We start from the raw sequence: 57671 nt of genomic DNA, 5'->3' as shown, positions 1-57671 counted from the left end.
CCAAAGGTGGAATTGATTTCAAAGGGCACTTCAACATTGATGGTCGCCCCGAAAATGGTGCGGTATTCCCCCCAGCTCTCCCGGTAGAGATCCAGCGACACGGTGAGGTCGTACCAGTACAGGGTTCCCGCTGCGCCTTCGGCATTGCCAAGGGTCACATAGGGCGCCGAAGCCGGGGTGATGCGGATCCCCACCAGGTCACCTTCCAGGATGGCGTCATTCAGTGTGCTGCTGCCTTGATAGAAGCCGGGCCCCAACTCCATTGTGGTGAGGCCGGAATCGTGGGCGGCGACCAAAATCTGATTTAATACGTTGGCGGACAGGGCCACGCCGAAATCAAAGGTGGAACCGTCCGGTGTGGTGGCGGGCATGATAGGCGCGATACCGTTCACATAGAGGGAACCCAAAGCGGTGGGAACGGTGGCCGGTGGTGTGGGGGCCGATGCATTGGTGGCCAGGCGCACGCTCAGGCCGGTGGCGGTGGTGTTCAGGTAGTCCGGGGTTGCGGTGAAATCGATATTGGCGCCATTACCGTCGATGTTTTCCAGGCTCACGCCGATCGAAAGCTCAGACAGGAACTCGGAAACCAGCGGCATAATGAGGTAGTCCACCAGTGTTGTAATCAAGTCGTTGAACAGGGACAGCATGACATCCAGCAACGCATCCACGATGATGCTGGCGATGTTGTCAAACAGGGCGATACCGGTGGCGTCCAGTTGGATATCCAGGCCGGACACGTTGAGATCGGTGTTGTTGGTATCCAGGTCGATGTCGCCGTTGTTGACACTCATGGCCAGCAGCGTCACCACATCCAGGTAGTTGTTACCGCCACCATCATCGGTGGTGTTGACCACAGCGCCTACTTCCAGGCCCCGCAACAGGCCAAAGATATCCAGTACATAGTCGATATTGCTCAGTTGCAGGCCCACCACCATATTTTCAGCGTAGAGGCCCACATCCAGCCGTTCACTGGGTTGCAGGTTCAGGCCCAGATCCAGGTTTTCCATGTACAGGTCGGTGATTTCCACATCCACTGACATACCCAGGTCAGGAATGGTGATGGTCACCGGCCCCAAGGCAGCCAGAATAGGCGCCATATCGGCACCGGACAGGGTTTGCTCAAGGATCGGGGTGAGGAAATCCAGGCCACTCTGGCTCAGGTACGCAGACAGGCCATTAAAGGTATTGTCGTTGCGGGCAAAGGTGGTGGTACTGGTCTGGTTGAAATTATCGATGGCTTCGAAGCGGTTGAAAGCCTGATCGTTGTAGCTGGTGGTGAAACGGTTATTGGCATCCAGCGTCAGGGCTACACCATCCAGGCTGACAGCGGCGATACCGGCCGGGTCGCTGACATAACCGGTGACGGTTTGGGTATCCCGGTCGGCTGCCAGGATGTGAATCGCCGGGCCGGTGGTGTCGTAGTAAAACACCACCTGCTTCATTTGTGTGCCGGTGGCGACCCGAAACAGGTTGCGCCCCGAATAGACGTAATCGGCCAGCAGTGATCCATCCGCGCTGGCTCCGGCCTCTGTTACCGTGAACAGGTCGGTGACGTCGGTGCTGTTAAGTTGCATGGACAGGGTCGCGGGTATTTTGCCGTCTGGGAATGTGATCTGGAAGCTGGCGGGCTTGGTGGTTGCCACCGCATTGTCCGTGGGCGCCACTATGTTGGCCTGCTCGCAGGCAGCCAGGCCAATGGCGGTCACCAGGCACAGTATCCGGGTCAGTGTGGTCAGCATATATCCCTCATAAAATTTTTATAAAACAAATGGTTGTTGGAGTTTGTCGGCACTGGAACAGGTTTACCAATGCTGTGCCCCAATGAGTCTCAGCCTTTGCCGAGGCGTAAGACAAAATAATCTGGCTGTATCGTAATGATAGGGGGGCGGATCAAATAATAAACAAAAAAATCGTCGCTTTATGCCACTGTCTGTATAAGCGCTTATCGCTGTGTAATGATGTGTAATCGCAGCTGGCGCAGGGCGCGCGGGTCGTCTAGCAGTCTACGGCCTACCAGGCCCGGATCCTGGCATGGCTAAACCAGAGGAGATAAACGGAATTGGATAAGCAAACAGAAATCGAAGCAGCGGTGTTCAGGCGTTTACTGGAGCACCTGGATAACAACAAGCAGGTACAGAATATTGAGCTGATGAATCTGGCTGGATTCTGCCGCAACTGCCTTTCCAAATGGATGGTGACTGCTGCGCAGGAGCGTGGGGTAGCGTTGGATTACGAGGCTGCCAGGGAGCAGGTATACGGCATGCCCTACCCGGAATGGAAAGATCGCTACCAGACTCAAGCCACGCCAGAGCAGCTGGCCGCTTTCAATAACCGGGATCAGAGCTGACCCGATTGACCTACTGACGCAGGATCACATCATCAATGAAGCGCAGACAGTTTATTGCCCTTGGCGGGCTGGCCCTGGCATCGACCCCACTGCGGGCCGTGGCGCCGGACCGGCCCTCTGATCAGCCGGCAGTCCCCCTGGCCGAGACACTGACCATGACTGCCGCATTGCAGACTCTGGATCAGCTGCGCGCAGCACAGGTTACCAACCGGGGCACGTGGAATCTGTATCAGGTCTACACCCACCTGGCGCAGAGTGTGGAATACTCCATGAGTGGTTACCCCGAGCACAGGTCATGGTTGTTCAAGAACTCGGTGGGCTCTATCGCGTTTGCGGTGTTCGCCGTTAAGGGCTCCATGAACCACAACCTGGAGGAAGCCATCCCCGGAGCGCCCCCTCTGCAACCGGTGGGTGATGCGGAGCAGGCGCTGCAGCGGTTGCGCCAGTCCCTGCTGGTGTTCCGGGATTTTGATGGCCCGTTGCAGCCGCACTTTGCCTATGGGGAGCTGTCCTGGCGGGAGTACGAGCAGGCCCATGTAATGCACCTGAACAACCATCTTGAGGCCTTCGTTCAGTCCGGATAGTGTTCGCGGAAGCGGGTGAATTCATCGATGTTGTCCAGCAGAATGTCCACCAACCGGGGATCGAATTTTACTCCGGCCAGAGCGTGAATCTCTTGCTTGATGGCGTCGATGGGCCAGGCCTCCTTGTAACAGCGTTTGCTGCCCAGGGCATCGAATACGTCTGCCAGTGCGGTGATGCGTCCGGCGATGTGGATGTTCTCACCGGACAGGCCACTGGGGTAGCCACTGCCATCCCAATTCTCGTGATGTTCCTTGGCGATGATGGCGGCCATGTTCAAGAGCGGCTTCTTGGAGCTGTTCAGCATTTCGTAACCGATATGGGCGTGGGTTTTCATGGTTTCCCATTCCTCGGGTTCAAAACGGCCGGGCTTGTTGAGGATTTTATCCGGTATGGCAATTTTGCCAATATCATGTAGCGGTGACGCCAGTTTGATATTGGATGCCTGCATCTCGTCCAGCCCGTATTTTCGCGCCAGCAATTCCGAGATCAGCGCAACCCTTTTTACATGGCCTCCGGTTTCCTTGGAGCGCTTTTCCACCGCTTCACCCAGGCGGTAAATCAGTTCCCGCTGGGTGGCTTCGATTTCCTGATGCAGGTTGCGATTTTCCAGTGCAATGGCGACGTTATTGGAATAGATTTCCAGCAGGTGCAATTCCAGGTCGCTGAGGTTATTGCCCGGGCATACATAGAGCAAATGTTCATTGCCGTTTTTGGTAACGAAATAGCCGAAGAACGCGTTGTCAATATTCATGCTCTTGCGCGCGGTCAGCACCTGATCAAAGCCGTCTTTGATCTCAGGGGGAATGGCTTTGCTATGGGACTTTTCCATCAGCTCGGCAATGTTGCCGGTGGTGGCAATGATTTCGTAGTGGTCGGTGTTTTTGCCGTGGCTGGCGGCCATGGCCCGTACCGCCGATGCGTAGATGGAATCATGCTCGATATACAGCAGATTACTGATCTGCTCCAGCACTGCAGAAGCAAAGGATTCCATGGAAAAGTTCTGGTAGATGGTTGAGGTGGCGGTGATTACCCGTTCCAGGCCCCGGCGGCTGCGCTCAATGGTGATGATGTCCCGGTAAGAACGCAATGCGGCGTACACCAGGGTTTTCATTTTGATATCAGTGAGTTCAGTTTTGTCTTTGTAATCATTGATGTCGTAATCTTCAATCACCTGATGCTCCGGAGCCTGGCCAGGTTGTCCGGTGCGCAAAACCAGGCGGATACGGGGGTTGTCCAGTTCGCGGCGAATCCAGTCCACCAGATCCAGCCCGGCGCGATCATTTTCCATCACCACATCCACCAGGGCCAGTGCGATATCCGGATTATCGGCCAGGATGGATCTGGCTTCCTGAGCGGAGTAGGCATGCAGAAAATGCAGGGGGCGCCTGTCAAAACGAATCTTGCTTAGTACCAATTTGGATACTTTGTGCACCTCTTCCTCGTCGTCGATGATGAGGATATTCCAGGGGATGGCGGCTTCGGTTTCAACTTCCTGATTGGCGGGCGTTGTTTCATCCGCTGCAAAGAGCAGGCTGTCGTCCGTCATAATATTAAATCCTTTTATTCTGTTGGGGTTTCAGTCTCCTGTCTTTGAAGAATAGCTCTAATGCAGGAACCAACCAGTCCGGCGGTCTATAATGATTCTACAGCACAGGGAACGCTCAAAGAAAAGGGTGGTAGAGGCGTACATGCACAGGATGTCAGCGGACCATGAAGTACTGCACTAATGCCAGGCGGGTAGCAGGGGCATTCTGGTGGTTCGGGATTTGCCTGCTGTTTGCCGGTGTGTTGAATACGGGTAACGCACAAGTTATTGATAAATTGACTTATAACGAAGTGCAGGCCGCTTATATCTATAAGATAGCCAGCCTCGTCAGTTGGCCCGACGGCACCCACTTTGAGCATTTCACGGTTTGCGTGGTGGAGCCGGCCGAGGAAGTGTCCCGTTTTATCCGCGATGCCGTCGGCAAACGCACTATCAATGGACTTCCTGTGGTGGTGATTCAGCTGAGCGCTGATCGCCTGGTTTCCGCTGCAGATTTTTCCCCCTGCCAACTGGTTTATTTGCTGGAGCCGGTCCACAATCAGGCCATCCCGGACGTCGCTGAGCAACCCCATGGCACACCGGTTATATGGGTTTCTGCACCGTCGGTGCAAGCCAACGGCACCGCGTTGTTTGAGTTGGCATTGGAAGGGCGACGACTGGTGATCTATGTTAACCGTGAACAGTTGCGCAGCAGTGGATTGCAGGTGGCCGCCCCTCTGTTGTCTGTGGCCAGGCCGAGGTGACAGGATGGTGACGCTCAATTTTGGCCAAAAGATTTTCTTCAGCGTGCTGAGTGTGGCGGGGCTCAGTGTGTTGCTTATTTCATTGCCCCTGCTGTTTAACTCTGCTTCGCATTTTATGCAGATCGCCAGCGATCATGCCCGCACCGACTCTGTCATGCTGGGGGAAATGGTGCAGCCGGCCCTGGTGTTCGAACGGGAAGACATGGCGCAGGGATTGCTGGAGATTCTGCAGCAGTCACCGGATGTGTTGGCGGCGACGATTTTTTCGGTTGATCCTGCTGATGGCAGTGAAAGTCTCTTTGCCCATTATGGTGATCAAACCCTACTAAGTGATATACAACTCAACCGGACCGACAGAACGCAGGTTGAGCGGGTTGGTTCCTATTTGATTGCCGTCAGTCCGGTGCGGTCTTCCGGGGCAACCGTCGGCTATGTGCGGTTGGTGGTATCTCAGTCCAACATTGAGACACATTTTCAAGAAACCCTGATCTATGTGACTGTGGCGGTGATTGTGGCATTGTTCATTGCCGGCTATCTTGCCGTGGCCTCCCGGCGCGCCATCCTCAAGCCTATACAGGATCTGGGCCAGGTTACGCAACTGGTGGCGCAGACCCAGGATTATGGAACGCGGGCCAAGTCGGATTCTGAAGATGAAGTGGGCGATCTGGTTGTTTCATTCAATGCCATGCTGGATACGATTGAGGAATTTGACCGCCAGCGTATGCAAAAGGAACGGGAAATTCTGCAACTGAACCAGAATCTGGAGCGCATCGTGGATGAGCGTACCGTGGAGTTGCAAAACAGTATGGCGGTGTTGCGTAAAACGGTGGAAGACTTGCGTGAAACTCAGGGCAAACTGGTGGAGCAGGAAAAAATGGCATCCCTGGGGAGTCTGGTGGCGGGAGTGGCCCATGAAATCAATACTCCGATTGGTGTGGGGATTACGGCGGCGTCGCATCTCACTCAATCCCTTGGCGAATTACAACAGCGCTTTCTGGACGGCAGTCTTACCAAGCGTCAGTTTGCTGATTCAGTGGCGGAAATGACCGAGACGGTACAGATGATCAGCAAGAACCTGGAACGTTCTGCTGCGTTGGTCAAGAGTTTCAAAATGGTGGCGGTGGATCAGTCCTCGGACGATATGCGGGTGTTCAATGTGAAGGAGTATATTGAAAATGTATTGATGTCGTTGAAGCCGAAATTAAAACGTACCCGCCATGAAGTAATCGTGAATGTGGCGGAGGATTTGACCATCTTCAGTTCTCCGGGTGCATTGTCTCAGATTGTCACCAATCTGATCATGAACTCCCTGTTGCACGGTTTTGATGAAACTGAGCAAGGCCGCATTGAACTGAAGATGCAGCAAACCGGCGATGAATTGGTGTTTGATTACATGGACAACGGCAAAGGTATTCCTGCTGCTATCCGGGACCGGATTTTCGATCCCTTTGTCACCACTGCCCGGCACAAGGGCGGCAGTGGTCTGGGCACCCATATACTGTATAACCTGGTAACCCGGGTGCTGGGCGGTACGGTAACCCTGGAGCCGGAGCGGCAACCGGGTGTGCACTTCCGTTTGCGTTTTCCGGTGCGCAGTGATGTCGGGCCAATGGATATTCCGATTGCAGGTGCACGCTGATGGTACCGTCAAACGCCTCACTGGACTCTCCCTTGTTCGCCAACGATGAACAAGACCTGCTGACACCCTTGGAAGAGGCGCCGCGCTGGAAAGTGTTGGTGGTGGATGATGAGGAAGATGTGGTGTCGGTTACCCGGCTGGTACTGGCATCGTTCAAATTTGAGGGGCGCGCCATCGAACTGCTTCCGGCCCGTTCGGCAGAGCAGGCACGCAAGGTGTTGGAGCAGCACTCTGATATCGCGGTGGCATTCATTGATGTGGTTATGGAATCGGATAATGCGGGGCTGGAGCTGGTTCGCTTCATTCGCGACGTTCAGCGCAACGATGAAATACAGTTGATACTGCGCACTGGCCAACCCGGTTTTGCTCCGGAACTGAAAGTTATTCTGGAATACGGTATTAACGATTACCGCACCAAGACCGAACTGGATAACGTAAAACTGTTGTCCTGTCTGGTAGCCGGGCTACGTAATTACCGCTATCGGGTGCAGGCGCGGCAGGCGGCATTACGGGAAGAAGTGGCCTCCGAATTACATGAAGCCAAGAGTCTGTTCTTCGCTCAGATGAGCCATGACCTGCGCACGCCTTTGAACAGTATTCTGGGCTTTTGCCAGTTGCTGGAACTCAGCGAATTGGGTGACGAACAGTTGGAGCAGGTACGGCTGATTCGTGATTCCGGTGACCACCTGCTGGCGCTGGTGAACGACATTCTGGATCTGTCCAAGGGCGAGGCCGGTAAGATCGAACTGGAGTCCATCGCGTTTTCCCTGCATAGCCTGGTGCGGGACATTACCACGTTTCTACAACCGCAGGTTCCCGCGGGTGTCCAGTTCCAGAGTCACATTGAGCACGATGTTCCGGATCTGGTATTAGGGGATCCGGTGCGGGTGCGGCAGATTCTCTACAACCTGTTAAGTAACGCTTTGAAGTTTACCCAGCAGGGGGCGGTGAGCCTGCAGGTCGCACTTCTTGATGACGCCCCGGCAGCGGGGCTGAACCGCATTGGCATCACCGTCACAGATACCGGCCCCGGCATTCCCCAGGATCGCTTGCCGCACCTGTTCTCCGTGTACGAACAGGCGGATGCTTCTGTCAGCCGTTCCTATGGCGGCACCGGGCTTGGGCTCTATATCAGCAAACAGCTGGCTGAACTGATGCAGGGTGCCATTGATGTGTCCAGCAGGTTGGGTAAAGGATCGGTTTTTAAGGTGGAGATATGCCTGCCGTCCGCGCGGCAGGAGGCGCCGGCGACAGTTGAACCGGTTGCAACAGGGGTGAAGCAACATTTTGCCCGGGTGCTGGTGGTGGATGATGATCGGGTGAACTGCATGTTGTTGCGGAAAATGCTGGCACGACGCGGACTGGAGACGACCTGCGCGGAAAATGGCGCGGCTGCCTTGGCTGCCGCCCGCCAGGAGCGTTTTGATCTTGTTTTTATGGACTGCCAGATGCCCGGATTGAGCGGTATGGAGACCACCCGGCGCCTGCGCTTGTTGGAGCATTATGCCCGGGTGCCGGTGATTGCACTGACCGGTAATGGTGAAGATGATATGGCCGCGTGTTTTCAGGCGGGAATGAATGATTTTATGACCAAGCCGGTGGACCTGGATGGGTTAAACGCCATGGTGGCCAAGTGGATGGGATTCCGCACCATGATGAAATAAAAAAGGGCCCTCTTGGGCCCTTTTCTCGGGTGTCAGTGCAGGCTCAGCTTACTTGACTGCATCCACCGCTTTCTGGATGGCGGCTTTGGCTTCTTCCACACCGGCCCAGCCATCCACTTTCACCCATTTGCCGGGCTCCAGATCCTTGTAATTCTCGAAGAAGTGCTCGATTTGCTTGATCAGCAGTTCAGGCAAATCGGAGTATTCTTTTACGTCCTGGTACAGCGCCGTCAGCTTGTCGTGGGGAACGGCCAGGATTTTGGCGTCGGAACCCGCTTCATCGGACATGTTCAGTACGCCCACCGGACGGGCACGGATAACGGATCCGGGAACCACCGGGTAGGGGGTCACCACCAGGACATCCAGTGGGTCACCATCTTCACCCAGGCTATTGGGAACATAGCCGTAGTTGGCGGGATAGAACATGGGTGTGGCCATGAATCGATCAACAAATACGCAATCGCTGTCCTTATCGATTTCGTACTTGATGGGTGAGCTGTTGGCGGGGATTTCAATGGCAACGTAGATTTCGTTGGGGATGTCTTTCCCGGCGGGAACGGAATTAAAGCCCATGATTAAACCTTTCTCTGTCTAAGTGAATGGATGAGGTGAAAAAAGTGGGCGCATTATACCTGAAGCCCCGCTCCGCGCCTACCTGCACGATACCGGTATGGCCTGGGCCCTGAGTGGGGCTTGAAAGGGTCTAAAATAATTAGGAATCGCCGCCGCGGATGCTTGTCTGGTTGCACTTTTAACGTTAGCGTTAGCACTCACTGAAATACCGGGAGCATCTATGATCATTGTTCATCATCTGGAAAATTCTCGTTCACAGCGGGTTCTCTGGCTGCTGGAGGAGCTGGCGGTACCTTATGAAATTAAGAATTACCAGCGTGACAAGAAAACCATGCTGGCCCCGGCCAGCCTGAAAGCGGTGCATCCGTTGGGCAAGTCGCCGGTCATCACCGATGCCGGTAAGACCATCGCCGAGTCCGGTGCCATCACTGAATACCTCATTCACCACTATGGGCCCGACAGTATGAAGTTTGACGTGGGCAGCGAGGCCTGGCTGCAGGGTACCTATTGGAGCCACTTTGCCGAAGGCACCGCCATGCCGTTTCTGGTGATGAAACTGGTGTTCAGTCAGATCAAACGGGCACCGATGCCATTCTTCGTCAAGCCGGTGGCCGGGCAGATCGTCAACAAGGTAATGAGCAGCTTTCTACAGCCCAACATCGATAATACGCTGGCCTATATCAATGATCATCTGCAAGGCAAAACCTGGTTTGTGGATGAGACGCTTTCCGCAGCGGATTTCCAGATGAGCTTTCCTTTACTGGCGGCCGCAGCGCGGGAAGATATCCCCGCTCAGTATCCCAATATTCAGCGTTATCTGGAGCGGATGCAGCAGCGCCCGGCTTTCCAGAAGGCCATTGAAAAAGGCGGCCCGTTGCAGGTGATGAGTTAAGTGCCGGCAGGTTGTGCGTTTACATATTGAAACAGAATAGTAACAAATGAACATGTAATTCAGGTCTGAACATGACGCTTTTGTGACAGCCTCTAACTGCCGGTTTTTGCAGGTTATTTCTTCTGAATTGAACGGGTGTGGTCGATAATCGATCGCACCCGCCGCCATGGTTTATGTCCGGATTCACCTTAATGCTTCCAATAACGCCCTCCATGTTCGGGCCGGGGGATTGTGTGGGTGGTGGGCAATCTGCAATAGTGCAGACCACTGCATCGACACATGCGAGCTTGGAAGGGGGTATCAAGACATGGCCAATTCAGATTTTCGTTCCGGTTTAAATGTATTTTCCGATCGATATACGCTGGTACAGAAGCAACTGACAGAGATCGAACGGCAAAGCAGTATTCGCAGCCGCAACCTTGATCGCTACCGTGACTTGCTGGACGAGCTGATTCAGATCGGCATGGAACGGGCGCAGTACTGTTCGCAGTGGCACGAGAAAACACTGCTGAGCTGACCCCGGCTAACTGGCGTTTGCCAACGTTATGTTGTTGCGTTGCGGGCGGGCGATGTCATGTTCCACGAACAAGCGTGATACCCGCACCACAATGTCCGACTGGTAGGCTTTCTCGTAATGCACATCCAGCACATAGGATTTGGCGCGAATCTGAATGGCCAGCCGTTCTGCGATGACCACTTCGTTAATGGCGAAGGTAACGGGTTTTTTCAGATAGACGAAGCGGCTGGTCACGATGGCTTCGTGTATCAGCGATTGGGCCAGCTCCAGATCCGCATCCAGTGCCACATGAAAATCACATACCACCATCATATCCAGGGCGCCGGCATTGCCCGATGACACCACCTCTGTAATGAAACGGCTATTGGGGATGGTGACCAGATTGTCATCCAGTGTACTGAGCCGCACCGAGCGTAAACCGATGCTGACGATCTCACCGTAGGTGTCGCCAAAACTGACACGGTCGCCCACCTGAAACGGCCGATCGAACAATAGAATCAAACCGGCGATGATGGACGCCGCCACATCTTTCAAGGCAAACCCCACGGCAACCGCGGCGCTGCCTCCCAGAGCCAGCAGCATTTCATTGGGCGGTTGCAGTATGCCGACAATCATCCAGTAGGCACCGCCGAAGTACCACAAAAAGGTGATGAGGGTGGACGTCTGCAGAATCAGAAAGCGGCGCGAGGGAATTTTTTCCATCAACTTCTGACTGAAGCGGCGCAGCAAATCATTGGCCAGCCAGAGAAACGTGGCAGCTGCCACCAGCATAAAGATTTTATTGAAATCCAGCAGTTCGCTGAAGGCAGCCAGTTCTTCCAGAGTCTGATTATCCATCTAGATATCCCATAGCAGGTTTTTGCTGGCCAGAAAGCTGCTGAGCGTGCCTTGCCAGGCCGGTTGAATGCGGTAACGCTGATTGTCATCACGCCAAAGCAGACCCAGATTGAGGCCTTGTTTCAGGGCGTGGCGTACGATGGCGTCGGGAAAGTGTGTAACCTTGATGATCTCTTCACTGGTGAGGGATTTGTGGATGACGATCGCGGCGTAGACAAAACACAGATCGTCTTTCAGTGTTTTCAGGGCATTGCCGGCGGGCTTGCTGGGTACCCCCAATTCCACCAGTTTATCCTTGCTGCGGGCAGCAGACAGCCATAAATGCACCGCCACTTGCGGAATGCCACCACTTTGCTCCCACAGAATATTGAACACCCGGGAATTGGCGGCACGCACACTGCTGGACTCGTTGCCGGCGGAGGCGGACAGCAGCAGTTCATCGTAATGAATGCGGCGCCGGCTGCCCTGATGTCGCGACAGGATCAGTTTGCGGATGTCCGACGGTGACCAGCGCGGCATTTTAAAGATATGACTGAAGCGTAGTTCCCGGTTAAATACACAGCTCAGGTAAGTCCAACTGGGGGCATGCATGACCACCACCCAGAAAATGTTGTGCAGGTGCGCGTTCAGGCACTGATTCAGGGTGCGATAGGCATCCAGGCAACCCACTTCCGACAGGAACAGGTTGTGGGTGTTGTCCAGTACGATGATCTGGGGCTCCAGGCTTTCATCCAGTTTCACCAACTCCACCACGCTTTTCAGGTCGGCGATACACAGGTGCTCACCGATCAGAGGCAGAATGGCATCCGGATCGGTGGTTTTGGCGGGAATATTCAATACGCTTAGCGGTGTTTCTTCCCATACGCTGCTGAGCCGGTTGATCAGAGCGGTTTTACCGCTGCCCTGATCGCCGACGATCAGCAGTACGTTATCGTCAGATTTTTCATTGTTCCAATCCTGAATGGGTTTCAGCACGGTGCTGATGTCAAAGGCGTCGATCCAGGCTTTATTGTTGCGCAGCATCCAGTCGGAATAGCTTTCATCCGGCAGGCTGTCATCGCCTTCCGCTGACTCTTCGTCTTTGGCTTCAGCGGCCAGGCGAATGCGCATGAGTTTGACGGAGACGGAGCGATAGGTATCAAAAAACAGCAGCTTCTGGTGCAAATGAATCACCACGTCGCTTAAGTGTGCCAGCACGAACAATAACGGCCAGATGGGCAGCATCCACCAGCGTTGGGCAGTTTGCGGATCGAGTTTTTTAGCGGTGCCTCTACCGGCAGCGTAAAGCAGAAAACGGGATACGGAGTCCCGGTAGCGCAGCATCAGCCACAGCAGGGTTGCCCACAGCAGCAGGGCGATGAGCAGGATGATGAAAAACATCAGGTAGCCGCCGCCGGTGCCTTTCACCAGGGTCCAGCCCAGTATGCAGAGCAGGACCAGCCAGGAAACCCGCTGGGCATCATGGGTTTGTTGTTGGGCTGTGTGACTGGAAACAAACTGGCCGGAGCGGGTAAAGGAGCGGGCGATCACCCATTCCACGATTACCCGCACGGCCCTGAACGCGGCATAGAGGCTGCCGATGGGGGCAAGCCAGTGCAGAATGATCCAGCGGTCCGGTAAAAATTCGGCAATGGTGTTGGCACACACCAACACCATAAACCAGGGGGCATTGGGTTTGATAAACCAGAGTACCGCCGCATTGAACTGGATCAGCCCGCGATGCTTCAGGGTACTGAGCAGGCGTTGCTGGGCGTGCGACAGAAACTGTGGCGTCACTGCGGCCAGCTTCAGTATGGCCGACATGATGGCCACCAAAGCCAGGCCCTGCAGGAACCAGCTGGCGAGCATTTCCCCCCGCTTTTCCTGTTTAACCGCCCGCCGGTAATCGCGGATGAAGGGGCGGGTGATTGCGTCGATCAGGTTGGTGGGGGCGCTGCGGATTTCGGTGGCCAGTTGCAGTGCGAATCGCTGTGGCTGGCTCAGCTCATGCAGAAAATTGCCCCAGCCCAGGGCCCAGATATGCTGATTGCGCCACTTGCCCGATTCCCGCAGCAGGGCACGGTGGGCTTCCTCCAGGGTATCCAGCCAGCCCAGCAGATCCACATCGGCCCCCAGCCGGATGGGAATACTCCAGTCGATGGCCTGCTGGGGGTGGGGAACCTGCAGGGTTTCGCGCCACACTTCATTGGATGCGGTGCTCTGCGGCTGGTTGGCCACCAGCTGGCTTAACCAGATGCGGGTAGAGCTGCGCCAGTATTCGATCCAGGCCAGAATTTCCCGTTGCAGACTCTGTACTTCGGGGTGCTCCGGGTGATTGTCCGCCCAGGATTGCACGGTGGCAGACAGGGTGTTCAGGGTCTGCCACTGGGTGGCTTCCCGCACCAGCGCCAGCCGGGAGGCGCGCGGCAGCTCATAAAGCTGCAACTGCAGTTTGTTGACCACCTGGCGCAGGGAGCGGATCTGTTTCTCCTGCCCCAGCCAGCGCGTGCTCTGGTCCGGACAGTCGGCAAAGGCTTGCGGTACGGCGGGGGTGTCTTCGGAGTCCAACTGGTGTTGTTCACGCTGCAGTGAACGCCGGGCCTCCAGCACTTCAAGGCCCATATCCAGGGGCGCGTCCACGGCTTCAGTGAGCACGAAATCGTTGTTGATTTGCCCCTGCAGCAGGTTATCCAGGGCCTGGCGTTGCTGCTCCAGGTGCTCTAAGGCACGGTTTTGGCGGGACAGCTGGGATTCCAGCGCGGCACAGTCGGCAACAGCGGCCGCCGCGATCAGCAGCAGATACAGGGTAAGCAGGGTTTTAAGGGCTTTCATGTTGTCAGCGGCGGGTTCCCGAATTCATTTTTTATTGTGACTTTATATCATGTGACTGCGTCTAAAAGCCAAGTGAATGCCACCAGGCTTAATGATAGACTCCAGAACCAAGACGGGATGGTAGATGCAGAAATGAGTAAAGAGCAGGACGACACACCGCAACCCAACGAACAAGAACTCCAGGCACTGCTGCAGCAGTCTGCCGCCACCGACACCCGGGCATTCGACCCCGACCAGTCATTGCGCCGGGTCTTATCCCGGGCCAAGCAACAAACCGCAACCCGGGATCTGTTCAGTTTTTTCATGAGCTGGATCTGGCTTTTGTTCGCCGGCTTCGGCGCTTCCATGTACAGTGCCGGGCAACGCCGCCATCCACCGGTAAAGCGGCGTCCGGGGCCGCGAAAAAATCAGGCAACATCAGCCGATCAATAATCTTTGCGCATAACGGAACAGGGGGAATAATCCGTGGACATCGAGCAATGGACCCAGAATATTATTAATGCCACTGCCAGCTTCTGGAACAAGATAGCGGCGTTCCTGCCCAACCTGGTGGCCACCATCGTGATCCTGGTGGTGGGGGTGCTGTTGGCAAAACTGTTGTCCCGTTGGTCGGGGAAGTTGCTCGGTAAGATTGGCCTGGACAGCTTGTGCCAACGTATCGGAATTACGGAATCCATGGCCAAGGCCGGTATGGAGAAACGCCCCAGTGAGATTCTGGCCAAGTTCCTCTATTTCTTCATCCTGTTGATTGTCACCCTGAGCGCAGCGGAAACCCTGGGGCTGAATCGGATTACCGTGATCCTGGATGATTTCATTCTCTATCTGCCCAAAGTACTGGGGGCACTGTTTGTCATTCTGGTGGGTATGTTCATCGCCCATGTGGTGAAACAGAGCATTCATACCGCGGTCAACAAAATGGGTATGGAATATGCCTCGTCGGTGGCGCGCCTGGCGCAAATCATTATTTTCGTGACCACGTTTTCGCTGGCGGTGGGGCAACTGGAGATCGAGACCCAGATGCTCAACATTGTGTTCGCCATTGTGTTGGGCTCCCTGGGGGCGGCGGCCGCCATTTCGCTGGGGCTGGGCACCCGCAGTGTCTCCAATAACATTATTTCCGGTGTCTACATGCGTGAACAGCTGCAGCCCGGCGATGAAGTTACCGTGGGGGATTTCAAGGGGGTGGTGGTGTCCGTGGGTACGGTAAACACCGTACTGGAAAACGAGCAGGGTGAGTGCCTGTCGGTCCCCAATCAACAGTTGATCAACAGCAGTTTCAAATTCCAATCCTGGTCTGAAGACGAAGACTGAGCCGGCACCAGCACCCACCGGGCCCAGTCATGAACAGACCTGTCGCCAACAAGCGGCCTTCCCGCGCTCAGCTGGCTGAGAAAAGCGATCAGCAACTGGTGGCCATCGCCCGGCGCCAGCTGCCCCATGTGACCCTGGCCTACGAAGTGCTGATGCGTCGTTACCAGGATGCCCTGATCCGTACCTGTACCCGTTACCTGAATTCCGTTGAGGATGCCGAAGAAGTGGTGCACGAAGTGATGCTGAAGGTGTTTCATGGCCTGGCGCGCTTCAAAGGGGAATCCAGTTTCAAAACCTGGTTGTATCGCATAGCCCACAACGAATCCATGACCTGCCTGCGCAAGCGCAAGGTGCAGCTGCCGCTGGAGGCGGTGAATGAAGATGATCATCTTGCAACGGAGCAGCATGATGTGGAGCGCGATGTGATGGGCATGCGGCTGGACCGGTGGATCAGCAAACTGGGGCAGGAGGACAAAACCATCGTGGTGTACCGTGCCATTGCCGAGCTGGAATATCAGGAAATCGCCGACATCGTCAACATGAACCTGAGTGCAGTAAAAATGCGTTATCAGCGTGCATTGGAAAAATTAAAGCAGCATTACGAATAAGGCCGTTCATCGGTCAGAAACCGGATTCACAGTAAAAAAATTGTGACTTTTCCTGCGCTAATCCCGTCTGAATTTCATATTGTGGTACAAACGCCCAGCGTACCCGCTTGGAATAATAAGACCCAGCAGGAGAAACCCCTATGCACACCGACGCCATTTTCATCTGTTCCATGGAGAAGGCTGCCCGCCAGGTTGAGTCGGATTGGGAACCTTTTCATGTGGTGCGACAGTTTATTGATGGGGAAAGCGATGTGTTGTCGGAAGGGTGCTACTACGCCTGTCGCTCTTCCATTGACCGCTACTATCGTTATCTGTCCTGCCAGGAAGACCACTACAGGGTTTACTGGCGTAACGAAACCAGTTTTGAGGTCTATGAAAACCGACTCTCTGATTGCGCTTGATCAAAATATGGCATAACGTTTCCAGTATTCTAATCAAACCATTGGTATCTGGAGAACACGGATATGGTGACTTACGGTCGTATTCTGATGGCGGTTCCCCATCGCTATGTGAATGAGGAAACCGTTCAGCATGCGGTGGCTGTGGCCAAGTCGTATAACGCCTCACTGACCCTGCTGGGGGTGGTGGAGGAGATTGAAAAGGAATACGAAAACTGGTTGACCACCAAGGTACCCCAGGATCTGAAAAAGGAGATGTTCGATAAGCAACAGGCGGCCCTGCAGCAGCGGGTAACCCAGTTGCAACAGCAATACCCCAATGTGGATTGTGTGGTGAGGCAGGGTATACCCTTTGTCGAGATCGTCAGACAGGTAAAAAGCGGCGGGCACGATCTGTTGATTCTGGATGCGGTATCCCATAAGCCCGGTCACAAGCGCTTTATGGGCAGCACCACCAAACACGTGCTGCGCAAATGCCCCTGTACCGTGCTCTGCGTGCGCGACAACGAACACCCCCGCAAAGTGGTGGCGGCAGTGGATGTGTTTGCCTCCAAGCCTGATTCTGACGCCCTCAACCGAAAAGTGCTCAGTCATGCCCATGCCCTGGCGCAACGGGACGCAGCAGAACTGCATGTGGTTTATGCCCAACAACCCATTGGCGAGCCGATGTTGTCCTCCTGGGGGGTAGGCAGTGCCAGTATGCTCGATGAGATGGAGCGCGACCTGGTAGCCAGTGCAAAATCCAAACTGCTTAAGCTCACGGAAGATGTCTGCGGCAGTGCCGATGGGGTTCTGTTGAAAACCCTGCTGGGTAATCCCCGGGATGTGTTACCGCTGTATGTGGAGGAAAACCAGATTGATCTGATCAGCATGGGAACCGTCTGCCGCACCGGGATAAAAGGATTCCTGATCGGCAACACCGCAGAGTCCATTTTAGCGGAAGTCCAGTGTTCCGTGCTGGCGCTTAAGCCCGATGGTTTTGTGAGCACCGTTGAATAAATAACCCATTGGATCGTACAAAAAACGAACGGGGCATGCAGGGCGTGCCCCGTTTTCTGTATTAAGCCCTGCCTCAAAGTGTGAATAGTACCAGTTCGCGTTTCCCATGTGACTTCCCCCGGGCCGCCCCCGTCTACCTCTACAGAACCACATTTTTTGTTACTAAATGCATCTGTTGGAGGCAACATCATGAAGAAAGTAAGCGTTTTCAATTGCCGGATTCGTCGTAAGCAGAGAGGTGAACCGTACGGTGATGTATTCCAGTTGGTGAGGGAGTATGTGGTGGGGGAGGATGAGGTATTGTTGCAAGGCACTTACCAGACCTGCCGGGACGCCATGAATCGCTATCACAGCCAGCTGATCTCGGACCCTGAGCAGTATGTGGTGCAATGGTGCGATGAGTTCGGGTTCATTGTTCATCAGCTGGTGGATGCCGATACCTATGACGCCCAGGTGTCACTGCATTGTGAGGGTTGATCTGATGGAGCGGTTGCAACAGGAAATCGCGCTGCTGGAGCGTGTGCGGGCGCGCAAGATGTTGGCCGCGCGGGATGTTGAGGTGCTGGATTCCATGCTGGAGTCGCGGCGTACGTTGTTGTATCAGCTGCGGCAACAGAGCCGGGCTCCGGAGAGGGTTCAAGGTGGTTAGGTGGTTGGTCCAGCAGCATATGGGAACTACCTTCAAGGGTATAAAGGGGAGTTCGGTATCGCTATATTCCCATTGTCCGATCGATACTGCGGATCGAACGCATGCTGCTGTCCAACCTTGAGCCAGTCCCCGAGGGGGCTGAGTCAAGCAACGCCTCACAATTTGGCAAGAACGAGGCGTACCAGGTCGAGGTAAGGCCAATCACCCCAACCTGATTCGGTGCAGGTTTCCAGGCGTTTGCTCAGCCCAGAAACACTTCAACTTTTCCGGCGTTTTCGCGTACTTTGTACACCGGGATCTGCGTGTCTTCCTCCAGGCATTTGCCGGTTTCAAGACAAAAATGCTGCTTGTAAATGGGTGATGCCACCACGTTATGACCTTTCAGGTCGCCCACAATACCCCGGGAAAGGACGTTGGCCTTGCTGAAGGGGTCGTGGTTGTCGATGGCGTACAGAGTGGTCTTACCCTGATCTGCAATCTTGAATATGGCTACCTGGCGGTCGGCAACTTTGGCGCACACGCCGACGTTGGTCAGTAAGTCATCCAGTTCGCACACGGGCACCCAGGACAGTTCTGCTTTTGCGTTCATGCTGTGATCCTCTCGGTGTTGATGTTGGTACGCTTGGTGATTACACGGCAACAGTTTCAATGCGTTTTTCGTCATCACGGGCCGGCCGTATCTGGCCGCGTTCCTTGACGAATACAACATTGCTGTCTTTCTCATCAGAGTTAACAAAGTGACGGAACCGCTTCATCTTCTCTGGATCTTCTATGGTGGTTTTCCATTCGCACTGATAGGTATCCACCAGGTGATTCATTTGTGCTTCCAACTCTGCGGCAATGCCCAGGGAATCGTTGATGACCACGTCTCTCAGGTAGTCCAGGCCGCCCTCCAGGTTATCCATCCAGACGGAGGTGCGCTGCAGTCGATCGGCGGTCTTGATGTAGAACATGAAAAAACGATCGATGTACTTGAGCAGGGTTTCGTCATCCAGGTCCGAGGCAAACAGATCGGCGTGGCGTGGCTTCATGCCACCGTTACCACACAGGTACAGGTTCCAGCCTTTCTCGGTGGCAATAACGCCGATGTCTTTGCTCTGGGCTTCGGCACACTCACGGGTGCAGCCGGAGACCGCCAGCTTTACCTTGTGGGGCGAACGGATACCGCGATAGCGCTGTTCCACCAGAATCGCCATGCCCACACTGTCCTGAACCCCATAACGGCACCAGGTGGAACCGACACAGCTTTTAACGGTACGCATGGATTTGCCGTAGGCGTGTCCGCTTTCAAAACCGGCATCGATCAGTTCCTTCCAGATCAGAGGCAGCTCATGGGATTGGGCACCAAACAGGTCGATCCGTTGACCGCCGGTGATCTTGGTGTACAGGTTGTATTTCTTACCGATCTCGCCAATGGCAATCAGGCCGTCGGGGGTGATCTCACCACCGGGTACGCGGGGTACCACTGAGTAGGTGCCGTCCTTCTGCATGTTGGCCATGAAGTAGTCGTTGGTATCCTGCAGTCCTGCCAGGGCCGGCTCAATAATATGGTCGTTCCAGCAGGACGCCAGTATGGAGGCGGTGGTGGGCTTGCAAATATCGCAGCCCTTGCCCTTACCGTGTTTGCTGATCAGCTCTTCAAAGGAGCGAATGCCGTCCACCCGCACCAGGTGATACAGCTCCTGGCGGGAATAGGGGAAGTGCTCGCACAGATCTTTTTTCACTTCAATGCCGAGCTTTTCCAGTTCGGCGTTCAGTACCTGGCCCACCAGCGCTGAGCAGCCGCCACAACTGGTGGCCGCTTTGGTGGTGGATTTCAACTCGCCCAGCTCGGTGATGCCGCCCTGTACGGCGCAACACAGATCACCTTTGCTGACGTTGTTGCAGGAACAGATCTGCGCGCTGTCCGGCAGTTTGTCCACACCCATGGCCGGGGCGGCGGAATCACCCCGTTGAGGCAGGATCAATGTGTCGGGGAATTCCGGCAGCTCGATGTCGTTGAGCATCATCTGCAACAGGGTGCCGTATTCCTCGGCCTCGCCCACCAACACAGCCCCCAGCAGATACTTGCCGTCTTCGCTGACCACAATCTTCTTATAAACCTGATTGTGTTCATCGGTATAAATATAGCTTTGCGCGCCTTTGGTCATGCCATGGGCATCACCGATACTGGCAACGTCCACACCCATCAACTTGAGCTTGGTGCTCATGTCGGCGCCCAGGAACTCGGAGCTGAACTCGCCGCTGATGGCGTCGGCAGCCACCTGGGACATCTGATAGCCGGGCGCCACCAGACCAAAGATACGGTTGTTCCACAGGGCACACTCACCAATGGCAAAGATGTCCTCATCGGAGGTTTGGCAGTAATTGTTGATGGTGATTCCACCGCGTTCACCCATGGCCAGGTCTGCCTGGCGGGCCAGTTCATCCTGGGGACGAATACCGGCAGAGAACAGAATCAGGTCTGTTTCCAGATGGCTTTCGTCGGCAAAGTTCATGCGCAGTGTGCAGTCGTCGCCATCGACGATTTCCCGGGTGTTTTTGCCGGTGTGAACCTGCACACCCAGTTCTTCGATTTTGGCGCGCAGCATTTTGCCGCCGCCTTCATCAATCTGCACCGCCATCAGGCGCGGAGCAAATTCCACCACATGGGTTTCCAATCCGAGGTCTTTCAACGCTTTTGCCGCTTCCAGACCGAGCAGACCGCCCCCGACGACCACACCAACGCGACTTTTGGCTGCGGTGGCTTTAATGGCTTCCAGGTCTTCAATGGTTCGGTAAACCAGACATTCGGGGCGATCCTTGCCTGGAATAGGAGGTACAAACGGATAGGATCCCGTGGCGAGCACGAGCTTGTCATAGGGAATGAGGTCGCCTTTGGCAGACTTCACTTCCTTATTGTTACGGTCAATGGCAACGGCTTTGTCACCCAGTCGGATGTCCACCTGGCTGGTTTCGAAAAATCCTTCTGCTACCAGCGACAGGTCTTCTGCCGTTTTGCCACTGAAGTATTCTGAAAGATGAACACGGTCATAGGCGGCCCGTGGCTCTTCACAGAATGTGGTGATTTGAAAGTTGGACGCTTGCTCTTTGGCTGCAAACTGCTCCAGAAATTTTTGGCCTACCATGCCGTTTCCGATAACGACTAACTTTTGCTTGCTCACGATGGACTCCGCTCTATCTCACTGCTTTTGGCCGGGGCGATACTCCCGGCGTGGCCCGATAGTGTTAACTCTCGAAACTGATAAAGCAGCTAACATGCCAATTATCTGAGTGGTGCCTAAAAAGCGCTGAAAACACAGAAAAGCGGATAAAAACAGCGCAAAAAAACCAATATGCATCATCATGAATCGCCGTGCACCACGGCGAGCACCAAATAAGTGCTAAGTGAGGGGTGAGGTTTTTAAAAAAAGGCTCTTAAATGATGCGCTTAGGCGGAGTTTGTGTTTATTGGTGGTGCAAAAATTAACAGTCAATTTCGTGAATAAAATGCGCTTTGGGGAGTGGGAAAAGGGTGATGCAGGCTTGTGCCTGCATCGGGTAACGGGGTCATTATGGTGGTGCAGGTGGCAGTGGAAGGCAGCCCTGGCAGGGGGCTCCTGGCAGGGGGCTCTACCTGCTTAAACTGTGTTCAGCCCTGCAGGAGGGCTTTGATTTCCGACACGCAGGACCCGCAGTTGGTGCCGGCTTTCAGGTGCTTTCCCACCGCCGCGGCATCGGTCAGGCCATATTTCTGGATGGCTTTGCGGATGGTGTTCTCGCCCACCCCGAAACAGGCGCAGATGGTGCGGCCGCAGTCCTCTACACCGGCCGGGCTTCTTCCCGAGAGCAGGGCCTTGCGCTCCATGGTGTTGAGGCTTTGCTTTTCAAACAGGCTGGCGAGCCAGTTGCGATCGGCGCTGGCGATGGTGCTGGTGTTCCCCGGGCCGATGTAAATGCAGGTGTGCAGGCCGCTATCGTTAATCCAGGCACAGCGAAAACTGTGGCGGGGGGTATCCAGGTATTCAATGGCAGGCTCAGACGCCATCGCAGCGAATTGCCTGGCGGTTTCCGCCAGGCTCTCCAGTGTGCCCTGGCCGCATAACTCATAGCGATAAAAGTGCTGGCCGCGTACTTTGGCGGCGTAATCGCACTGGGGTAAAGGCAGGTTCTTGCGGGACAGCATCAGCGCGCGCCACTGCGGCAGCCAGGGTGCAATGCTGCAGGGGGTGTGCTTGGATTCCGGTTGGCCGGAGATGGGGTCCACCACCGGGTTCACCAATTCACCGATGCGGGCGCCGCGGGCCCATTGATCGTTCCAGTGCATGGGGACGAACAGTTCACCGCGGCGCACGCTGTCGGTCACGTTGACCTTCATGATGGCGCTGCCCCATTGGGATTCGATGCGCGCCAACTGGTTGTCCAGCACCTGGTAGGTGGCGGCGGTGTCCGGATGAATTTCCACAAAAGGCTCTGGTTTGTGCGCGTTGAGTGGCGGGGCCAGTGCCGTTCGGGTCATGGTGTGCCACTGATCCCGGATGCGTCCGGTGTTCAGCGACAGCGGCCAACGGGCGCTGACCGGGTGGCGGACTCCGCGACATTGCGTGGCCACGAACTGGGCTTTGCCGTTGGGTGTGCTGAAGTTGCCGTCGGCGTACAGGCGCTGGGGATCCTGCTCCCCGGTGGCTGGCCATTGCTGTGGCTGCAGGTTGTTGTACTGTGCCTCGGTGAGGTCTGCCAGGTCGCCCAGGTCCAGCTTGCGCGGGGTGTGGCGGTTGAGGCTGGTCAGACGGGCGTGCTCGCGAAAAATGTCGGCGGCCGTGCGGTAGGGAAAGTGGGTGCCGAATCCCATGGCGTGGGCAACGTCGGTCAGAATGCGCCAGTCCTGACGCGCTTCGCCGGCCGGTTGCAGGCTGCCCCGCTGGCGTGAGATGCAGCGCTCGGAATTGGTGACGGTGCCGTCCTTTTCCCCCCAGCCTGCCGCCGGCAGCAGCACGTGGGCGTACTGGCTGGTGTCGGTGTGCGCGATGCAGTCGGATACGATGACCAGCTCCGCCTTGTTAAGTGCTTGCACTACCTTGCCGGCGTTGGGCAGGCTCACCGCGGGGTTGGTACCCATTACCCAGATTGCTTTCACGCGCCCGGCTGCGACGGCATCAAACAGATCCACCGCTTTCAGGCCCGGTTGTTGCGCCAACGTGTCGGTCTGCCAGAAAGCACTTACTTTGTCCCGCTCGGCGGTGGTGAAATCCATGTGCGCCGCCAGTTGGTTGGCAAGGCCGCCCACTTCACGGCCACCCATGGCATTGGGCTGGCCGGTGAGGGAAAAAGGTGATGCGCCGGGCTTGCCGACCCGCCCCGTGGCCAGGTGACAATTGATGATGGCGTTACCTTTGTCGGTGCCCTGGGAGGATTGGTTGATGCCTTGGGAAAAGCAGGTCAGGGTGCGTTCGGTGGCAGCAAACCATGCATAGAAGGTGGCGACGTCCTGCTCTTTGAGATCGCAGCGCCGGGCCACTTGCTGCAGGGTGGCGGCATCGGCGCGGGCGCTGTCCAGGGCGGCTGCAAAGCCTTCGCAGTGTCGTTCTATGTAGTCGCGATCGGTTTTGCCCTGTTCGTCCAGATAGCTCAGCAGGCCGTTGAACAGAGCAACGTCGCTGCCAGGAATCAGCGGTAAATGCAGATCGGCGATTTCACAGGTGGCGGTGCGCCGGGGGTCAATGACCACCACCTTCATCTGCGGACGCTTCTGTTTGGCGGCTTTGATGCGTTGAAACAGGATCGGATGGCACCAGGCGGTGTTGGAACCGGTGAGCACGATCAGGTCGGCCAGTTCCAGGTCCGCGTAACTGGCGGGCACGCAGTCTTCACCGAACGCCCGTTTGTAGGCGGCCACCGCGGACGACATGCATAAGCGGGAGTTGGTGTCGATGTTGGCGCTGCCGATAAAGCCTTTCATCAGCTTGTTGGCAACGTAGTAGTCTTCGGTCAGCAACTGGCCGGACACGTAAAAAGCCACGGCATCGGCACCGTGCTCGCGGGTGATACGGTGCAGCTCGCCGGCGACGTATGTTGTGGCCTGATCCCAGCTGGCACGCAGGCCGTGAATCATGGGGTGAAGCAGGCGGCCCTCGTGGGTCAGGGTGTGCGCCAGGGTAGACCCTTTGGCGCACAATTTACCGAAATTGGCAGGGTGGTCGGCATCACCCTGAACGCGGGTACTGCCGTCCGGGTCAGTGTGTATCTCTATGCCGCAACCCACTCCGCAGTAAGCGCAGGTACTTCTATTTAGCATTGGTTCAATAGCCATGTTGGTCGGTCAGGCGGCTTCCGGCAGATGCTCCGGATCCTGTTGCGCGCCGGTACAGAAATCTTTGCCAAAAATCAGTTGATCCCGAATGGCGCTGATGTCGGTTTGTTGTTGAATCAATTCAAAGAACCAGCCGCCGTCCTGCGTGTCTCCGTAGAGCACCGCGCCCACCAGGGTATTGTCTTTGATGACCAGCTTTTTGTAGTGCCCCATGGCCTGGTCGAAGAAGGTGATCTCTTCACCGCCTTCGGCATTGTCGAAGACCCCGGCGGAAAAAGCGTGTATCCCGGTGATCTTGAGCTGGGTGGCCTGTGCCGTTTGTATATAGCGGGCAATGCCCATTTCCGCCAGGTGGTTGGCGCAAACCCGGGCCTGTTCGTAGGTAGGGGCCACCAGGCCAAACAATTGCCCCCGGTGCTGAATGCACTCACCAACGGCGTAAATGGCCGGGTCAAAGGTTTGCAGGACGTCGTTTACCAGAATGCCGCGGTCGCACTGTAGGCCGCTGTTTTTGGCCAGTTCGATATTGGGTTTGACACCGGTTGCCATGACCACCATATCCACATCGAGATGGGTGCCGTCCTTGAACTGCAACCGCTCCACTTCACCTTGCTCGTTGCCTTCGATGGCGGCAGTCATGGCCCCCATCACAAACTCAATGCCTTTCTCCTCCAGGGATTGTTGCAGGAGCCGGGCGGCGGTCTTGTCCAGTTGCCGGTTGAGTAGAGAGTCGAACGCATGGACCACAGTCACCTTCATGCCTTGCTTGCGCAAGCCGTTGGCCGCCTCCAGGCCCAGCAGCCCGCCCCCGATGACAGCAGCGTGCTGTTTGCGGCCGCTCAGTTCCAGCATGGTATTGACGTCGTTGATGTGGCGGAAAGTCAGTACGTTTTTCAGATCATGGCCGGGAACCGGAATGCGAACCGGGACCGAGCCGGTGGCCAGTACCAGGCGGTCGTAGGGAATCTCTCGGTTGCCGGTGGTCATTACCCGGCGCTTGTTGCGGTCGATGCGGATGGCGCGCTCGCCCTTATAAAAGGTAATGTTGTTTTGCCGATACCAGGCTTCATCATTGAGCATGATGTTGTCTATGGTTTTTTCGCCCGCCAGCACCGGTGACAGCATGATGCGATTGTAGTTGCCAAAATTTTCCTCGCCGATCACGCTGATCTCGTACTTTTCGGAATGAATGGCCAGCAGCTCCTCCAGGGTTCGTGTTCCCGCCATACCGTTACCTACGAATACCAGTTTGGGTTTGCTGCCTTGGGTGTTGAATGCTGTAGGGGTCGTACTCACAGGGCACCGCCTTTACAGAAATGGGGTTCTTGCTTATGAAGTTAGCAAGCCCTATGCCAGCGTTTGGCGGGCATGAGCAAACAGGGGGTTATTGATAAAAATGCACCGTTATGGGATGGGGTGCTTCGGAAAGTGTTTTTGTGTGGTGCGTTATTACCTGTTAGCGAATTGGTTTAGTGTGCTGTCTGCGTGCATCAAAAAGATAAATGCGTTCTTATATGATGCATTTTTGATGGTTTTCCTGAAAAAGAGACCCAAAATAGTAGCGGCATGGCTTTTTTTGTGCGCTTTTCTGGGGATGGCATGCCCATTGCTTTGTTGGGATCGTCATTTTTTAAGGAGATTCCAATGAATAGCGGTAAATTGAATCTGCTGGATTTTAGCAATCCCAGTATTCGTACCCTGCACCTGACGTGGGTGGCGTTCTTCATCACTTTCGTTGTCTGGTTCAGCCATGCGCCACTGTTGGCAGCCATCAAGGAAACCTTTGATCTGTCCCAGCAACAGGTTAAGGCACTGATGATTCTGAACGTTGCCCTCACCATCCCGGCGCGCATTGTCATTGGAATCCTGGTGGATAAGTTTGGCCCACGCCATGTTTTCAGCGGGCTGCTGGTCGCTTCATCCTTTATCTGCTTTTTGTTTGCCTCTTCCACCAGTTATGAAATGCTGGCTCTGAGCCGGTTTATGCTGGGCTTTGTGGGTGCCGGTTTTGTGATTGGTATCCGTTTGGTGGGTGAATGGTTCCCCGCCAAGCAGGTGGGATTGGCGGAAGGCGTGTACGGCGGTTGGGGTAACTTTGGTTCGGCTGCCGCCGCCATGACACTGCCCACCATCGCCCTGCTGTTCGGTGGGCCGGAAGGCTGGCGTTATGCGGTGGCCTGCACCGGTGCACTGGCGCTGGTGTACGGCGTGTTCTTTTATTTTAAAGCACGTAACACACCGAAAGGTTCCACCTATTTCAAGCCGAAAAAATCCGGCGGCCTGGAGGTAACCACCAAGAAAGATTTCTTCTTCTATCTGGCCATGAATGTGCCCATGTACATAGCCCTGGCCGTGCTGACCTGGAAACTGGGCCCGGACAATCTGAAACTGTTGAGCGGTGGCGCGGCGGTTGCGTTGTGGGTGGGCCTGGTTGCGTTGTTTGTCTTCCAGGTCACCCAGATCTACAAAGTGAACAGCCACTTGTTTACTGACCCCCAACCGCAACCGGAAGGCTATAAATTCAAGCAGGTGGCGGTACTGGACTGGGCGTATTTTGTAACCTTCGGTTCAGAGCTGGCGGTGGTGTCCATGTTGCCCCTGTTCTTTATGGATACCTTTGGCCTGGATGCGGTTAAGGCGGGCTTACTGGCATCCGGTTTTGCCTTTATGAACCTGGCGGCGCGCCCTGGTGGTGGCTGGATCAGCGACAAGTTTGGCCGTAAGAAAACCATGAGCATTCTGGTGGCCGGGCTGGCGGTAGGTTACCTGGTGCTGAGTCAGATCGATGGCAGCTGGTGGATCTGGGTTGCCGTGGTTGCCACCATGTGTTGCTCTTTCTTCGTGCAGGCCGGTGAAGGCGCAGTGTTTGCCATGGTGCCCCTGGTACAGCGCCGCATGACCGGACAAATTGCCGGTATGGCGGGTGCCTATGGTAATGTGGGTGCGGTGACTTTCCTGACTGTGCTGTCGTTTGTGGATGCCTCCACTTTCTTTATGGTGATCGCCGGTTGCGCCGGTTTGGTGTTCCTGCTGGTGCAGTTTATCGAGGAGCCCGAAGGTCACATGACGGAAGTACTGCCGGATGGCACGGTTCAGCTCATTGAAGTAAGCTGAGCCGGTGGCCGGCAGCGCAAAGTGAATGCGCAATGTGAACGCAACACGGGTCGCCAATGGCGGCCCGTGTGCTTTCAGTTACCCGTTAATATGAATTTATAATGTGATCCCAGTATGTCATTGGATACCACAAAGCAGCAGTTGGCAGTCAGCGCCGCCCAGTTCACCAGTGCCGGTGTCAAACCGCAGAACGAAGACAGCATGGCCATCAAGATCCCGCAGGGCTCCCTGCTCAACCGCAAGGGCATTGTGGTGGCCATTGCCGACGGTGTGAGTGCCGCGGAGGCGGGCAAGGAGGCATCGGACATCGCGGTGACCGGCTTCATCAATGATTATTACTCGACGCCGGATTCCTGGAGCGTCAAGCAGTCTGCCCACAAGGTACTGACGGCCCTGAACCGCTGGTTGTACGGCCAGGGGCAACGGTTTCTGGAAGCCGAGAAGGGCTATGTCACCACCTTCAGTTGCGTCATTCTGAAATCCCGTTCCGCTTATATTTTTCACGTGGGGGATTCCCGGGTCTGGCGTTTTCGGGAGGGCATTCTGGAGCAGTTAACCCGGGATCATACGGCGCGAATTTCGTCGTCGCAGAATTATCTGGCGCGGGCCCTGGGCATCGATCTGAACCTGGATGTGGATCTGAAAGTGGTGGACCTGGAACCCGGTGATGGTTTCCTGCTGACCACCGATGGTGTGCATGAGTTTATTGATCAGCGCACCTTGCAAACGGCGTTGGCACAAGGCATGGCAACCCCGGACACGCTGATGGCCGATCTGGTGCAGCGGGCGCTGGATAACGGCAGCCAGGATAACCTGTCCTGCCAGTGGGTACAGGTGACGCAACTGGGCCAGGAAACCAACGAAGACGTGCTGCAGAGCCTGCGCCAGTTACCCTTTCCACCGGAGCTGGAAGTGGGGCTGAAACTGGATGGCTGGTGTGTGCAGCAACAGATTCACGCCAGTCAGCGCAGTCAGCTGTACCGGGTTCGCCACGAGCACAGCGGTATCAGTGCGGTGATGAAAACCCCCTCGGTGAATTACGTGGATGACGTGGCCTATATCGAACGCTTTATCATGGAAGAGTGGGTGGGGCGCCGCATCGACAATCCCTACGTGGTGAAAGTGGTGGAGCCCGGCCCCGGGCGGCGGTTTCTGTATTATCTCACCGAGGATTTGCCGGGCCCGTCGCTGGCGCAGAAGATTGCCGGGGGGCAGCCGATGGATGTGGCGCAGGTGGTGGCCATGGCGGAAAAGCTGGTGCAGGGCCTGCGCTCCTTCCACCGCCGCGAAACCCTGCATCAGGACATCAAGCCCGATAACATTGTCATGAAAGGCGAGGATCCGGTGATCATCGACTTCGGTTCCGTCTACGTGGCGGGGGTGGATGAGATTGCCACCAGCTTTGAGCGTGAGCGCGCCCTGGGCACGCTGGATTACTCTGCTCCGGAATATCGCCTGCAACGGCCGCGCTCGGAGAAAAGCGATCAGTTTTCCCTGGCCATGGTGATTTACGAGATGCTGACCGGCAAGCATCCGTTTGGGGAGCGTTTCCAGAAGGCCACCACTGTCTCGGACTTTCTGGATCTTAAATACATACCGGCCTATCGCCGTAACCCCATGGTGCCGGTGTGGCTGGACGGGGCGTTGCGCAAGGCCATGCAAACCAATGCGGATCTGCGCTATGACTCCCTGTCTGAGTTTGTACATGATCTGAAACACCCCAATCCGGCTTTCCTGTCAGTGCAGCAGCGGCCGTTGCTGGAGCGCGATCCGGCCGGCTTCTGGCGTTGGCTGGCGCTGCTGTTGCTGGTGACCAATTTGGTGACCCTCACCCTGTGGTTGGGTTGAGAAACCGTATATACTGGCGCCCCAAATGTAACCTTCACCTGTAATCTGCAGTCAATGGGAATCAGCGTCAATTATGGAACAGACCTACCGCCTTGTTATCCGCTGTCCGGACCGGGTTGGCATCGTCGCCAAAGTCAGTGAGTTCATCAGTGCCCACGGGGGCTGGTTGACGGAAGCGAGCTATCACTCGGAGCCCGGCAGCGGCGCCCAGGACCCGGGCTGGTTTTTCATGCGCAACGAGATTCGGGCGGATTCCCTGGATGTCAGTCTGGAGCAGTTCCAGCAACGCTTTGCCGAGCTGGCACAGGCCTTTCAGATGAGCTGGTTCATCAGCGATTCCAGTGTGCGCAAGAAGGTGGTTATTCTGGCCAGTCACGCCTCCCATTGTCTGGCGGACATCCTCTACCGCTGGCACAGTGGTGAACTGTACTGCGACATCAGTGCCGTGATTGCCAATCATGACAATCTGCGCAGTATGGTGGAGTGGCATGGTATTCCGTTTCATCACGTGCCGGTTGACCCAGCCGACAAATCCGCACACTTTCAGCAGGTGGATGACTTGCTGCAACAGGTTGAGGCTCAAACCATTGTGCTGGCCCGCTACATGCAAATACTGCCGGCGGCCATTTGTGAGCGTTACCAGGGCCAGGTGATTAATATCCACCACAGTTTTCTGCCGTCGTTTATCGGTGCCAATCCCTATTACCAGGCTTATGACCGGGGTGTGAAACTGATTGGCGCCACCTGTCATTACGTGACCCAGGAGCTGGATCAGGGGCCTATCATCGAGCAGGATGTGGAGCGCATCAGCCATCGCCATAACAAGGATGATCTGGTACGCCTGGGCAAAGACGTGGAAAAAATCGTTCTGGCCCGCGGATTGCGTTACCATCTGGAGGACAGGGTGGTGATGCATGGCAACAAAACTGTTATTTTCGACTAGACTCAGCCAGCAACCATCTGCGCATATAAACACAATAAATAGCGAATCAGACAACAGGAATGTATCAGCGTGAATCTTGAAATACCCGCAGCCCTGCTCAAAGAGGATGAGGACAGTACCAACCAAAGGATTCTGGATAGCGCACGATCACTGTACATTGAATACGGCTTGCGCCGCACCACCATGGAAGATGTGTCCAAGCGTGCCGGCATGGGGCGTGCCACTTTGTATCGGCGCTTCAGCGAAAAAGATCAGCTATTCAAGGCCGTCATTTTCCGCGACCTGCAACGCAGCCTGGTGCACATCGAAGAGGCCATCAATGACCTGGGCTCGGCGTTGGATGCGTTACTGGAATCGTTTGTGTTGTTCAGCCGCATGACCCACGGCAATGAGCTGTTGCAACGGTTGCTGAAGTCGGAGCCCGACCACGTTCTGCCTTATCTGACCACCGACTTTGAACTCATTATGAGTTTCTCCCGCCAGTATCTGGCCATGCAGCTGGAGCGGGCGCAAAAGGCGGGTCACATACGGGCGGGTGATCCTCAGGTGATGGCGGAAATGGTGTTGCGACTGACCCAATCCCTGATGCTGAGCCCCAGCGGCGTCATTAACCCCGCTGACGAAGACAGCTTGCGGGCTTTCACCGAGCATTACCTGCGGCCTCTCCTGGCGCCCTGAATACAGGCTAACGCGGCATCAGGCCTGCTTTGCAGCGGGTCTGCCTTTAGGCTGGAGCACGTTTCCCCCTTTATCTGACCAATAAGTCGCTTGATTTTTTGAGTCATAAGACATATTTTGTCTTTTGTCTCGATCAGTACAGTAACGTATCAGGAGGAAGGCGTGACTCAAGCGGCCAACATACAACGAAAACACCATCAACCGGAGCTGCGACCACTGGGGCCAGAATCCAACACCTGGCGCGATTTTGGCTCGTACCGGTTTCATCTGATGCTGCCCCAGGCCTTTGTGCTGCAGTCCGCCCATCCGGTGATTGACGCGGCGGTGTCCAAAGAAAAGAAGTATAAGCTGGACCCTTGGGGGCGGGCCAAAGGCTCCACCAAGCTGCTGTGGCCTGTGGTCTACTCGCGGCCGGACAAGGCCATCGAAATGGGCCATCGGCTGCGTGAGCTGCATCGTGAGATCAAGGGCACCGACAAGGACGGCAACCGCTACCACGCCCTGGACCCGGAAGCCTATTCCTGGGTACACATCACCGGCTTTGATGCCACCTTGCGTATGTATGAATATTTTGGAACCCGTTTAAGCCGCGAACAGCGCGAAGCGATGTTCGGGGAATGGAAACAGATGGGGGCACTGCTGGGTATCCATGAGAAGCACATTCCACAAACCCAGGATGAATACTGGAAGCATTTTGACTACATCATTGAGCAGCGCCTGGAGTGGGGTGACGTACTGGATGACCTCATGGACCCCGGGTTTTACGCAGCTTACCCACGGCCGGAAGAGCTGAAGAAACTGCCTATGCCGATCTTCAGGCTGCTGATGAAGGGCATGGGCTGGTTCATGCACAAAATCACCATCGCCACCTTGCCGGAGACGTTCCGTCGCCGTTTCGATGTTCGCTTCAGCAAAACCGACCAGCGTCTGTTCCGCCTGTTTGCCTGGTCGGTGCGCACGTTCTATCCCCTGGTGCCGGAGCGCCTGCAATACATCCCGCTGGCCTGGCGTGCCATCCAGGATTCCCGCCGCCATCCCGATGCCTATCAGCTGGATGCCTATGAACCAGATGGGAATGAACGCGACGAGGGTGACCTGAGCCTGGCGGCCTCGTCCTGATTGCTGGCCCATGGGCCAGGTTGCGCAATGCAGGCCTGATAGTGAGGTAGCACTTAATAGTAAGGTACTAAATACTGAAGTGTGTATTCAGTACCTTGGCCACCTTCACTTTCTTCAGTTGGGCGATCATGGGAATGCCATTCTGGTAGGGCGGGTAGGATTCCCCCTGAATCAGCGGCTGCAGGTAGTCCAGGCAGGGCTGGGTCACATCAAAGCCGCACGGGCTGATGAAATCCTTGGGCATCTTCTGTTCGACGTTTGCCACCTCCGCCAGGTTGGCCTCGCCGATGGTCCAGCTGTATTGCGCACCGGGGTTGCGCACGATGATGGGCATGACGGCGTTCTTGCCGGCCAGGGCGAACTCCACGGCGGATTGGCCCATGGCGTAGGCGTGATCCACATCGGTGGCCGAGGCAATGTGGCGGGCTGCCCGTTGCAGATAGTCCGCCAGCGCCCAGTGATACTTATAACCCAGTTCTTTCTTGATCAGCTGCGCCAGGTACGGTGCCACGCCCCCCAGTTGGGTGTGGCCGAAGGCGTCCTTGCCGCCGGAATCCGCCAGGAAGGTGCCGTCGCGCCGTTGAGCGCCTTCAGACACCACGATGGCGCAAAAACCATCCTGTTTCACGGACTGCTGCACCTTGGCCAGAAACGCTTCCTGCTCAAAGGGGATCTCCGGAAACACGATAACTTGTGGCGCCGGAAAACCATCCTGTCGGGCCAGGGCCCCGGCGGCGGCAATCCACCCGGCGTGGCGGCCCATCACTTCCAGAATGAAGATCTTGGTGGAGGATTCGCACATGGAGGCCACGTCCAGCGCTCCTTCCCGGATGGAGATGGCCACGTACTTTGCCACCGAGCCGAAGCCGGGGCTGCAGTCGGTGAAGGGCAGGTCGTTGTCCACGGTTTTGGGGATGCCGATACAGGTAATGGGGTAGCCCATTTTTTCTGAGATCTGGGATACCTTGTGGGCGGTGTCCTGGGAATCACCACCGCCGTTATAAAAGAAGTAGCCGATATTGTGGGCCCTGAACACCTCCACCAGGCGTTCGTACTCGCGCCGGTTTTCTTCAAAGCTGCGCAGCTTGTAACGGCAGGAGCCAAAGGCACCGCCGGGGGTATGTTTGAGGGCGGCGATGGCGGTATCGCTTTCTGCGCTGGTGTCGATCAGGTCTTCGGTGAGCGCACCGAGGATGCCGTTATTGCCGGCGTACACCTTGCCGATTTTGTCAGGGTGTTTACGGGCGGTTTCAATGACTCCGCAGGCACTGGCATTGATCACCGCCGTGACCCCGCCGGACTGGGCATAGAACGCATTCTTGGTGGCCATGGATACTCCCGAGGCTGAGCTTTTTGACCGCGGCATGATATAGCAAATGACGGCGGGTTTCATGTTGTGTTGCTCCCGGGTACTGCCTTTTGGCACAATGCCCGCTCTGTTCATTCGCCCCTCAGAATCAGGAGTGCTCTTGAAGCCGTTGTTTGTGCTGTTCTGGCAGCTGTGTCGATTCCAGAAAGGTCCCCAGGATGTGCCTTACTCGCAGGTCCTGCTGCTGCTGTTGCTGGTGGCGGAACTGGCGCTGGGAATGGCCACCATCCTGCTGCTGGAGCCGTTGAACATGGGCCAGCAGATGCTGGGATTGCTGATGGCCATGGGGGCCTGGTTGCTGCTGGTGTGGGCGCTGCTGGCGTTCAAGGGCCTCACGGCCCGTTACGTGCAGACCATGAGCGCCTGCCTGGGCACCGATCTGTTGCTCAGTTGCATTATTCTGCCGCTGCAGGTGTATATCGTCGGTCAGGGGCTGGAACCGGAATCCGGCACGCTGGCGCGACTGGCATTGTTGGTGGCGTTGATCTGGGATATTTTGATCAAAGGGCGCATCTACGGGGCGTCCATGCAACTGGGTCGGCTGCAGGCCAATCTGCTGTCCATTACCATCTGGGTGATTGTGCTGTTGTTGAGTAATGCGTTTATGCCGGCGCCAATGCCGGAGCAGGCACCACAGAACCCGGCGGTGGAGCAGGTACAGCCACCCTCCAACTAGAGTGAACCAGCCTTAGGATCTTTTATGCACCTACACTTCCTGGGAATCTGCGGCACCTTTATGGGCAGTCTGGCCTTGCTGGCCAAGGCCCAGGGGCACCGGGTGACCGGCTCCGATGCCAACGTCTACCCCCCTATGAGCACCCAGCTGCAGGAGCAGGGTATTGAGCTGATCGAAGGTTATGATCCTGCCCAGCTGGACCCGGCACCGGATCTGGTGATCATCGGCAATGCCCTGTCCCGGGGCAATCCGGCGGTGGAATACGTGCTGGACCGGGGGTTGACCTACACCTCCGGCCCCCAGTGGCTGCGTGATCACGTGCTGCAGGGGCGTTGGGTGATTGCGGTGGCCGGCACCCACGGCAAAACCACCACCTCCGCCATGGTGGCCTGGATACTGGAGCAGGCGGGGCTGGCACCCGGTTACCTGATTGGCGGGATTCCCAAGAACTTTGCGGTCTCCGCGCGGCTGGGCGAAGAGCCGTTTTTTGTGATCGAGGCGGACGAATACGATTCCGCCTTTTTCGACAAGCGTTCCAAGTTTGTCCATTACCTGCCGCGGACCCTGATCCTCAACAATCTTGAATACGATCACGCCGATATCTTCGAAGACATCAAGGCCATCCAGAAACAATTCCACCATGTGGTGCGTACGGTGCCCGGCAATGGCCTGGTGATTCATCCCCAGGCCGATGTCTATCTGGCGGAGGTGTTGGCCGCCGGTTGCTGGACTCCAGTGCAGCTGATCGGTGAAGCCGGCTGGCAGGCGCGGCTGCTGGCGGAGGATGGCTCCCACTTTGAGGTGTGCTACCAGGGCCATTGCTATGGCAGCGTCCACTGGCCCCTCACCGGGTTGCACAATGTGAACAACGGACTGGCGGCCATTGCCGCGGCCCGCCATGCCGGTGTCACCGCCGAGCAGGGGGTGGCGGCATTGTGTGAGTTCGGTGGCGTCAAGCGGCGTATGGAAGTGGTGGGCTGCGTGGCCGGCATAACGGTGTACGACGATTTCGCCCACCACCCCACGGCCATCAAGAGCACCCTGGACGGGCTGCGTAAGCAGGTGGGGCAGCAGCGCATCGTGGCGGTGATTGAGCCGCGCTCCAACACCATGCGCCTGGGTGTACACAAGGCCAACCTGGCGCCGGCAACGGAGCAGGCGGATGAGGCTATCTGGTATCAGCCCCCGGGGCTGGATTGGGATCTGCAGCCGGTGGTGGCGGCCAGCAAGGCCCCGGCCCGGGTGGCCAGTGACCTGGAGCAGCTGGTACAGAGCCTGGTGGCGCAAGCCAAAGCGGGGGATCACATTGTCATCATGAGCAATGGGGGCTTTGGCGGCATACACCGGAAGCTGTTGCAGGCGTTACAGAACGAGCTGGTTAAAAACTAATCAAAAACTGTAAAAAAAGCCGACGCCCTGATTCAGGGGCCGGCTTCTTACGCTTGGAAAGGTTTTCCGGGGGTGGCTATCAGCTGTTGCGAACCCGGCGGCGCGCCATACCCAGGCCCAGCAGGCCCAGTCCCAACAGGGCAATGGAGGCCGGCTCAGGCACGGCAACCACTTCAAACTGATAACGTAGGGTACCATCGGGGTTGTAGGTCACCAGTGCGTCTGGGCTGTTCAGCTCGTCACTGATGTAGATGCCATCCGCCGCTTTTGCATACTGGTCTTCGTAGTTGATGTCGCTGAAGCCAAGATCGAAAGCGCTGGAACCCAGTTGGAAGCTCAGCAGATCAAACTCGTCGCTCAGATAAAAATCGATACCATCCACACCGCCGTCATTATTGGTTGCGGCCTGGAAGGACAGGGCATCAATACCACCGAAGGCAAGGGCATCATAGGTTTCATACAGGTTGTCACCGTAGGTGCCGCCGCTCTCGAAACTGTATTCCACGGCGCTGCCCAGATCGCTGTTGAAGAACAGAATAGAACCGTACCAGGCAACCGGATCCTGTACCGCGCCAATGCCGGTCCAGCGCAGATGCCAGCTGCGGCTGTCGCCTTCATCGCTCCACAGGTAGTAGCCGAAGGTGCTGAAGTCGCTATCGGTCAGGCTGCCTTCGGTTTCACCGGTATACTGAGGCGTGGCAAACACACTACCGGTCAACAGGGCGGCGCTCAGTGCAATGGTGGTAATCAGTTTGTTCATGGATAAGGCTCCGTTTCTATTTACTTGCTCACCGCAGAAACAGTGAATTCAGATAATTTTGATCAATAAGTAAGCAGAATGTGGGCCAATATTGATATTTGTATAAAAAACAGACAGTTGTTTTGGTTGAATATTAATCAGTAATGGGTTGGTGTAAATTTGATCGACACATAAAGGTGCCGATTTTGTATACCGGTTAGCCGCCCTGCAACCGGGCTCGGCGGCGGAGACCTTATCAGCGTCGCCAGATCCCAGTATGATTTGGTTTAGACCGGAACCAGAATAGAGAATTTCCCCATGTTCAATCCTGAGGATGAAGATCTGTTCCGCAAGGAACTGGAAGGTGTGAAGCCCCTGGTACAAAACCGGGTGTCTATCCGTAATAGCGCTCAGGGGCCATCGGAGGCCCAATTGGCTCGGCGCGAGGCGGCCATCACCGACCTGAAGCGGGATGAAAACCTGCTGACCACCGAGTATGTGGAGATGGTAGATCCCCACGACATCATTGAATACAAGCGCCCGGGGGTGCAGGAAGGGGTGTACCGCAAATTGCGTCTGGGCAAGTATTCAGTGGATGCGGTGCTGGATCTGCATCGTAAAACAGTGGAGCAATCCCGAACAGAAGTATTTGAATTTATTCAGGAATGTACCCGTATGGGGTTGCGTACGGTGATGATCCTGCATGGTAAGGGGGATCGCAGCCAGCCGCCGGCGCTGTTGAAAAGCTACGTCAATAAATGGCTGCCCAGCCTGCCTGTGGTCATGGCTTTCCACAGCGCCCAGAAACATCACGGCGGTGCCGGGGCTTTATATGTACTGCTGAAGAAGAACGCCGAGAAGAAACAGGAAAACCGCGAACGTCATTTGCGGGGGCGCTGAGTCAGGCGCGGCGGCTGTTGCCTTCCGGAAACACCAGGTACTGCAGCAGTTTTTCCTTGATGGTGGCGAGGTCGACGGGTTTGGACAGGTGGCCGTCCATGCCGGCCGCCAGGGCGCGCTGCTGGTGTTCCCGCATGGCATGGGCCGTGAGCGCCAGGATCGGGGTTCTGGGCAAATGGTGTTGATCTTCAAACTCACGGATTTGGCGGCAACTGCGGTAGCCATCCATCACCGGCATTTCGCAGTCCATAAAAATGAGATCGAAACGGTGGGGCTCTCGGGTGAAGGCCTGCAGGGCCTGCTCACCGTTGGCAACCAATTCGCAGTTCACCCCCAGTTTTTTCAGCATGCCGGTGATCACCATCTGATTGACATTGTTATCCTCGGCTACCAATACGGTTTGACCTTGAATAGGCGAGGCTGCCTTCTCATGGCGGGGCTGCTGCCCCTGTCCGCCACCCTCCATTAACCCCAGAATGGCTTGGCGCAATGTTCGGGCGGAGATGGGCTTCTGCATGGCCAGATCGATGCCTGCCGCTTCCAGCTCTGCGCGCCCGGGAACCCTGCGCATCGCCGTCAGCAGGATACAGTGGCAGTGGGGGATTGCGGCGGTGTGCTTTATCCGGCGGGCGCACTCCAGGCCATTGGTGCCCGGCAGGTTCCTGTCCAGGGTCACCACCTGAAACGGCGCACCGGCCGCGCTGGCCGCGTTCAGTTTTTCCAGGGCCTCAGCGGCGGTGAATGCCACTTCGGGCCGCATACCCCATGCTTCAGCCTGCTCCTTCAGCACCTGGCAGAAGTCGGTGGAATCATCCACGATCAGCAGCTTTACCGCCTCCAGGGCAGACAGGGGGACAAAGTGCTCGCGGATGAATTGAGGCTCACACTGGCGGCACTGTAACGTGAACCAAAAACGGCTGCCTTCACCCACCTGGCTTTCAATACCGATTTCACCCCCCATCAGGTGCACCAGTTGTCTGGAAATACTCAGGCCCAACCCGGTGCCACCGTACTCCCGTGAGATGGTGGAATCCGCCTGCACAAACTCACTGAACAGGTTTTCCTGTTGTTCCGGGCGGATGCCGATACCGGTATCCCGCACTTCGAAATGCAGCGTATATTCCCCGGCCACCTTGGGCTCGGTTTCCCGCACGCGCAGAATAATGGAGCCGGATTGGGTGAACTTGAAGGCGTTGCCCAACAGGTTAAGCAGAATCTGCCGCAGGCGGCAAGGATCCGATTTAACCAGGGTGGGAGTGCCCGGTTCCAGGGAGCAAAGCAAGGCCAGTTGTTTGCGCTCGGCCGTGGGGGAAAACACCGAGGCGCACTCCAGACAGAGCTGATCCAGATCGAAATCCAGGTATTCGATTTCCATCTTCCCGGCGCTGATTTTGGAATAATCCAGAATGTCATTAATGATGTTGAGCAGGGCGCTGCCGGAGTTGGAGATGACATCCAGGTAGTGGCGCTGGTTGTCGTCAAGTTTGGTTTCCTGCAGCAGGTCTGCCATGCCCAGCACGCCGTTCATGGGGGTGCGTATTTCGTGGCTCATGGTGGCCAGGAACTCGCTTTTCGCTTTGCTCTCCGCCTGGGCTTCGATCACTTCCTGGCGCGCTTTCAACTCGTCCAGCTTGGTCTGGTATTTCAGCTCTATGTAGCGTTTGCTGTCCTCCGCGGCCTGTTGCTGGCTTTCCAGTGCCAGCTTTTCTGCCACCCGCTTGGCCCGGCGTTCCTCGTTGATGCGGTCTGCCATGGCGAACGACAGCAAAATGACTTCCAGGGCGGAACCGTATTGCAGCGAATGTTCAATGAAATGGCTGCTGGGAATAAAACCACCCTTGCTGAGCGCGGTGATGAACAGGGCGGCGAACAGGCAAGACCAGGCCAACAGATAAAAGCGGGCGATTCGATAACCTTGCAGAAATAAATAGAAGCCCGTATAGGTTCCCAGCAGAATGCTGCAGATGCCCACCACCAGGACAATGCGGATGGTGGATTGATAGGGCAGAAAGAACAGGCTCAGCAGCACCAGGGTATAGGCGGCGATGATGCCCAGCTTGAGTTTGTAAAGGGTGGGGGCAGTGCGTTGCAGGTTAAGCAGGGCGATGGCGAACAATTTGGAACTGATGCCGAAGGCCGCGACGGTCAAGGGCACGGCAATGGCGTTGATCTCCGGCATGGCACCCCAGACAAACTGAAAACCCAGGCCCTGCATGGAGGCATTGATTCCCGCGCAGGACAGGGCCGCCACTGTGTAGTACAGGTAGGTGATGTGGCGAATGCTGAGGTAGATGAACAGGTTGTACAGAATCATCACCAGCATAATGCCGAAGTACAGGCCGTGGGCGATCAGGGAGGGCTGTTGTCGCTCAAAGAAATGATCCATGTCCCAGAGGGTGATCGGGGCCTGTACCGTGCCTGCGGTGGTGATTTGCAAATACAGGGTGGCACGCTCGCCGGGAAGCAGCTGGAAGGGCACGATAAAATGACGGAATTCCACCGGGCGTTGGGTAAATGGATAGGTATCCCCCATGGTGTACCGGGCCACCACGTGGCCATCCCGGATTACAAAGGCGGCCACGTGGTCGAGGATTGGATAGGCAATCTCCAGCCCCAGGCGTCTGGGTTGGTCGCCGTGGTTGGCGACCGGCAGTTTCAGCCACAGGCTACCGGGGCGAAACCCGAAGGAGGTGGTTTCCGTTTGCGGGGTAAGCCACTGCTCCCGTGGCAGGTTCATGGCGTCATCGAGGTGCAGGTTGCCTTCAAGATCCAGATAGAGCAGCGCCTGCAGGCCGGCGGGCTGACTGGTGAAATCGTTGCTGACGCTAATCTGGCCATAGGCTCGGGCACCGGGCAGCGCCAGGGCCAGTAACACCGAGAGCAACGCCCAGGTGCGGCCCTGCGGCAGTGCAATTGACCAGAATGCTGAAAGCATAATAATTGTCCGAACTTTTACCGGGTAACTCTTAGAATATAGACCAGTGTGCGTTCAAATAATCGGGCAAATTCACGGGCCAGGGTGAAGGCGGGGTAAGTGAGGGCTACATTAGGGGCACATTCGGGCTGCTTGAAGCGGGCGGACCGGCCCCCTGGATGCAGGTGCTTACCCAGGGAGCCGGTGCAGATCTTTACTGATTGGCGCGATTGTCGATCAGGTCGTTCACCACGGAAGGGTCGGCCAGGGTTGAGGTGTCCCCCAGGTTCTCCAGCTCGTTGGCGGCGATCTTGCGCAGTATGCGGCGCATGATCTTACCGGAACGGGTTTTGGGCAGGCCCGGGGCCCATTGGATCAGATCCGGCTTGGCGATGGCGCCGATCTCTTTGGATACCACCGCCAGCAGCTCTTTGCGCAGCGCTTCGCTGGGTTGAACGCCGCTCATCAATGTGACGTAGGCATACACACCCTGGCCCTTGATGTCATGGGGGTAACCCACCACCGCCGCTTCCGCCACTGCATTGTGCAGCACCAGGGCGCTTTCGATTTCAGCGGTGCCCATGCGGTGGCCGGACACATTCAGTACATCGTCCACCCGGCCGGTAATCCAGTAATAACCGTCTTCATCCCGGCGCGCGCCGTCACCGGTGAAGTAAGCACCGGGGTAGGTGGAAAAGTAGGTGTCGATGCAGCGCTGGTGATCCCCAAACACACTGCGAATCTGGCTGGGCCAGCTGCGCTTGATGATCAGGTTGCCTTCCGCTGCCCCTTGCAGTTCATTGCCTTCACCATCCACCAGTGCGGGCTCCACACCAAAGAACGGCAGGGTGGCGGAGCCGGGTTTGAGGGTAAAGGCGCCGGGCAGGGGGGCAATCATTACCGAACCGGTTTCCGTCTGCCACCAGGTGTCGACGATGGGGCAGCGGGCATCCCCCACCACGTTGTAATACCATTCCCAGGCTTCCGGGTTGATGGGTTCACCCACGGTGCCCAACAGGCGAATGGACTGGCGGCTGCACCGCTTCACCGGCTCCTCGCCCTGGCTCATCAGGGCCCGGATGGCGGTGGGGGCGGTGTAGAAAATGTTCACTTTATGCTTATCCACCACCTGCCAGCAGCGGGCGGCATCCGGGTAGGTGGGCACCCCTTCGAACATCAAGGTGGTGCCGCCGTTGGCCAGCGGGCCGTACACAATATAGGAGTGGCCGGTGATCCAGCCCACGTCGGCAGTGCACCAGAAAATATCCCCTTCGCGATAATCCAGGATGTACTTGTGGGTCATGGCGGAGCCCAGCATATAGCCGGCGGTGGTGTGCATGACACCTTTGGGCTTACCGGTGGAGCCGGAGGTGTACAGAATGAACATGGGATCTTCGGAATCCATTTCTTCTGCCGGGCAATCGGCGCTCACGTTGGCGGTAAGCTCGTGATACCAGACATCCCGTTGTGCGTGCCACTGGATGTCGCCCCCGGTGCGTTTTACCACCAGACAGGTGTGCACATCCGGGCAGTGTTCCAGGGCCTTATCGGTGTTCTCCTTGAGGGGAATGGTGCGGCCGCCACGGAGCCCTTCATCGGCGGTGATCACCACCTGGCAATCGGAATCCAGAATACGATCCTTCAGCGAATCCGGTGAAAAGCCACCGAACACCACCGAGTGAATGGCCCCTACGCGGGCGCAGGCCAGCATGGCGTAGGCGGCTTCGGGAATCATCGGCATATAGATACACACCCGGTCGCCTTTTTTCACGCCCCGTTGTTTCAGCACATTGCCCAGCCGGCTCACCTGCTCGTGCAGTTCCTTATAGGTGATGCGGGCATCCTCTTTGGGGTCGTCGCCTTCCCAGATAATGGCCACCTGATCACCACGCTTTTCCAGGTGGCGGTCGATACAGTTATAAGCAGCATTGAGCTTGCCATCCTTGAACCAGGTGGCTTCCCCCTTGGGAAAATCGTATTCGTTAACTTTGGTCCAGGGTTTGGACCAGGTGAGGAACTCTTCCGCGCGCTTTGACCAGAACTGGTCCGGCTGCTCCAGGGATTCCTTATACCAGGCCTGATACTGTTCCAGCGTCATGTTGGCGTCTTTGGCGTAGGCCGGATCCACTGGATGGTTTTTGATGTCGTACATGGTAAGAAGGCTCCTGTCCTTTATCGTTCTTTTCTGGCAAACACAAGATGTAGTGGGCAACGTTACTCCCGTGTCATTTAAATGGCAATTATCCTTTAGTCCAACGAGCAAGCTCTGGCGCCGTCAAAATTTTTTTAAAAGCGAAAAATTATTTTTGTTAGGGGGTGCTAACTTTTAAGCCTGCGGCATAAGCGGAGGCAATAGCACGTATACCTTACAGACCGGTTACATTCTGTAAAAAAGTAGAAAATTTGGGGTTGTTAAACTTTCAAAGCTAGCTAGAATATTTTCTCGAAACCACAAGATATTGTGGTTGGTGGCATGAGAGAGACGGATATAGCGTGTTAGCCTCTTTTCCGGTGGTGGCAGGATGTCAACCGGAAAAAGCCGTTGGGAACAGGCCGGACCGTACTGTGCAGGGGTAGTAAGCACAGCTCATCATAATAAAAGCGATCGATTGTCACACCGGGTGGTGATACATGAGACATCCTACTTGTCTGTTTATTGCTCAGGTCTCTTTGGGAAAGTTCGGCATAAGCCGATTAGGAAACCGGGCCGCTAATTCCAGTAGCGCCTGTCAACGCATAACCGATTCGCCAGGGCCGTTCAGGTTCTGACAACACAACATCTAGTAGTTCATAATTCAGGCCCGCAGCCCCTTTTTCGGTTGCGTGGAGATCATTTTGTTCGGGAAATCATAAGAAGGTGGCAATGAGCGCTGTATCTTATCAACCAGTAGAGAAGCAAGCTGAAAAGGAAATCCCACTGCAGGAGGCATCGTTGGACATCTGGCGGTCTAAATACTGTCTGCAGGATAGCGAAGGCACCGCCGTGGATGCCTCCATCGACCATTCATTCCAGCGTGTGGCCCGCGCTTTGGCGGATGTGGAAACCGATGACGCCAAGAAAGCCGAATGGTACGAGCAGTTCCTGTGGGCGTTGCGTCATGGTGCCATACCCGCCGGCCGTATCCTGTCCAATGCGGGTGCCCAGGCCTACAAGGCCGACACCTCCACCATCAACTGCACCGTGTCCGGCACCGTCAACGACACCATGTCCGGCATTCTGGAAAAGAACTACGAAGCGGGCCTGACCCTGAAAGCCGGTTGCGGCATCGGCTACGAGTTCTCTACCCTGCGCCCCCGGGGCGCTTACGTGTCCGGCGCCGGGGCCAAAACCTCCGGCCCCTTATCCTTTATGGATATCTTTGATCGCACCTGCTTTACCGTATCCTCTGCCGGCGGCCGTCGCGGTGCCCAGATGGCCACCTTTGATGTCTCCCACCCGGACGTACTGGAATTCATCAAAGCCAAGCGTGAAGACGGCCGCCTGCGCCAGTTCAACCTGTCCCTGCTGATCAGTGAAGAGTTCATTGACTGCGTGGTGAAAGACGAAGACTGGGCGCTGGTGTTCCCCATCAAGCAGAACAGCCCCGATGCCAACAAGATGGACCTGAAAGACACCAGCAAGGTGATCTGGCGGGAATGGCCCGCCAACGACGGCTACATCGTTAACGATAAGGGGCTGGTGGCCTGTAAAATCTACGGCTATGAAAAAGCCCGCAAGATCTGGCATGCCATCATGTCCTCCACCTATGATTTTGCAGAACCCGGTTTCATCCTCATCGACAAAGTGAACCAGATGAACAACAACTGGTTCTGCGAGAACATCCGCGCCACCAACCCCTGCGGTGAGCAGCCCCTGCCGGAATACGGCAGCTGCCTGCTGGGCTCGGTGAACCTGACCCGCTTTGTGCGCAATCCTTTCACCGAAAAAGCCAGTTTCGATTGGGATGAATACCGCAAAGTGGTGTCCACCTTTACGCGCATGCTGGATAACGTGGTGGAAATCAATGGCTTGCCGTTAGAGCAACAGCGCCACGAAATCACCACCAAGCGTCGTCACGGCATGGGCTTTCTGGGCCTGGGCTCCACCCTTACCATGCTGCGCATGAAGTATGGCTCTGCGGATTCCGTGGAGTTTACCGAACAGGTGGCCAGGGAAATGGCCGTCACCGGCTGGCAGACCGGCCTGGCCCTGGCAGCGGAGAAAGGCCCTGCCCCCATTATGGAGCAGGAATTCAAAGTGGATGGTGCCATGTTGCGCAAGCGTCCGGAAATGAAAAAGGATGGCTATAAAATAGGCGACAAGGTAAAAGGCAAAGTGTTACACGCCAAATACAGCCGCTATATGCAGCGCTTGGCGGAGGTAGAACCCGAGCTGGTGGAGAACATTGCCAAGAACGGTGCGCGCTTTACCCACCATTCCTCCATTGCGCCCACCGGCACGATCTCGTTGTCCATTGCCAATAATGCCAGTAATGGCATAGAGCCGAGCTTTGCACACCACTATTCCCGTAATATCATCCGGGAAGGGCGCAAATCCAAAGAGAAGGTGGATGTGTTCTCCTACGAGCTGCTGGCCTATCGTGAGCTGATCAACAGCGATGCCATGCCTTACAGTGAAGAGGCCGATCAGCAGTTGCCAGAGTACTTCACGGCAACCGATAATGTGAGCCCAGAGCAGCACGTGGACATTCAGGCGGCAGCACAAAAGTGGGTGGATTCCTCCATTTCCAAAACCATCAATGTGCCCACCGACTTTGAATACGATAAGTTCAAGGACATCTACCTGTATGCATTCCGCAAGGGATTGAAGGGCTGCACCACCTTCCGCTTTAACCCGGAAGCGTTCCAGGGTGTGTTGGTGAAAGAGAAAGACATCGAAGCCACTACCTACAAATTCACCCTGGAAGATGGCAGCGTAATTGAGGCCAAGGGCAACGAAATGATTACGTACGATGGCGAAGAGCATACGGCCGCCAACCTGTACGATGCCCTGAAAGAAGGCTACTACGGAAAACTTTAAAGGTATTGACCCATGGCTAAAGAAATCAAATCCAAAATCATTGGATACGAAGTGGTGAAACCGGAGCAGCCTGCCGCTGAACCGGTACAGCCCGAAAGTAATGTCGTGCAGATGCACGAAAGCGTAGAGCGCCCGGAAATGCTGCTGGGCTCTACCTATAAAATCAAAACCCCGTTGTCGGATCATGCGTTGTATATCACCATCAACGACATCATCCTGAACGAAGGCACCGAGCACGAACAACGCCGCCCCTTCGAGATTTTCATCAACTCGAAGAACATGGAAAATTTCCAGTGGGTACTGGCGCTGACCCGTGTTATTTCCGCCGTATTCCGCAAGGGGGGTGACAGTACCTTCCTGGTGGAAGAGCTGAAAGCGGTATTCGATCCCAAGGGCGGCTACTTCAAGCGCGGCGGCAAGTTCATGCCCTCGCTGGTGGCCGAGATCGGTGAAGCCATTGAAAACCACATGCGCATGATCGGCATGATCAAAAGCGAACTGGACGAACACCAGCAAGCGTTTATAGAAAAGAAAAAACAGGAGTTGACTGCCCAGGCAAAAAAGCCTGAAGCGCCGCACGAGGAGGACAGCGCCTTTCCTGCAGGGGCCAGCCTGTGCGGTAAGTGCAGTACCAAAGCGGTTATCTATATGGATGGCTGCATGACCTGTTTGAACTGCGGGGATTCAAAATGCGGCTGATGACAGGTTGCTGAGTTTTGCCAAAAGGCCACAGCATTCGCTGTGGCCTTTTGCGTTCAGGGCTCGATAAAGGCATGGGGATAGATGTACTTGCGACGGTTGAAAAAAGGAAATCTGGGTGATATCGGATCAAGCGCAGACTATTTGAAATCATGCGTCATTGGTACGGTGATGTATGGGGAATGGCGGGGTATACGTACTTTTGTACGTAGGTGGGAATGTTAGCACTACAAAGAGGGCAATCGAGCATTGCGGAAAGAGTTGATAGAAACAGGGTATGTGTCATTTTCAAGCGACCCAAATGAATCGATGCTTGAAGTGGCGCAGCGTATTGGGAATATATTTAAAGTCCCCACAATGCCGTTGATCCAAACCCTGACGCCAAGACTAAAAGAGAACGAATTAGATAACACTTATAGCGGCAATTTTGGGGTAAATGAGTTTCCTTTTCATACGGATTTGGCGCATTGGTACGTTCCGCCAAGATACTTATTTCTAAGAAGTGTTGTGCCAGTGGCAGATGTTGAAACAAAACTCATCGACAGCAAAGAAATTTGTGATGGAATTGATGCTTGTATTCTGAATCGAGCTCATTTTAGGCCTAGGAAAAAATTAGATCGAACCGCAAATTTGATAAAAGTTAAGCAAGATGGGATGTTTCGGTGGGATTCTGTATTTATAGAGCCTGCTAACAGTATTGCAAAAGATTTGAGGCAGGAAATTCAAGTCAGTTTAAATAATGCAAAATATATGAGTCTGTATCTTGCTGAGAAAGGTGACTGCTTGCTCATAGACAACTGGCGGATGCTTCATGGTAGAAGCGTGGTCAGTACTAAGTCTATGGATAGAATAATAGAAAGGGTTTATTTCGAAGAGGTGATAATTTGAACGCTACAAGAACTGCGCACGAATGGTCTAAAGACGCATTGTTTACAAAAGCTCAGCGATATGTTGAGACAATGATGGAAAAAGAGCATTCAGATTGGGAGTTTGGCTTTTGGTCTGCCTTAACGCTAGAGATTCTAGTGCGCGCTGCTATTTCAAACATATCACCAGCATTAGTTGCTGATGGAAAGGATTGGAATAATATTTTGTATGCGGTTGGTACAGATCCAAACCAACAGAAGTTTACCCCTAAATCCGCAGATATTTCTGATTTGTTGAAACGCGCGGAAAATCTATTTCCTGATTTCACGAGGGAGATGCTGAATTTTAGCATAGCTCATATAAACAAAAGAAACAGTGAACTGCATTCTGGTGCGTTACCCTTTGACGGCGTGGGATCTTCCTCTTGGCTTCCCATGTTTTACTCTGTATGTAAGGTTTTGGTGACTTCAATAGGAGAAACATTGGAGTCCTTGCTTGGCAAGGATGTGGCTGAGGAAGCTGAGCATCATATTTCAGCCTTGCAGGATGAAAGTGCGAAATCAGTTAAGGGAACAATTAATGCCCATAAAACTATTTGGCATGAAAAATCAGACGAAGATAGGATCAAGCTTTCCAAGCAGGCTGAATTGCTGTCAACAAGGCATCATGGACATAGAGTGCAATGCCCAGCTTGTAATAGCGTAGCTTTGATACAAGGGCGTTCAATTGGTGCGCCTAAAACTACGGTAGATGAGGATGGTATTATTGAGAAACAAACAATGCTTCCTGCGAGCTTTGTGTGCGGTGCCTGTGGCTTGAAAATATTAGGTTACTCAAAGCTTGTGGCATGTGGTTTAGGAAATACTTATGTGTCCACTAACCATTATGACGCAGTCGAATACTTTGAAATTGATTTAGAAGAAGAAATGCGCAGCATGATGTATGAAGATAACAATGAGCCATACTAAAGTGCTAACAAACGCAAGCACGCGGACAAACTTACGCTGCGCTCCAGTTTGCCGGTGTTGCGGGCGTTATGCACAATTAGATTTAAACAGAGGATAATACTGTGAATGCAGATGAGCTTAAATATGGAAACTTAAAAGCCATGTTGACTCGATATGAAGAAAAAGGCCGGGGTGAGTCAATTGCATTTCTAAATTGGTTTTTGGAAAACATTTTTAGGCTTGATAGCGTGGAGGCGGACGATGCTATTTGCGATCGCCCGAATGATAGAGGCATTGACGGGCTGTTCGTAGATCATACTCAAGAGATAATTTATGTTCTTCAAGGAAAAATAAAACAAAAAGACTCCACCTTGGGGGATGCATCTTTAAGAGAGCTGGCAGGGACAATAACACAATTAAATGACGAAGACTCCGTTCAGGCGCTTCTTGACGGCGGAGCAAATGAAGAGTTGAAGAGAGTTTTACGTAGAAATAACGTTAAAGGTCTTGTTAATAAAGGATATAAGGTTCAGGGGTTATTTGTTTGCAATTTACCTCTAGATGCAAATGGCGAGGAGTTTCTTCGGCAGGAGGAATCCTTAGTAGTTTATGATCGAATAAAAATTGCTAAGGAATTTGTGGATATAGAGGTTGAGGGCGGAATTGAGGGTAGTTATGAGTTCGATGCTAGCTATGTCGAACCGATAATAGTGCAAACTTCTGATCGAGCAATAACTTACATTTTGCCAGTTCAAGCTATTGAGCTAGCAGGTATGAGTGGTATAGATGATGGAACTCTGTTCTCGCAGAACGTAAGGCAGTCTCTAGGCAATACAAAAGTGAATAAAGCTTTAATGAGTAGTGTTAATGATCCCGCTGAGCATGAAAATTTTCTTCTGTACCACAACGGGGTCAATATTCTCTGTGAAGATGCGGAAATTAAAGATGAGCGACTAAAAGTTAAAAACTACGTAGTGGTAAATGGCGCACAAAGTATTTCTACATTTAAGAAAGCATCTGAATATTTGACTGAAAATCTTAGGGTAATTGCTAAAATAATACAAATTAAGGATGCAGTACTATCAAAGAAAATTACTGTAAATAGCAACAACCAAAACGCTATTAAACCTAGGGACTTAAAGTCAACAAATGAAGTCCAACTTAGGTTAAAAGAGGAATTTACAAAAGTTGAAAATGGCATATACGAACTCGAGATTAAGCGCGGTCAACAACAAAAAGATGGCACTACTCTAATCACAAACGAAGAGGCAGGTCGGCTATTGCTTTCATTTGACCTGCTGGAGCCGGAATCATGCCATCAGGTTTACAAATTATTTGATGACAAATATTCTGATATATTTGCAAGGCCTGCAGTAACCGCGCACCGAATAATATTTCTTCATCTAATAATGGAGCGCATTATAAGTGTCGCTCCTGAAATTGAGTATAAACCGCTATCCAAGTATGGCTTGACAAGATTTTTTCTTATGTCTGTTTTGTCAGAATTGATTAGAAATGACCGAATTGCATCGGAATATTTTCGAGATCCTAAGAAGCTGTTTGACGAAGGTAAGGTTGACCGGTTTATGGCCGCTGCTGAATCAATACTTAGGTCTTTAATTATTGACTTAAACTATGAAGTTCAAGACCTAGGCGATCAATTTGATTATAAAGGTGACTTTAAAAGCCCTACTAAAATTAGGGAGCTAAGGACCAAATTATTACGTAGCTATGAAAAAGATGTAGCTCGTAATAAGGCGGATTCATTTGAAGACCACCTTAAAGAATAAATGCATAACAAAACCAATCACTGAAGCCCCTTCGGGGCAGGACCTCCGCACTACGTGCTCCGGCCTGTGTTGGCGGCGTTATGCAATTATTTGGTTGAACCGGCCAATAATAAGGCAAGGAAGATAAAATGATTAAAGATGTTTTTAATGAAGCAAGCAACCACTTTGCTTCGAGGTTAAGAGATCCTTTGCTGGGAGCTTTTACATTTGGTTGGCTTATATTTAATTGGAAAGCTATTGGAGTGCTGCTTTTTAGTGAAAAGATGATTGAGGAAAGAATAGAGTTTATTGATGGCAATTATTTTTTCATACAAAATCTTATTTTGTTTCCACTATTGTTCTCTATCCTTGTGTCGCTAATTGGACCGTGGATAAGCTTGGGTGTCCAAAAATTACAAATGATACCAAATGAGAAAAGAAGAAATGAAAAGATAGATGAAGACACAAGGTTATTTGTTAAGTCCAAAAGTCGAGCCGAAGCAAAAGCGGAATTAAATAGAATACTTGCGGAAGATGAAATATCACGAAAGCTCAAAGATGAAATAAGCTCCCTAAAAGATGAAGTTACGGCTGTAAATGCTGACTACGAAAAAATGAAAAATGAGGTGGAGATAAAGCAAAAGGAATATGATGAGAGAGAAAATAAAGATACAGAAGAAGCCGAATTAGCAAGAAAGGAGCTGGAAACACTTAGAAAGCATATGGAGTCTGAGAGACTGGCTGCCAAGTCAGAGGAGAGTCGTGTCAGAAAGGAATTAGAGAAAAGGCAGGCGGAGCTCGAAAGCAGGTTGAGCAACTCATCGATTCAGATTTTTTCATTAAGCGGATCAGAGTTCGAGCGAGAATTGATCTCAAATAAATTTAGACTCTATCATAATCCTGGCGCAAGTATTAAAAGATCAAAAGTAATATCCTTTGCTAAAGATGGAAAAATAATTGGTGGAAATCACTTTGAGAATAGGTGGAGAATCGTAGATGGAAGGTTGGAGCTTTTGGAGAGTGGTGGTGATATTCATAGCCGATTTTACTTCCTCCCTAAAAGCCATATCTTTGTTCACACCGGAGATAAAGATACATCGTCTGCAGAGGGACAGTTCATTATTCCTGAGCCAGAAGTGGATGAGTAGAACTCGGTGATGGGTCTATCTATAACAAACAAAGGCAGAATAGACCGCTTTGCGGCCTGGGACCTCCTTTTAGTCACTGGTGTTTGAGGCATGATGCGTTTTGTTGAGGATTTCCCTTGAGTAAAAATCTCTCATTTGAACCCATAGATTTTTCTAAGCATCCTGAAATGATTCAGATGGACGGAAAAAATCTATTCGCTCTTAAGTTTCAGAGTAAGCATGCAAAAATTTACGTTGCCTATGCTTCGCTTAAACGTAGCCTGGATTATTGCAATTGGAGCATATGCTGTATTAATACTTATCGAAACAAAAAAGAAGATCCTTTCGCCAATCACAACATTACAGCGCACGCGACATCGTTGATTGTCAATTACGGCCGGTGTTTCGTTAGTGGCAGAGTCAAGCTGGAGAAGGTCCACGTTCCAAAAGAGTATATAAACACACATAAAAAGTTGATGAATCTTAGAAATAACTATATTGCTCACTCGGGCGGAAGTGGAGAGGGCACTATGAATTTAATTGGCCTATATCCGAACTCTGCAAAGAAGAAGGTAATATATATTTCAAAGCCCGTGTTCGCGACTGTTAATTACATAAATGATTCATTTCTGTTGGAGGTGCAAAACATAGTTGCGCACCTCATTACTCATGTTGAAGATAAGCTTAAAATTCACTACGAAAAAATATTGCATGAGGTGTTGGCGGCAGATTTAGATGATATGTATTCAAAATTCGAAAAATATGAAATGTCTCGGTTTGAATATGATCCTGATATCACCCCTGGTCAATACTTATTTAACGTTGAAATAAAGCCGAATGGCGTTGTTTACCTGAAGGGAACAAGGCAGTGTTAGTGTGAAGCGCATAACAAGTCGTTCATGCCCACTGATGCGGGCGTTATACGCCCGTGTTACCCACAATTAGTAGACATCCTTTATAGTTAGACTAACCACTATGGAGGTGTCCGAGATGGCACGCAAGAAGACCCAAGCTTATACCGAAGAATTCCGCCGAGAAGGGGTAAACAGGGCCTCGAAAGAGGGCATTACTACTGCTCAGGTTGTCAAAGAGTTAGGAGTGAGTGCCCAGCAGATCTATAACTGGTGTCGTCAGTTCACCCGTCTTTCTGATAAGCAATTCAATACGGTAGATGGTGTTGATTCTTCCAAGCAAGAGAGTGAAGAGACGCGCAGGCTACGTCGGGAAAACATGAAGCTCAAAGAGGAGCTGGAATTTTTAAAAAAGGCAGTGGCGTACTTCGCGAACGACCAAAAGTGAAGTACGCCGGTAATACCCACATATAACTTTTATTTTGCGCTGTACGGCCCGGTTCTTTGAGCACTTGTACCGTGGTTTATCCATTTGCAGTACCGGATATTCCAGTAGCTGTTCGTGCATTAAATTAATGACCGGTTGTAATAGTTCTCCGGCTTTAACCACCTGATGACACAGGGTGTTGCGGGCATAATCGATTCCACTGCGTTTTAGAATATGACATTGGCGATACAGTGGTAACGCATCAGCGTATTTGCTGGTAACGATGTAGGCTAAAAATCCTGGGCTGGCCTGGCTTTTGGGGATAGGCTGCGGTGGCATCGGAGCGGTTTCTGGTGCAGATCATGTCGTATTTCAATACGGGGTAGGTGGGAAGGCAAGCTCCGTCTACCACCCCGTCGTTGATGTGCTTTTACTTCGGTGCTGTCGGATTCTACATCAGGCGACGCTTCAACTTCGGATTCAGCCTCATCAAACATTCGATACTGAAGCGCTTCTTTTTCACTGCTCGGTGCAAATTGGCGAGTGAGCGCTAATCGCCTTTGTTCTTCAAAGGCATCAATCAATTGTTGTTGGAAAGCAATTTTCTGATTCGCTTTCTTCAACAACGCTTTTAGCGATACCACATCATTGGGGTATTGATCGTCAGACATGTCTTCCAATAGTATCGTGCATACCATTAAATTCTACGACAATAAAATGCTACAACTATGGTAAGGTCAGCTGCAAATAATAATATATATTGCGTATTGGACCATACAAGTGGTATTGCATCAGTTGCCGGGCTAACCGATTACCACTCAGCCCGGCTAATTTGATCCATTAGCTCAGCTTGACGTTCATGGTGATTTCCGCAGTGAATACCAGTTGACCGTCCTCATCGAATACCTCTACTGGCACGGTTTTTTCACCCGTAGTGTCCCAGTCGATTTCCTGTCCGTTTGAAACGGCACGCAAGGCCGTCTTTGCCTTGGCCAGATACTTGACCGACATAGCCTGTGGGATCCACTTTCCATTGCTAGGTATCGACGCATCTGTCATCAATCCCGCCACTAATTCAGCGAGGTTGCACATCGCGATAGCGTGCACCGTACCTAAGTGGTTGGTAATTTCCTTTCTAAAAGGCACCCGTGCTTCAGCGAACTTTGATTTCAGGTCGACGAGTTCTGGCTGGATGGTGCTGAAATAGGGTGCTTGTTGGCACACCATATTACCAAAGCTCTCGGGGCCGAATGCGTTGAATGCTGCTAAGGTTTGGCTCATCGGTGAACACTCCATACAATAAAAGAATAGTATTCTGTAAAAGAATAGTATTCTGTTTATGTGGTGGCTGTCAACAGGTAGAATGTCGAGTATCGCTAGCTCAAACGGATGAATCACAATTTAATGAATAAAGACAAAATCCTGGAGGATCGGTTTCCAGGCCGCAGGGCTGCCCTGAAAAGAGAGATTCTGGAGCATGCGCTCTATTGCTTTAATGAACTCGGAGTGGAGGCAACTACCATCGATGCGATTAAGGCCCGTTGCGATACAAGCGTGGGAGCGATTTACCATCACTTCGGGAACAAAGAAGGAATTTTGAGTACACTCTTTTTTGCTGCCCAAGATGATCAGCGGCAGCACTTGGAGCATGAATTAGCCAAAACGAACAGTCTTCGCGAGGCTATCTATTCGATTGTATCGAGTTATTTGGACTGGGTTGTGGCACAACCGGAATGGGCGCGATTCCTTTATCAGGCGCGCTCTCCCGTTGCGAAAGGGCCGTTTCGTCAGGAGCTGAAAGTTCGAAATGCCCAAAATTACCAGGAACTGAAAGAGAAGTTGCTCAGTTTTGAAAACAAAGATATCAAGATAGTTCAGCCGTTCGAGATAATACCTTCTTTAATCGTAGGCCCATCGGAAAATTATTGCAGAGCGTGGTTGGCCAACCGGGTTCGGACATCGCCTCGGGATTACCGAGAGGAATTTTCGGAATCTGCATGGCGCTCGCTGCAGAGGTGATCTACGTAAGCACTTTTAACCAAGTGCTGTTGTCGGATAATTTCTCCACCGCATCGCGGCTCCAAAATTGACGTAAAGCTCAGCGTTAGGCAAATAAAGAAATTCTTACTATTAATTGAAATGAGAACACTATGCATAGGATAGTTGCAGCTCTTCTACGAGACTTTGTCGAAAGTTATGAACTTCATGAAATGGGCGAGGCAGATCAATTTGAACGTCTTGTTAACCATTGTGTGATAACCCCTGAAGTTGTTGAAAGTTACGATCTTGCAGATATCACAACTACTTCAGGCGATGACGGATTAGATGGATGTGCGCTTTTAATAGATCAGGAAGTATCTCTATCGATAGAAGATGCAGAAGAGATACTTGGAGATGGGCGGAGAAATCATGATGTTAAACTTATTCTTACACAAGCAAAAACATCAGAAAACCTTGATTTGGGGGAAGTTCTTAAATTCCATGCTGCTATAGAACGTTTCTGCCACGATTTCAAAGACACGCCCAATGACTCGATCGAGGCTAATACTAAACAAGTTTACGGAGCTGCGATTGATAGGGCTGGTGCTATCCGTGATGGAAAGTTGAGCTTACTCATTCGATTTGCATACACAGGCCGATATATAGCACCAGAGGAAATTGAAAAAGCAAAAGCTGAACTTGTTAATCGCATTGAAGAGGAAGGTTATTTTTCAGAAATCGATTACGAAATACTTGATCGAGAAGGTTTAGGTCATGCTTTTCAGTCAACAACAGCTCCGATTGAGGCAAAAGTCGATGCTTTCTCTGTTGCAGCTCTTCCTACTATAGCGGGCGTAGAAGAATCGTATCTTGCTATAGTTCCTGCAAAAAAATTCGTTGAGAATCTACTTGCAGATGACACAGGCAGGTTACGGCTTCACGTTTTCGAAGAAAATGTTAGAGCATTTCTGGGGGCAGATAATCCTGTAAATAGCGCAATTGGCGAAACAATAAGAAACGAAGAGTCGCACTCAAGATTTCCCGTATTGAACAATGGGATCACCATCGTTAGTCCTGATGTCAGAGTTCAGGGGATGAGCATTACATTTGTAGACTTTCAAATAGTTAACGGCTGTCAAACATCAAATGTCTTGTGGATTAACCGAGACGACCTTAGTGATGATATGATGGTTTCTCTGAAAGTTATTGAAACGGACAACGAGGATGTTTTCACGGATCTTGTTCGCGCTACTAATAGCCAAACTAAAATTGATGATGATCAGTTTCTGTCATTGCAGCCAATGGCGCGTAGAATAGAAACCTACTTTAACTCCTTCTCAGATGACGAAAATAGATTGTTTTTTGAACGCAGGGACAGGCAGTATGTGGGGCAAGGGGTGCCGGGTGTTAAAATATTTGATCTTAAGATACTTGCTCGTTGTGTATCTGCTGTATTTCTTGATCGTCCTGACCTTTCTTATCGCTTTCCTCGAAAAATATTTTCAGACAACAGCATCGCAAGTCGGGCTTTTAGCGAAGAAAATAGAGAAATTGTTTACTACACGAGCTGCTTGGTTTACTACCGAATGGCTATCCTCTTTAGCAACAAACAAATACCCGCTGAAGCTCGGAAATTTAAATGGCACATAATGGCGCTTCTATCACATAGAATTACTGGGGCTCAAAGACCTACATTACGAAGCCGGAAAATCGAATCATGGTCACAACAAATCATTGATATGATTATTAACCAACCACGTGAATTTAAAGCTGTGGTCATTGGATGTTACGAGACATTCCGCGATTTGGGGGATGTGAGCGAAGATCGCTTAAAAAGGCAAGCCATATATGAACAGGTGCTTAAAACAGAAGGCTAACAAGCACGTAAACACGGATCGCCCAAAGCTGCGCCGCTTCGCTCTGCACCTTTGTGCGCCCGGTTACGCAAAACGTTATGTTTTTGAAGCTTCGGAGTATTAGTCATGGATAATGACGATGAAATAGAGTTTATATTACCTGGGTATCCACAGTATCCTGCCTCGTTATCTACTGCTATGACATTCTACAATGCAGCAAGAAATGAGATAAATGAACGAGTAAAATTCCGCGATCAGGTTCTTTTAACGGTGATAGGAGCCACGTTTGCATTTCTTGGATTCATGAAAGTTCTTGATATGGGGCCTACTAATATCATTAACCCGGGAGAACATATCCTTTTAGTTAATGAATTTATAAAATACTTCATCACTATCGGCGGGGTGTCTGTGCTCGTGTATTTTCTCGCTATATATAATGGTTATCAAAATTCAAAAATTGCAGAGTTGGGTTTGTTCATTACAAGCGGCCCAGCAAAACATTTAATGCTCTATGGAGCGCATGAACTAGCGGATAAAATTCGTCATGGAAAAAATGGAGAGTTTTTAGCTGAAGAAATAAAAGATGCTCACATTAAGTTAAAAAACACTATAGCTCACTGGGATGGGTGGGCAGCACAACAATTATTTAATAGCGGTCAAGAAGCTGTTCCATTTGAGAGGGATCAGCATATAAATGAGTGGGATTTTATAGATAAATACAAGGATCAGTTTTCTCAAGATAGGTTGTACAAGTCACTACTTCTGTTTATGTCATCAATTCCTTCGGTGATTACTATATCTTTCTTGCTTTATGGTGATGGCGCTATAATTTCATCATTCAAAAAATTTGTTACTTACGCAGATTCAGATAAGTTCTGTTTTTATTTGGATGGTTTGATTTATTTTATCTTTGCCTTGATGGCGCTATTGATTTCTATCGGCTTGCCTGCAGTGGTGAGAAATAAAGTAACGGTTGCAAAAAACCTAAAAGACAAGTACTCCAAGCTTAGAAAGTCCTATAATTGAAAAATAAAATGAGCTCTGAGAATATTCTAATATTAGGCGATATTTTATTAGATAGGTATCTTGTAAACTCTATCTACCTTCATCGTATAGGGTGTTCAGGTAATATTATTAATGTTTTGGAAGAGTTGAAGTCGAAATATTTGCTTGTCACGTCCTTCCCGAAGCCAGATCTTATCAATTTAATATTTGATGAGTGCGCGTATAAATCAGGATCATTAATTACATTCCCCGCAGAGGGAAAGACTAATGTCGTTGAGTATTTAGTGGATGATGGTGTTACAAAACAAATAAAAGATAAGCCAGAACCGGTACGAAATATCAATGATTTAGAAATGGCAGAAATAATAAAGAATTCATGTTCTAAAAAAATTCTGGTTTCAGACTATGGGCTGGGTGGGATTGGACCTATTTCAAAGGAGTCTTTACGTGAGAAGTTTAAAGATCCTGCTGTGATATCTTTTGTTGATGCAAGAAAATCAAATTATTTAGATTACTTTGGCGCCAGTTGGTTTTTTCCTACCGAGGATGAGTTTAGAGCGTTTCTTGGACAATGCCCGACTAAAGAGAGTTTGAAGGAGTTTAGTGAAATATTGTCTGCTTACGGCGTAATATTAAAGCGTGGAGATAGGGGGCTTATAAAGTATACGAATGGAGAAGAATCTGACTTTTCTATACCAAATAAATATTTAGCAGTGGATGTTTTTGGTGCGGGAGATATGTTGATGGCTATTATTGCATCAACAACAAAAACTAAGAATTTAGATGACAATACTATCAGAAAAGCAATGCTTTTGTTGGCGGAAAAACTGACTGTTAATGGTGCTGGATCTTTGGGTTTTCGTGACCGGTAAACATAACAATTGCAGTCAGTCGGACTTGACACCTCCCCCGATAATGCGCACACCTCCAACTACCTAAGTGGAGGTGTCAAATGGCACGAAGAAAGCAATACAATCGATACGACGATGAGTTCAAGGCAACGGCGGTTGCCCTCACCAAAATACC

General features: G+C 53.0%; 50 protein-coding genes (1 of these 50 running past the window's edge). 34 read left to right on the top strand and 16 right to left on the bottom strand.

What is annotated here, in order from left to right; all coding sequences use genetic code 11:
* On the bottom strand, nt 1–1739 hold the 5' portion of the coding sequence (locus tag D9N13_RS20865) for a hypothetical protein (RefSeq protein WP_290593905.1). 628 nt of this gene lie to the left of the window's left edge; 1739 of the gene's 2367 nt are visible here — the first part of the coding sequence; its start codon is at nt 1737–1739; its stop codon lies off the left edge, out of view.
* A 320-nt stretch (nt 1740–2059) separates the two neighbouring features.
* On the opposite strand from D9N13_RS20865, the gene D9N13_RS20860 reads away from it, so the two are divergent.
* The gene (locus D9N13_RS20860) at nt 2060–2347 is read left to right on the top strand and encodes a DUF1244 domain-containing protein (RefSeq protein ID WP_290593904.1); all 288 of its coding nucleotides are present in this window, start codon (nt 2060–2062) and stop codon (nt 2345–2347) included.
* Nucleotides 2348–2382: 35 nt separating this feature from the next.
* Nucleotides 2383–2931: a DUF1569 domain-containing protein gene (locus tag D9N13_RS20855; RefSeq protein ID WP_290593903.1), complete on the top strand. Its 549-nt coding sequence runs from the start codon at nt 2383–2385 to the stop codon at nt 2929–2931.
* Here D9N13_RS20855 and D9N13_RS20850 read toward each other — a convergent pair.
* Nucleotides 2919–4478 (bottom strand): response regulator, encoded by a 1560-nt coding sequence (locus D9N13_RS20850; RefSeq protein WP_290593902.1) that lies wholly within the window; start codon nt 4476–4478, stop codon nt 2919–2921. The genes D9N13_RS20855 and D9N13_RS20850 overlap by 13 nt on opposite strands.
* A gap of 164 nt (nt 4479–4642) precedes the next feature.
* Here D9N13_RS20850 and D9N13_RS20845 point away from each other — a divergent pair, with 164 nt between their 5' ends.
* From D9N13_RS20845 to D9N13_RS20835, 3 genes are read left to right on the top strand one after another with little or no spacing between them, the layout of a single operon-like run.
* Nucleotides 4643–5221 (top strand): YfiR family protein, encoded by a 579-nt coding sequence (locus D9N13_RS20845; RefSeq protein ID WP_290593901.1) that lies wholly within the window; start codon nt 4643–4645, stop codon nt 5219–5221.
* Nucleotides 5222–5225: 4 nt separating this feature from the next.
* Nucleotides 5226–6860, top strand: coding sequence for an ATP-binding protein (locus D9N13_RS20840; RefSeq protein WP_290593900.1), 1635 nt, complete (start codon nt 5226–5228; stop codon nt 6858–6860).
* Nucleotides 6860–8524 carry a response regulator gene (locus tag D9N13_RS20835; protein ID WP_290593899.1) on the top strand — a complete coding sequence of 555 codons (1665 nt, stop codon included), beginning with the start codon at nt 6860–6862 and terminating at the stop codon, nt 8522–8524. Before D9N13_RS20840 ends, D9N13_RS20835 begins: the two co-directional genes overlap by 1 nt.
* Before the next feature lie 48 nt (nt 8525–8572).
* On the opposite strand, the gene ppa is transcribed toward D9N13_RS20835, so the two are convergent.
* The gene (ppa, locus tag D9N13_RS20830; RefSeq protein WP_290593898.1) at nt 8573–9097 is read right to left on the bottom strand and encodes an inorganic diphosphatase; all 525 of its coding nucleotides are present in this window, start codon (nt 9095–9097) and stop codon (nt 8573–8575) included.
* A gap of 220 nt (nt 9098–9317) precedes the next feature.
* On the opposite strand from ppa, the gene D9N13_RS20825 reads away from it, so the two are divergent.
* Both D9N13_RS20825 and D9N13_RS20820 read left to right on the top strand, forming a co-directional pair.
* Nucleotides 9318–9989, top strand: a complete 672-nt coding sequence (locus D9N13_RS20825) for a glutathione S-transferase (RefSeq protein ID WP_290593897.1) — start codon at nt 9318–9320, stop codon at nt 9987–9989.
* Nucleotides 9990–10296: 307 nt separating this feature from the next.
* Nucleotides 10297–10506, top strand: a complete 210-nt coding sequence (locus D9N13_RS20820; RefSeq protein ID WP_290593896.1) for a hypothetical protein — start codon at nt 10297–10299, stop codon at nt 10504–10506.
* 6 nt (nt 10507–10512) lie between these two features.
* On the opposite strand, the gene D9N13_RS20815 is transcribed toward D9N13_RS20820, so the two are convergent.
* Together D9N13_RS20815 and D9N13_RS20810 are read right to left on the bottom strand one after the other, a co-directional pair.
* Complete coding sequence (locus D9N13_RS20815; RefSeq protein WP_290593895.1) at nt 10513–11343, bottom strand: mechanosensitive ion channel family protein; 831 nt, start codon at nt 11341–11343, stop codon at nt 10513–10515.
* Nucleotides 11344–14154 carry a GTPase domain-containing protein gene (locus tag D9N13_RS20810; RefSeq protein ID WP_290593894.1) on the bottom strand — a complete coding sequence of 937 codons (2811 nt, stop codon included), beginning with the start codon at nt 14152–14154 and terminating at the stop codon, nt 11344–11346.
* 132 nt (nt 14155–14286) lie between these two features.
* On the opposite strand from D9N13_RS20810, the gene D9N13_RS20805 reads away from it, so the two are divergent.
* From D9N13_RS20805 to D9N13_RS20775, 7 genes are all read left to right on the top strand, one after another.
* A complete protein-coding gene (locus D9N13_RS20805) occupies nt 14287–14586 on the top strand; it encodes a hypothetical protein (RefSeq protein WP_290593893.1) in 300 nt (99 codons plus the stop codon).
* Nucleotides 14587–14619: 33 nt separating this feature from the next.
* Nucleotides 14620–15465 (top strand): mechanosensitive ion channel family protein, encoded by an 846-nt coding sequence (locus tag D9N13_RS20800; protein WP_290593892.1) that lies wholly within the window; start codon nt 14620–14622, stop codon nt 15463–15465.
* Between the two features lie 29 nt (nt 15466–15494).
* Nucleotides 15495–16073, top strand: coding sequence for a sigma-70 family RNA polymerase sigma factor (locus tag D9N13_RS20795; protein ID WP_290593891.1), 579 nt, complete (start codon nt 15495–15497; stop codon nt 16071–16073).
* A gap of 140 nt (nt 16074–16213) precedes the next feature.
* A complete protein-coding gene (locus tag D9N13_RS20790) occupies nt 16214–16474 on the top strand; it encodes a hypothetical protein (protein ID WP_290593890.1) in 261 nt (86 codons plus the stop codon).
* 63 nt (nt 16475–16537) lie between these two features.
* The gene (locus D9N13_RS20785) at nt 16538–17470 is read left to right on the top strand and encodes a universal stress protein (RefSeq protein WP_290593889.1); all 933 of its coding nucleotides are present in this window, start codon (nt 16538–16540) and stop codon (nt 17468–17470) included.
* 189 nt (nt 17471–17659) lie between these two features.
* Nucleotides 17660–17947: a hypothetical protein gene (locus D9N13_RS20780; RefSeq protein ID WP_290593888.1), complete on the top strand. Its 288-nt coding sequence runs from the start codon at nt 17660–17662 to the stop codon at nt 17945–17947.
* Entirely contained in the window at nt 17937–18119 is a 183-nt protein-coding gene (locus D9N13_RS20775) for a hypothetical protein (protein ID WP_290593887.1), read from the top strand. Before D9N13_RS20780 ends, D9N13_RS20775 begins: the two co-directional genes overlap by 11 nt.
* Before the next feature lie 241 nt (nt 18120–18360).
* On the opposite strand, the gene nirD is transcribed toward D9N13_RS20775, so the two are convergent.
* From nirD to D9N13_RS20755, 4 genes are all read right to left on the bottom strand, one after another.
* On the bottom strand, nt 18361–18708 hold the full coding sequence (nirD, locus tag D9N13_RS20770) for a nitrite reductase small subunit NirD (RefSeq protein WP_290593886.1): 348 nt from the start codon (nt 18706–18708) through the stop codon (nt 18361–18363).
* A gap of 40 nt (nt 18709–18748) precedes the next feature.
* Nucleotides 18749–21283, bottom strand: coding sequence for a nitrite reductase large subunit NirB (gene nirB, locus D9N13_RS20765; RefSeq protein WP_290593885.1), 2535 nt, complete (start codon nt 21281–21283; stop codon nt 18749–18751).
* A 467-nt stretch (nt 21284–21750) separates the two neighbouring features.
* A complete protein-coding gene (locus D9N13_RS20760) occupies nt 21751–24393 on the bottom strand; it encodes a nitrate reductase (protein ID WP_290593884.1) in 2643 nt (880 codons plus the stop codon).
* 24 nt (nt 24394–24417) lie between these two features.
* A complete protein-coding gene (locus D9N13_RS20755) occupies nt 24418–25704 on the bottom strand; it encodes an NAD(P)/FAD-dependent oxidoreductase (RefSeq protein ID WP_290593883.1) in 1287 nt (428 codons plus the stop codon).
* A 348-nt stretch (nt 25705–26052) separates the two neighbouring features.
* Between D9N13_RS20755 and D9N13_RS20750 the strand changes: the two genes are divergently transcribed.
* The 5 genes from D9N13_RS20750 to D9N13_RS20730 all read left to right on the top strand — a co-directional run bounded on the left by D9N13_RS20750 (nt 26053) and on the right by D9N13_RS20730 (nt 32110).
* A complete protein-coding gene (locus tag D9N13_RS20750; RefSeq protein ID WP_290593882.1) occupies nt 26053–27522 on the top strand; it encodes a NarK family nitrate/nitrite MFS transporter in 1470 nt (489 codons plus the stop codon).
* Between the two features lie 114 nt (nt 27523–27636).
* Complete coding sequence (locus D9N13_RS20745) at nt 27637–29370, top strand: bifunctional protein-serine/threonine kinase/phosphatase (protein ID WP_290593881.1); 1734 nt, start codon at nt 27637–27639, stop codon at nt 29368–29370.
* Nucleotides 29371–29443: 73 nt separating this feature from the next.
* On the top strand, nt 29444–30313 hold the full coding sequence (gene purU / locus D9N13_RS20740) for a formyltetrahydrofolate deformylase (RefSeq protein WP_290593880.1): 870 nt from the start codon (nt 29444–29446) through the stop codon (nt 30311–30313).
* 69 nt (nt 30314–30382) lie between these two features.
* Nucleotides 30383–30991, top strand: a complete 609-nt coding sequence (locus D9N13_RS20735; protein WP_290593879.1) for a TetR/AcrR family transcriptional regulator — start codon at nt 30383–30385, stop codon at nt 30989–30991.
* Nucleotides 30992–31153: 162 nt separating this feature from the next.
* A complete protein-coding gene (locus D9N13_RS20730) occupies nt 31154–32110 on the top strand; it encodes an oxygenase MpaB family protein (protein WP_290593878.1) in 957 nt (318 codons plus the stop codon).
* A gap of 67 nt (nt 32111–32177) precedes the next feature.
* Here D9N13_RS20730 and D9N13_RS20725 read toward each other — a convergent pair whose 3' ends face one another.
* Nucleotides 32178–33440: a 6-phosphofructokinase gene (locus D9N13_RS20725; RefSeq protein WP_290593877.1), complete on the bottom strand. Its 1263-nt coding sequence runs from the start codon at nt 33438–33440 to the stop codon at nt 32178–32180.
* Between the two features lie 139 nt (nt 33441–33579).
* Here D9N13_RS20725 and D9N13_RS20720 point away from each other — a divergent pair, with 139 nt between their 5' ends.
* Entirely contained in the window at nt 33580–34155 is a 576-nt protein-coding gene (locus D9N13_RS20720) for a hypothetical protein (RefSeq protein WP_290593876.1), read from the top strand.
* Between the two features lie 24 nt (nt 34156–34179).
* Nucleotides 34180–35544, top strand: a complete 1365-nt coding sequence (gene mpl / locus D9N13_RS20715) for a UDP-N-acetylmuramate:L-alanyl-gamma-D-glutamyl-meso-diaminopimelate ligase (protein ID WP_290593875.1) — start codon at nt 34180–34182, stop codon at nt 35542–35544.
* Between the two features lie 79 nt (nt 35545–35623).
* On the opposite strand, the gene D9N13_RS20710 is transcribed toward mpl, so the two are convergent.
* Nucleotides 35624–36304: a PEP-CTERM sorting domain-containing protein gene (locus tag D9N13_RS20710; RefSeq protein WP_290593874.1), complete on the bottom strand. Its 681-nt coding sequence runs from the start codon at nt 36302–36304 to the stop codon at nt 35624–35626.
* 297 nt (nt 36305–36601) lie between these two features.
* On the opposite strand from D9N13_RS20710, the gene smrA reads away from it, so the two are divergent.
* Nucleotides 36602–37183, top strand: coding sequence for a DNA endonuclease SmrA (gene smrA, locus D9N13_RS20705; protein WP_290593873.1), 582 nt, complete (start codon nt 36602–36604; stop codon nt 37181–37183).
* Between the two features lies 1 nt (nt 37184).
* On the opposite strand, the gene D9N13_RS20700 is transcribed toward smrA, so the two are convergent.
* Together D9N13_RS20700 and acs are read right to left on the bottom strand one after the other, a co-directional pair.
* Nucleotides 37185–40118, bottom strand: a complete 2934-nt coding sequence (locus tag D9N13_RS20700; RefSeq protein WP_290593872.1) for a 7TM diverse intracellular signaling domain-containing protein — start codon at nt 40116–40118, stop codon at nt 37185–37187.
* A gap of 193 nt (nt 40119–40311) precedes the next feature.
* Complete coding sequence (gene acs, locus D9N13_RS20695) at nt 40312–42249, bottom strand: acetate--CoA ligase (protein ID WP_290593871.1); 1938 nt, start codon at nt 42247–42249, stop codon at nt 40312–40314.
* Nucleotides 42250–42960: 711 nt separating this feature from the next.
* On the opposite strand from acs, the gene D9N13_RS20690 reads away from it, so the two are divergent.
* The 8 genes from D9N13_RS20690 to D9N13_RS20655 all read left to right on the top strand — a co-directional run bounded on the left by D9N13_RS20690 (nt 42961) and on the right by D9N13_RS20655 (nt 51825).
* A complete protein-coding gene (locus D9N13_RS20690; RefSeq protein WP_290593870.1) occupies nt 42961–45117 on the top strand; it encodes an adenosylcobalamin-dependent ribonucleoside-diphosphate reductase in 2157 nt (718 codons plus the stop codon).
* A gap of 12 nt (nt 45118–45129) precedes the next feature.
* On the top strand, nt 45130–45816 hold the full coding sequence (locus tag D9N13_RS20685) for an NrdJb (protein ID WP_290593869.1): 687 nt from the start codon (nt 45130–45132) through the stop codon (nt 45814–45816).
* Between the two features lie 279 nt (nt 45817–46095).
* Complete coding sequence (locus tag D9N13_RS20680; protein ID WP_290593868.1) at nt 46096–46704, top strand: TauD/TfdA family dioxygenase; 609 nt, start codon at nt 46096–46098, stop codon at nt 46702–46704.
* Nucleotides 46701–47651 carry a hypothetical protein gene (locus D9N13_RS20675; RefSeq protein ID WP_290593867.1) on the top strand — a complete coding sequence of 317 codons (951 nt, stop codon included), beginning with the start codon at nt 46701–46703 and terminating at the stop codon, nt 47649–47651. The genes D9N13_RS20680 and D9N13_RS20675 overlap by 4 nt, the downstream gene beginning before the upstream one ends.
* A 101-nt stretch (nt 47652–47752) precedes the next feature.
* Complete coding sequence (locus D9N13_RS20670; protein WP_290593866.1) at nt 47753–49420, top strand: AIPR family protein; 1668 nt, start codon at nt 47753–47755, stop codon at nt 49418–49420.
* Between the two features lie 128 nt (nt 49421–49548).
* Nucleotides 49549–50547: a coiled-coil domain-containing protein gene (locus D9N13_RS20665; protein ID WP_290593865.1), complete on the top strand. Its 999-nt coding sequence runs from the start codon at nt 49549–49551 to the stop codon at nt 50545–50547.
* A gap of 116 nt (nt 50548–50663) precedes the next feature.
* Nucleotides 50664–51401 (top strand): hypothetical protein, encoded by a 738-nt coding sequence (locus tag D9N13_RS20660; protein ID WP_290593864.1) that lies wholly within the window; start codon nt 50664–50666, stop codon nt 51399–51401.
* A gap of 115 nt (nt 51402–51516) precedes the next feature.
* The gene (locus D9N13_RS20655) at nt 51517–51825 is read left to right on the top strand and encodes a transposase (protein WP_290593863.1); all 309 of its coding nucleotides are present in this window, start codon (nt 51517–51519) and stop codon (nt 51823–51825) included.
* On the opposite strand, the gene D9N13_RS24365 is transcribed toward D9N13_RS20655, so the two are convergent.
* The 3 genes from D9N13_RS24365 to D9N13_RS20645 form a co-directional block, all read right to left on the bottom strand.
* Nucleotides 51784–52143 (bottom strand): IS66 family transposase, encoded by a 360-nt coding sequence (locus D9N13_RS24365; protein WP_411268202.1) that lies wholly within the window; start codon nt 52141–52143, stop codon nt 51784–51786. The two genes, D9N13_RS20655 and D9N13_RS24365, sit on opposite strands and share 42 nt — an antisense overlap.
* Entirely contained in the window at nt 52095–52475 is a 381-nt protein-coding gene (locus D9N13_RS20650) for a transposase (RefSeq protein ID WP_290593862.1), read from the bottom strand. The genes D9N13_RS24365 and D9N13_RS20650 overlap by 49 nt, the downstream gene beginning before the upstream one ends.
* 169 nt (nt 52476–52644) lie before the next feature.
* On the bottom strand, nt 52645–53085 hold the full coding sequence (locus tag D9N13_RS20645) for a hotdog fold domain-containing protein (RefSeq protein WP_290593861.1): 441 nt from the start codon (nt 53083–53085) through the stop codon (nt 52645–52647).
* Between the two features lie 123 nt (nt 53086–53208).
* Between D9N13_RS20645 and D9N13_RS20640 the strand changes: the two genes are divergently transcribed.
* The 4 genes from D9N13_RS20640 (at nt 53209) to D9N13_RS20625 (ending at nt 57517) form a co-directional block, all read left to right on the top strand.
* Nucleotides 53209–53823 carry a TetR/AcrR family transcriptional regulator gene (locus D9N13_RS20640; protein ID WP_290593860.1) on the top strand — a complete coding sequence of 205 codons (615 nt, stop codon included), beginning with the start codon at nt 53209–53211 and terminating at the stop codon, nt 53821–53823.
* 131 nt (nt 53824–53954) lie between these two features.
* Nucleotides 53955–55661 carry an AIPR family protein gene (locus D9N13_RS20635; RefSeq protein ID WP_290593859.1) on the top strand — a complete coding sequence of 569 codons (1707 nt, stop codon included), beginning with the start codon at nt 53955–53957 and terminating at the stop codon, nt 55659–55661.
* Nucleotides 55662–55766: 105 nt separating this feature from the next.
* On the top strand, nt 55767–56666 hold the full coding sequence (locus D9N13_RS20630; protein ID WP_290593858.1) for a hypothetical protein: 900 nt from the start codon (nt 55767–55769) through the stop codon (nt 56664–56666).
* An 8-nt stretch (nt 56667–56674) separates the two neighbouring features.
* Nucleotides 56675–57517, top strand: coding sequence for a PfkB family carbohydrate kinase (locus tag D9N13_RS20625; protein ID WP_290593857.1), 843 nt, complete (start codon nt 56675–56677; stop codon nt 57515–57517).
* The last annotated feature ends 154 nt before the right edge of the window (nt 57518–57671 follow it).

It is taken from the genome of Ketobacter sp. GenoA1, assembly GCF_003671475.1.
In the GTDB taxonomy this organism is placed as follows: domain Bacteria; phylum Pseudomonadota; class Gammaproteobacteria; order Pseudomonadales; family Ketobacteraceae; genus Ketobacter.
This window is presented reverse-complemented; position numbering and strand designations above follow the sequence as displayed.

Coding starts and splice junctions, on each gene's coding strand:
- D9N13_RS20855 (WP_290593903.1), top strand. CDS start 2,383: ATGAAGCGCAGACAGTTTATTGCCCTTGGCGGGCTGGCCCTGGCATCG.
- D9N13_RS20850 (WP_290593902.1), bottom strand. CDS start 4,478: ATGACGGACGACAGCCTGCTCTTTGCAGCGGATGAAACAACGCCCGCC.
- D9N13_RS20845 (WP_290593901.1), top strand. CDS start 4,643: ATGAAGTACTGCACTAATGCCAGGCGGGTAGCAGGGGCATTCTGGTGG.
- D9N13_RS20840 (WP_290593900.1), top strand. CDS start 5,226: ATGGTGACGCTCAATTTTGGCCAAAAGATTTTCTTCAGCGTGCTGAGT.
- D9N13_RS20835 (WP_290593899.1), top strand. CDS start 6,860: ATGGTACCGTCAAACGCCTCACTGGACTCTCCCTTGTTCGCCAACGAT.
- ppa (WP_290593898.1), bottom strand. CDS start 9,097: ATGGGCTTTAATTCCGTTCCCGCCGGGAAAGACATCCCCAACGAAATC.
- D9N13_RS20825 (WP_290593897.1), top strand. CDS start 9,318: ATGATCATTGTTCATCATCTGGAAAATTCTCGTTCACAGCGGGTTCTC.
- D9N13_RS20820 (WP_290593896.1), top strand. CDS start 10,297: ATGGCCAATTCAGATTTTCGTTCCGGTTTAAATGTATTTTCCGATCGA.
- D9N13_RS20815 (WP_290593895.1), bottom strand. CDS start 11,343: ATGGATAATCAGACTCTGGAAGAACTGGCTGCCTTCAGCGAACTGCTG.
- D9N13_RS20810 (WP_290593894.1), bottom strand. CDS start 14,154: ATGAAAGCCCTTAAAACCCTGCTTACCCTGTATCTGCTGCTGATCGCG.
- D9N13_RS20805 (WP_290593893.1), top strand. CDS start 14,287: ATGAGTAAAGAGCAGGACGACACACCGCAACCCAACGAACAAGAACTC.
- D9N13_RS20795 (WP_290593891.1), top strand. CDS start 15,495: ATGAACAGACCTGTCGCCAACAAGCGGCCTTCCCGCGCTCAGCTGGCT.
- D9N13_RS20790 (WP_290593890.1), top strand. CDS start 16,214: ATGCACACCGACGCCATTTTCATCTGTTCCATGGAGAAGGCTGCCCGC.
- D9N13_RS20785 (WP_290593889.1), top strand. CDS start 16,538: ATGGTGACTTACGGTCGTATTCTGATGGCGGTTCCCCATCGCTATGTG.
- D9N13_RS20780 (WP_290593888.1), top strand. CDS start 17,660: ATGAAGAAAGTAAGCGTTTTCAATTGCCGGATTCGTCGTAAGCAGAGA.
- nirD (WP_290593886.1), bottom strand. CDS start 18,708: ATGAACGCAAAAGCAGAACTGTCCTGGGTGCCCGTGTGCGAACTGGAT.
- D9N13_RS20760 (WP_290593884.1), bottom strand. CDS start 24,393: ATGCTAAATAGAAGTACCTGCGCTTACTGCGGAGTGGGTTGCGGCATA.
- D9N13_RS20750 (WP_290593882.1), top strand. CDS start 26,053: ATGAATAGCGGTAAATTGAATCTGCTGGATTTTAGCAATCCCAGTATT.
- D9N13_RS20745 (WP_290593881.1), top strand. CDS start 27,637: ATGTCATTGGATACCACAAAGCAGCAGTTGGCAGTCAGCGCCGCCCAG.
- purU (WP_290593880.1), top strand. CDS start 29,444: ATGGAACAGACCTACCGCCTTGTTATCCGCTGTCCGGACCGGGTTGGC.
- D9N13_RS20725 (WP_290593877.1), bottom strand. CDS start 33,440: ATGGCCACCAAGAATGCGTTCTATGCCCAGTCCGGCGGGGTCACGGCG.
- mpl (WP_290593875.1), top strand. CDS start 34,180: ATGCACCTACACTTCCTGGGAATCTGCGGCACCTTTATGGGCAGTCTG.
- D9N13_RS20710 (WP_290593874.1), bottom strand. CDS start 36,304: ATGAACAAACTGATTACCACCATTGCACTGAGCGCCGCCCTGTTGACC.
- smrA (WP_290593873.1), top strand. CDS start 36,602: ATGTTCAATCCTGAGGATGAAGATCTGTTCCGCAAGGAACTGGAAGGT.
- D9N13_RS20700 (WP_290593872.1), bottom strand. CDS start 40,118: ATGCTTTCAGCATTCTGGTCAATTGCACTGCCGCAGGGCCGCACCTGG.
- acs (WP_290593871.1), bottom strand. CDS start 42,249: ATGTACGACATCAAAAACCATCCAGTGGATCCGGCCTACGCCAAAGAC.
- D9N13_RS20690 (WP_290593870.1), top strand. CDS start 42,961: ATGAGCGCTGTATCTTATCAACCAGTAGAGAAGCAAGCTGAAAAGGAA.
- D9N13_RS20685 (WP_290593869.1), top strand. CDS start 45,130: ATGGCTAAAGAAATCAAATCCAAAATCATTGGATACGAAGTGGTGAAA.
- D9N13_RS20665 (WP_290593865.1), top strand. CDS start 49,549: ATGATTAAAGATGTTTTTAATGAAGCAAGCAACCACTTTGCTTCGAGG.
- D9N13_RS20655 (WP_290593863.1), top strand. CDS start 51,517: ATGGCACGCAAGAAGACCCAAGCTTATACCGAAGAATTCCGCCGAGAA.
- D9N13_RS24365 (WP_411268202.1), bottom strand. CDS start 52,143: ATGCCACCGCAGCCTATCCCCAAAAGCCAGGCCAGCCCAGGATTTTTA.
- D9N13_RS20650 (WP_290593862.1), bottom strand. CDS start 52,475: ATGTCTGACGATCAATACCCCAATGATGTGGTATCGCTAAAAGCGTTG.
- D9N13_RS20645 (WP_290593861.1), bottom strand. CDS start 53,085: ATGAGCCAAACCTTAGCAGCATTCAACGCATTCGGCCCCGAGAGCTTT.
- D9N13_RS20640 (WP_290593860.1), top strand. CDS start 53,209: ATGAATAAAGACAAAATCCTGGAGGATCGGTTTCCAGGCCGCAGGGCT.
- D9N13_RS20635 (WP_290593859.1), top strand. CDS start 53,955: ATGCATAGGATAGTTGCAGCTCTTCTACGAGACTTTGTCGAAAGTTAT.
- D9N13_RS20630 (WP_290593858.1), top strand. CDS start 55,767: ATGGATAATGACGATGAAATAGAGTTTATATTACCTGGGTATCCACAG.
- D9N13_RS20625 (WP_290593857.1), top strand. CDS start 56,675: ATGAGCTCTGAGAATATTCTAATATTAGGCGATATTTTATTAGATAGG.